This window comes from Mesorhizobium sp. M0816, assembly GCF_040320005.1.
Taxonomy (GTDB): domain Bacteria; phylum Pseudomonadota; class Alphaproteobacteria; order Rhizobiales; family Rhizobiaceae; genus Mesorhizobium.
Genome location: NZ_JAMYOT010000003.1, coordinates 386,551 through 441,978, shown reverse-complemented (window position 1 = coordinate 441,978; position 55,428 = coordinate 386,551). Strand labels below are relative to the sequence as shown.

The 55,428-nt window shown below is 63.7% G+C and carries 56 protein-coding genes (2 of these 56 cut by a window edge); 34 read left to right on the top strand and 22 right to left on the bottom strand.

The window, feature by feature from the left end; all coding sequences use genetic code 11:
* The 13 genes from puuE to NKI17_RS06515 all read left to right on the top strand — a co-directional run.
* Positions 1-1,311 carry the 3' portion of an allantoinase PuuE gene (puuE, locus tag NKI17_RS06575; protein ID WP_352620694.1) on the top strand. 123 nt of this gene lie to the left of the window's left edge, so the window shows 1,311 of its 1,434 coding nt (coding positions 124-1,434); its start codon lies beyond the left edge, outside the window; the stop codon is at positions 1,309-1,311.
* Between the two features lie 63 nt (positions 1,312-1,374).
* Positions 1,375-2,223 carry a bifunctional allantoicase/(S)-ureidoglycine aminohydrolase gene (locus NKI17_RS06570; RefSeq protein ID WP_023676221.1) on the top strand — a complete coding sequence of 283 codons (849 nt, stop codon included), beginning with the start codon at positions 1,375-1,377 and terminating at the stop codon, positions 2,221-2,223.
* The gene (locus NKI17_RS06565) at positions 2,220-2,723 is read left to right on the top strand and encodes an ureidoglycolate lyase (RefSeq protein WP_023676220.1); all 504 of its coding nucleotides are present in this window, start codon (positions 2,220-2,222) and stop codon (positions 2,721-2,723) included. Before NKI17_RS06570 ends, NKI17_RS06565 begins: the two co-directional genes overlap by 4 nt.
* Complete coding sequence (locus tag NKI17_RS06560) at positions 2,723-3,316, top strand: nucleoside deaminase (RefSeq protein WP_031211650.1); 594 nt, start codon at positions 2,723-2,725, stop codon at positions 3,314-3,316. Before NKI17_RS06565 ends, NKI17_RS06560 begins: the two co-directional genes overlap by 1 nt.
* An 85-nt stretch (positions 3,317-3,401) precedes the next feature.
* Positions 3,402-5,384, top strand: coding sequence for a CocE/NonD family hydrolase (locus NKI17_RS06555; protein ID WP_352568401.1), 1,983 nt, complete (start codon positions 3,402-3,404; stop codon positions 5,382-5,384).
* 154 nt (positions 5,385-5,538) lie between these two features.
* Positions 5,539-7,125, top strand: a complete 1,587-nt coding sequence (locus NKI17_RS06550; protein ID WP_023676219.1) for an ABC transporter substrate-binding protein — start codon at positions 5,539-5,541, stop codon at positions 7,123-7,125.
* Between the two features lie 16 nt (positions 7,126-7,141).
* Positions 7,142-8,101 (top strand): ABC transporter permease, encoded by a 960-nt coding sequence (locus NKI17_RS06545; protein ID WP_023676218.1) that lies wholly within the window; start codon positions 7,142-7,144, stop codon positions 8,099-8,101.
* A gap of 11 nt (positions 8,102-8,112) precedes the next feature.
* Entirely contained in the window at positions 8,113-8,940 is an 828-nt protein-coding gene (locus NKI17_RS06540; RefSeq protein WP_023676217.1) for an ABC transporter permease, read from the top strand.
* Positions 8,940-10,625, top strand: a complete 1,686-nt coding sequence (locus tag NKI17_RS06535) for an ABC transporter ATP-binding protein (RefSeq protein ID WP_023676216.1) — start codon at positions 8,940-8,942, stop codon at positions 10,623-10,625. Before NKI17_RS06540 ends, NKI17_RS06535 begins: the two co-directional genes overlap by 1 nt.
* A 93-nt stretch (positions 10,626-10,718) precedes the next feature.
* The gene (locus NKI17_RS06530; RefSeq protein WP_084641081.1) at positions 10,719-11,558 is read left to right on the top strand and encodes an alkaline phosphatase family protein; all 840 of its coding nucleotides are present in this window, start codon (positions 10,719-10,721) and stop codon (positions 11,556-11,558) included.
* Positions 11,559-11,691: 133 nt separating this feature from the next.
* Positions 11,692-12,255, top strand: a complete 564-nt coding sequence (locus NKI17_RS06525) for a sigma-70 family RNA polymerase sigma factor (protein WP_023676214.1) — start codon at positions 11,692-11,694, stop codon at positions 12,253-12,255.
* The gene (locus tag NKI17_RS06520) at positions 12,252-12,920 is read left to right on the top strand and encodes an anti-sigma factor (protein WP_352568403.1); all 669 of its coding nucleotides are present in this window, start codon (positions 12,252-12,254) and stop codon (positions 12,918-12,920) included. Before NKI17_RS06525 ends, NKI17_RS06520 begins: the two co-directional genes overlap by 4 nt.
* Complete coding sequence (locus NKI17_RS06515; RefSeq protein ID WP_023680216.1) at positions 12,910-14,349, top strand: S8 family serine peptidase; 1,440 nt, start codon at positions 12,910-12,912, stop codon at positions 14,347-14,349. The genes NKI17_RS06520 and NKI17_RS06515 overlap by 11 nt, the downstream gene beginning before the upstream one ends.
* Positions 14,350-14,354: 5 nt before the next feature.
* Here the strand turns inward: NKI17_RS06515 and NKI17_RS06510 are convergent, their stop codons facing one another.
* A complete protein-coding gene (locus tag NKI17_RS06510; protein ID WP_023680217.1) occupies positions 14,355-14,849 on the bottom strand; it encodes a DUF8737 domain-containing protein in 495 nt (164 codons plus the stop codon).
* Between the two features lie 81 nt (positions 14,850-14,930).
* Here NKI17_RS06510 and NKI17_RS06505 point away from each other — a divergent pair, with 81 nt between their 5' ends.
* The gene (locus NKI17_RS06505) at positions 14,931-15,839 is read left to right on the top strand and encodes a LysR family transcriptional regulator (protein WP_023680218.1); all 909 of its coding nucleotides are present in this window, start codon (positions 14,931-14,933) and stop codon (positions 15,837-15,839) included.
* A gap of 72 nt (positions 15,840-15,911) precedes the next feature.
* On the opposite strand, the gene NKI17_RS06500 is transcribed toward NKI17_RS06505, so the two are convergent.
* Positions 15,912-16,934, bottom strand: a complete 1,023-nt coding sequence (locus NKI17_RS06500) for a substrate-binding domain-containing protein (protein ID WP_031213013.1) — start codon at positions 16,932-16,934, stop codon at positions 15,912-15,914.
* A gap of 362 nt (positions 16,935-17,296) precedes the next feature.
* Here NKI17_RS06500 and NKI17_RS06495 point away from each other — a divergent pair, with 362 nt between their 5' ends.
* From NKI17_RS06495 to NKI17_RS06470, 6 genes are all read left to right on the top strand, one after another.
* Positions 17,297-18,652: an ABC transporter substrate-binding protein gene (locus tag NKI17_RS06495; RefSeq protein ID WP_352905536.1), complete on the top strand. Its 1,356-nt coding sequence runs from the start codon at positions 17,297-17,299 to the stop codon at positions 18,650-18,652.
* Between the two features lie 227 nt (positions 18,653-18,879).
* On the top strand, positions 18,880-19,893 hold the full coding sequence (locus NKI17_RS06490) for a carbohydrate ABC transporter permease (RefSeq protein ID WP_023680221.1): 1,014 nt from the start codon (positions 18,880-18,882) through the stop codon (positions 19,891-19,893).
* A gap of 1 nt (position 19,894) precedes the next feature.
* Positions 19,895-21,049, top strand: coding sequence for a carbohydrate ABC transporter permease (locus NKI17_RS06485; protein WP_023680222.1), 1,155 nt, complete (start codon positions 19,895-19,897; stop codon positions 21,047-21,049).
* 4 nt (positions 21,050-21,053) lie between these two features.
* Positions 21,054-22,718 (top strand): beta-galactosidase BglA, encoded by a 1,665-nt coding sequence (gene bglA, locus NKI17_RS06480; protein ID WP_352905535.1) that lies wholly within the window; start codon positions 21,054-21,056, stop codon positions 22,716-22,718.
* A gap of 25 nt (positions 22,719-22,743) precedes the next feature.
* Entirely contained in the window at positions 22,744-23,856 is a 1,113-nt protein-coding gene (locus NKI17_RS06475) for an ABC transporter ATP-binding protein (RefSeq protein ID WP_352905534.1), read from the top strand.
* The gene (locus NKI17_RS06470) at positions 23,853-24,041 is read left to right on the top strand and encodes a hypothetical protein (protein ID WP_352724632.1); all 189 of its coding nucleotides are present in this window, start codon (positions 23,853-23,855) and stop codon (positions 24,039-24,041) included. The genes NKI17_RS06475 and NKI17_RS06470 overlap by 4 nt, the downstream gene beginning before the upstream one ends.
* Here the strand turns inward: NKI17_RS06470 and NKI17_RS06465 are convergent.
* The 10 genes from NKI17_RS06465 to NKI17_RS06420 form a co-directional block, all read right to left on the bottom strand.
* The gene (locus NKI17_RS06465) at positions 24,038-24,277 is read right to left on the bottom strand and encodes a DUF680 domain-containing protein (RefSeq protein WP_352590877.1); all 240 of its coding nucleotides are present in this window, start codon (positions 24,275-24,277) and stop codon (positions 24,038-24,040) included. The two genes, NKI17_RS06470 and NKI17_RS06465, sit on opposite strands and share 4 nt — an antisense overlap.
* Before the next feature lie 66 nt (positions 24,278-24,343).
* Complete coding sequence (locus NKI17_RS06460) at positions 24,344-24,550, bottom strand: DUF680 domain-containing protein (protein WP_023680226.1); 207 nt, start codon at positions 24,548-24,550, stop codon at positions 24,344-24,346.
* A gap of 71 nt (positions 24,551-24,621) precedes the next feature.
* On the bottom strand, positions 24,622-24,825 hold the full coding sequence (locus NKI17_RS06455) for a DUF680 domain-containing protein (RefSeq protein WP_352697184.1): 204 nt from the start codon (positions 24,823-24,825) through the stop codon (positions 24,622-24,624).
* Positions 24,826-25,267: 442 nt separating this feature from the next.
* Positions 25,268-26,014: an FAD-binding oxidoreductase gene (locus NKI17_RS06450; protein ID WP_352905533.1), complete on the bottom strand. Its 747-nt coding sequence runs from the start codon at positions 26,012-26,014 to the stop codon at positions 25,268-25,270.
* A complete protein-coding gene (locus NKI17_RS06445; protein ID WP_023680229.1) occupies positions 26,011-26,622 on the bottom strand; it encodes a molybdopterin-dependent oxidoreductase in 612 nt (203 codons plus the stop codon). Before NKI17_RS06445 ends, NKI17_RS06450 begins: the two co-directional genes overlap by 4 nt.
* 133 nt (positions 26,623-26,755) lie before the next feature.
* A complete protein-coding gene (locus NKI17_RS06440; RefSeq protein ID WP_352905532.1) occupies positions 26,756-28,294 on the bottom strand; it encodes a DegQ family serine endoprotease in 1,539 nt (512 codons plus the stop codon).
* Between the two features lie 357 nt (positions 28,295-28,651).
* On the bottom strand, positions 28,652-29,377 hold the full coding sequence (locus NKI17_RS06435) for an MBL fold metallo-hydrolase (protein WP_352568425.1): 726 nt from the start codon (positions 29,375-29,377) through the stop codon (positions 28,652-28,654).
* Between the two features lie 16 nt (positions 29,378-29,393).
* On the bottom strand, positions 29,394-30,560 hold the full coding sequence (locus tag NKI17_RS06430; RefSeq protein WP_352620682.1) for a diphosphate--fructose-6-phosphate 1-phosphotransferase: 1,167 nt from the start codon (positions 30,558-30,560) through the stop codon (positions 29,394-29,396).
* Positions 30,561-30,639: 79 nt separating this feature from the next.
* Positions 30,640-30,960 carry a putative quinol monooxygenase gene (locus NKI17_RS06425; RefSeq protein WP_023680233.1) on the bottom strand — a complete coding sequence of 107 codons (321 nt, stop codon included), beginning with the start codon at positions 30,958-30,960 and terminating at the stop codon, positions 30,640-30,642.
* A 217-nt stretch (positions 30,961-31,177) separates the two neighbouring features.
* The gene (locus NKI17_RS06420) at positions 31,178-31,942 is read right to left on the bottom strand and encodes a L,D-transpeptidase (protein WP_023680235.1); all 765 of its coding nucleotides are present in this window, start codon (positions 31,940-31,942) and stop codon (positions 31,178-31,180) included.
* 188 nt (positions 31,943-32,130) lie between these two features.
* Between NKI17_RS06420 and NKI17_RS06415 the strand changes: the two genes are divergently transcribed.
* From NKI17_RS06415 to xylB, 3 genes are all read left to right on the top strand, one after another.
* Complete coding sequence (locus NKI17_RS06415; protein ID WP_352568431.1) at positions 32,131-32,754, top strand: LysE family translocator; 624 nt, start codon at positions 32,131-32,133, stop codon at positions 32,752-32,754.
* A gap of 9 nt (positions 32,755-32,763) precedes the next feature.
* Positions 32,764-34,089, top strand: a complete 1,326-nt coding sequence (locus NKI17_RS06410; protein WP_352905531.1) for a tetratricopeptide repeat protein — start codon at positions 32,764-32,766, stop codon at positions 34,087-34,089.
* A 191-nt stretch (positions 34,090-34,280) separates the two neighbouring features.
* Positions 34,281-35,735, top strand: a complete 1,455-nt coding sequence (gene xylB, locus NKI17_RS06405; protein WP_352905543.1) for a xylulokinase — start codon at positions 34,281-34,283, stop codon at positions 35,733-35,735.
* A 38-nt stretch (positions 35,736-35,773) separates the two neighbouring features.
* On the opposite strand, the gene NKI17_RS06400 is transcribed toward xylB, so the two are convergent.
* The gene (locus NKI17_RS06400) at positions 35,774-36,136 is read right to left on the bottom strand and encodes a nuclear transport factor 2 family protein (protein ID WP_352568435.1); all 363 of its coding nucleotides are present in this window, start codon (positions 36,134-36,136) and stop codon (positions 35,774-35,776) included.
* Positions 36,137-36,246: 110 nt separating this feature from the next.
* Between NKI17_RS06400 and xylA the strand changes: the two genes are divergently transcribed.
* Positions 36,247-37,572, top strand: a complete 1,326-nt coding sequence (gene xylA, locus NKI17_RS06395) for a xylose isomerase (RefSeq protein WP_352795602.1) — start codon at positions 36,247-36,249, stop codon at positions 37,570-37,572.
* A 131-nt stretch (positions 37,573-37,703) separates the two neighbouring features.
* Here the strand turns inward: xylA and NKI17_RS06390 are convergent, their stop codons facing one another.
* Positions 37,704-38,336 carry a TetR/AcrR family transcriptional regulator gene (locus NKI17_RS06390; RefSeq protein WP_352795601.1) on the bottom strand — a complete coding sequence of 211 codons (633 nt, stop codon included), beginning with the start codon at positions 38,334-38,336 and terminating at the stop codon, positions 37,704-37,706.
* A gap of 93 nt (positions 38,337-38,429) precedes the next feature.
* On the opposite strand from NKI17_RS06390, the gene NKI17_RS06385 reads away from it, so the two are divergent.
* On the top strand, positions 38,430-39,083 hold the full coding sequence (locus NKI17_RS06385) for an O-methyltransferase (RefSeq protein WP_352905530.1): 654 nt from the start codon (positions 38,430-38,432) through the stop codon (positions 39,081-39,083).
* Between the two features lie 166 nt (positions 39,084-39,249).
* Entirely contained in the window at positions 39,250-39,459 is a 210-nt protein-coding gene (locus tag NKI17_RS06380; RefSeq protein ID WP_023680243.1) for a hypothetical protein, read from the top strand.
* A gap of 86 nt (positions 39,460-39,545) precedes the next feature.
* Here NKI17_RS06380 and NKI17_RS06375 read toward each other — a convergent pair whose 3' ends face one another.
* On the bottom strand, positions 39,546-40,526 hold the full coding sequence (locus NKI17_RS06375) for a GlxA family transcriptional regulator (RefSeq protein ID WP_352724635.1): 981 nt from the start codon (positions 40,524-40,526) through the stop codon (positions 39,546-39,548).
* A gap of 76 nt (positions 40,527-40,602) precedes the next feature.
* Between NKI17_RS06375 and bcoG the strand changes: the two genes are divergently transcribed.
* The 7 genes from bcoG (at position 40,603) to NKI17_RS06340 (ending at position 48,637) form a co-directional block, all read left to right on the top strand.
* A complete protein-coding gene (gene bcoG, locus NKI17_RS06370; protein ID WP_023677595.1) occupies positions 40,603-41,514 on the top strand; it encodes a 3-dehydrocarnitine:acetyl-CoA trimethylamine transferase BcoG in 912 nt (303 codons plus the stop codon).
* A gap of 30 nt (positions 41,515-41,544) precedes the next feature.
* Complete coding sequence (locus NKI17_RS06365; protein ID WP_023677594.1) at positions 41,545-42,174, top strand: HD domain-containing protein; 630 nt, start codon at positions 41,545-41,547, stop codon at positions 42,172-42,174.
* Positions 42,171-43,244 carry a carnitine 3-dehydrogenase gene (locus NKI17_RS06360; protein WP_352620665.1) on the top strand — a complete coding sequence of 358 codons (1,074 nt, stop codon included), beginning with the start codon at positions 42,171-42,173 and terminating at the stop codon, positions 43,242-43,244. The genes NKI17_RS06365 and NKI17_RS06360 overlap by 4 nt, the downstream gene beginning before the upstream one ends.
* 4 nt (positions 43,245-43,248) lie before the next feature.
* On the top strand, positions 43,249-44,412 hold the full coding sequence (locus tag NKI17_RS06355; RefSeq protein WP_352701691.1) for an acyl-CoA dehydrogenase family protein: 1,164 nt from the start codon (positions 43,249-43,251) through the stop codon (positions 44,410-44,412).
* 201 nt (positions 44,413-44,613) lie between these two features.
* On the top strand, positions 44,614-46,692 hold the full coding sequence (locus tag NKI17_RS06350; RefSeq protein WP_352620661.1) for an acetate--CoA ligase family protein: 2,079 nt from the start codon (positions 44,614-44,616) through the stop codon (positions 46,690-46,692).
* On the top strand, positions 46,685-47,467 hold the full coding sequence (locus tag NKI17_RS06345) for a carnitinyl-CoA dehydratase (protein WP_352451620.1): 783 nt from the start codon (positions 46,685-46,687) through the stop codon (positions 47,465-47,467). The genes NKI17_RS06350 and NKI17_RS06345 overlap by 8 nt, the downstream gene beginning before the upstream one ends.
* Positions 47,468-47,698: 231 nt before the next feature.
* Positions 47,699-48,637: an alpha/beta hydrolase gene (locus NKI17_RS06340; RefSeq protein ID WP_352905529.1), complete on the top strand. Its 939-nt coding sequence runs from the start codon at positions 47,699-47,701 to the stop codon at positions 48,635-48,637.
* A gap of 46 nt (positions 48,638-48,683) precedes the next feature.
* Here the strand turns inward: NKI17_RS06340 and NKI17_RS06335 are convergent, their stop codons facing one another.
* The 3 genes from NKI17_RS06335 to NKI17_RS06325 all read right to left on the bottom strand — a co-directional run bounded on the left by NKI17_RS06335 (position 48,684) and on the right by NKI17_RS06325 (position 50,544).
* Positions 48,684-48,950: a hypothetical protein gene (locus NKI17_RS06335; RefSeq protein ID WP_023677590.1), complete on the bottom strand. Its 267-nt coding sequence runs from the start codon at positions 48,948-48,950 to the stop codon at positions 48,684-48,686.
* 94 nt (positions 48,951-49,044) lie between these two features.
* A complete protein-coding gene (locus NKI17_RS06330; protein ID WP_023677589.1) occupies positions 49,045-49,830 on the bottom strand; it encodes a DUF899 domain-containing protein in 786 nt (261 codons plus the stop codon).
* Between the two features lie 159 nt (positions 49,831-49,989).
* Positions 49,990-50,544 carry an autotransporter gene (locus tag NKI17_RS06325; RefSeq protein ID WP_352905528.1) on the bottom strand — a complete coding sequence of 185 codons (555 nt, stop codon included), beginning with the start codon at positions 50,542-50,544 and terminating at the stop codon, positions 49,990-49,992.
* Between the two features lie 99 nt (positions 50,545-50,643).
* Here NKI17_RS06325 and NKI17_RS06320 point away from each other — a divergent pair, with 99 nt between their 5' ends.
* Complete coding sequence (locus NKI17_RS06320) at positions 50,644-51,390, top strand: GntR family transcriptional regulator (protein WP_352905527.1); 747 nt, start codon at positions 50,644-50,646, stop codon at positions 51,388-51,390.
* 164 nt (positions 51,391-51,554) lie between these two features.
* On the opposite strand, the gene NKI17_RS06315 is transcribed toward NKI17_RS06320, so the two are convergent.
* From NKI17_RS06315 to NKI17_RS06300, 4 genes are all read right to left on the bottom strand, one after another.
* The gene (locus NKI17_RS06315) at positions 51,555-53,213 is read right to left on the bottom strand and encodes an FAD-binding dehydrogenase (protein WP_352905526.1); all 1,659 of its coding nucleotides are present in this window, start codon (positions 53,211-53,213) and stop codon (positions 51,555-51,557) included.
* 58 nt (positions 53,214-53,271) lie between these two features.
* Positions 53,272-54,258 (bottom strand): Gfo/Idh/MocA family protein, encoded by a 987-nt coding sequence (locus tag NKI17_RS06310; protein ID WP_352905525.1) that lies wholly within the window; start codon positions 54,256-54,258, stop codon positions 53,272-53,274.
* Positions 54,259-54,397: 139 nt separating this feature from the next.
* The gene (locus NKI17_RS06305) at positions 54,398-54,973 is read right to left on the bottom strand and encodes a YceI family protein (protein ID WP_023677583.1); all 576 of its coding nucleotides are present in this window, start codon (positions 54,971-54,973) and stop codon (positions 54,398-54,400) included.
* 68 nt (positions 54,974-55,041) lie between these two features.
* Positions 55,042-55,428, bottom strand: partial view of a cytochrome b gene (locus NKI17_RS06300; protein WP_352619378.1) — the 3' portion only. 192 nt of this gene lie beyond the right edge of the window; only the last 387 of its 579 coding nucleotides appear in the window; its start codon lies beyond the right edge, outside the window — the gene reads right to left on this strand; its stop codon occupies positions 55,042-55,044.

Sequence of the window (55,428 nt, the reverse complement as noted above, 5' to 3'; positions counted from 1 at the left end):
CTCCACGGCGACAAGGCTTCGGAGGCTTTCCTGTCGGAGATCGTCGGCGCCGCGCCCTGGCCCGGCCAGCGCCACTGGAACATGGAATCGATCTACGAATACGGCGCCCGTTCCGGCTTCTGGCGATTGCTGCGCCTGTTCAGCGCGGCGCAAGTGCCGGTCACCTGCTACGGCGTCGCCACGGCCCTGGCGCGTTCGCCCGATCAGGTTGCGGCGATGCAGGAGGCCGGCTGGGAGATCGCCTCGCACGGGCTGAAATGGATCGACTACCGCGACCATGCGCCAGAAGACGAGCGCCGCGACATGGAAGCGGCGATCCGGCTGCATTATGAGGTCACAGGCGCGCGTCCGACCGGCTGGTACACCGGGCGCACCTCGATCAACACGGTGCGGCTGGCGGCGGAAGAGGGCGGCTTCGACTATGTGTCGGACACCTATGACGACGAACTGCCCTACTGGTTCGAGCATGCGGCACCGGACGGGTCGGCGAAGCCGCAGCTGGTCATCCCCTATACGCTCGACGCCAACGACATGCGCTTTGCCACGCCGCAAGGCTTCAACTCGGGCGACCAATTCTTTGCCTATCTCAAGGATAGTTTCGATACGCTCTATGCCGAGGGCAAGGCAGGACGGCCGCGCATGATGAACATCGGCCTGCACTGCCGCCTCGTCGGCCGGCCGGGCCGGGTCGCGGCACTGAAGCGCTTCATCGACTACGTCAAATCACACGACAAGGTCTGGCTGGCACGGCGCATCGACATCGCAAAACATTGGCAGGAGACGCATCCGTTCCGGTTGCCGGCGCTGCGCCCGTCGAAAATGGAATTCGAGGCCTTCGTCCATACATTTGGCGGCGTGTTCGAGCATTCGCCGTGGATTGCCGAGCGCGCTTATGAGCTGGAGCTCGGCCCGGCGCATGACAGTGCCGGCGGCCTGCACAATGCGCTCTGCCGCGTCTTTCGCGCGGCAAGCGAGGCCGAGCGGCTTTCCGTGCTCAATGCCCACCCCGACCTTGCCGGAAAACTGGCGCAGGCCAAGCGGCTGACGGCGGAATCCTCGAGGGAACAGGCTTCGGCCGGCCTCGACGCGCTGACCGACAAGGAGCGCGAGCTGTTCGCAAAACTCAATGCCGCCTACGTCACCAGTTTCGGTTTCCCCTTCATTATTGCGGTGAAAGGCAAGACCAAGGGGGAGATCCTGGCCGAGTTCGAGGCGCGTATTGGCAACAGCCACGATGTCGAATTCGAAACCGCCTGCAGACAGGTCGAGCGCATCGCGCTGCTTCGTCTCAAGGACATGCTTCCGCAATAGGCTTTGGCTGCCGCGATAGGCCCTGGCTTCCGCAACAGGCTTGAATTTATGGATATGATGAAAATGGCCGAGCGAACCTATTATGCGCCGCAGGGCGGACATCCCGGCCAGAGCGAATTGCTGACCGGCCGCGCTGTGTTCACACAGGCCTATGCCGTCATCCCCAAGGGCGTGATGCAGGACATCGTCACCAGCGCCTTGCCGTTCTGGGATGGGACACGCGTCTGGGTGCTGTCGCGGCCGCTGTCGGGTTTTGCCGAGACGTTTTCGCAATACATCGTCGAGCTCGCGCCTGGCGGCGGCAGCGACCACCCTGAGCTTGACGCCGCCGCCGAAGGTGCGCTGTTCGTGGTCGAAGGCGAGCTAAGCGTTTCGCTTGCCGGCAAGAAACATAGCTTAAGGCCGGGCGGCTTTGCCTTCCTGCCGCCGGCGAGTGGGTGGACGGTGCACAATGAAAGCGGCGCCGCCGTCCGCTTCCACTGGATCCGCAAGACTTATGATGCAGTCGACGGCATCGAGCCGCCGCAAGCGTTCTTTGTCAACGAACAGGACATCGCGCCGACGCCGATGCCGGGTACCGAAGGCCGATGGGCGACCACGCGCTTCGTCGATCCGGCCGACATGCGCCACGACATGCATGTCACCATCGTCACGCTCGAGCCGGGCGCGGTCATTCCTTTCGCCGAGACGCATGTCATGGAGCACGGGCTCTATGTGCTGGAGGGCAAGGCGGTCTATCGTCTCAACCAGGACTGGGTCGAGGTCGAGGCTGGCGATTATATGTGGCTGCGCGCCTTCTGCCCGCAGGCTTGTTATGCCGGCGGGCCAGGCAAATTCCGCTATCTCCTCTACAAGGACGTCAACCGCCACGCCAAGCTTGGCAGCGCCGGCGTCGCGAGACCTACACCATGACCCGCATCGTCGCGCGGCCGCTGACCCGCGAGAATTTCGCCGAATTCGGCGACGTCATCGATATGGGCGGCGACAACCATTATCCGATCAATGGCGGCAAGGCCGAGCGCTACCATGACCTCGCCACCGCGGAAGCACGAGGGCCGAATGCGCGCGTGCTGATCTCGATGGTGCGTGGCACGCACTATGAGCTGCCGTTGAAGCTTACCATGGTGGAGCGCCATCCGTTTGGCAGCCAGGCCTTCATCCCGCTGTCACCACGGCCGTTCCTGGTCGTCGTCTGCCATGACGGCGAGGAGGGCCCGGGCGAGCCGCATGCCTTCATCACCGCGCCCGGGCAAGGCATCAACTATCCGCGCAATTTGTGGCACGGCGTGCTGACGCCGATCGGCGAGCCGCAGGACTTCCTGGTCGTCGACCGTGGCGGCGACGACTCCAATCTCGAAGAGTGCCATTTCTCGCACGCCTACGAGATACATCTTCCCGATGGGAGCCGGTGATGACCGACATTTCGCTGATCGACCGCCTGCTCGATGTCATAGAGCACGACATCGTGCCGAAGACGGCCGAGGGCGTCGCGCATGGCAACAAGTTGTTCGGCGCGGCGATCCTGCGCAAGGACGACCGCTCGCTGGTGCTTGCCGAAACCAATAACGAGACCGAAAACCCGCTCTGGCACGGCGAGGTGCACTGCCTGAAGCGCTTCTACGAACTGCCGAAAGCCGAGCGCGTCGACACCAGGGAGGCTATCTTCCTCGCCACCCACGAGCCCTGCTCGCTCTGTCTGTCGGCGATCACCTGGACCGGCTTCGACAATTTCTTCTATCTGTTCAGCCACGAGGACTCGCGCGACAGCTTCGACATCCCGCACGATTTGAAGATCCTGAAAGAGGTCTTCACCCTCGATCCCGGCGGCTACAATGCCGAGAATGCCTATTGGAAGAGCTTTTCGATCCGCAAATTGGTGCGCTCGCTGCCGGACCCCGAGCGCGGTCGGCTGGAAGCGCGCATCCACACAATATCAACGCGCTATGACGAATTGTCCGGCGCCTATCAGGCCGGCAAGGACGAAAACGACATTCCGCTGAATTGACGCGGATTGACCAGCCGAATTCGTTGACTGGCCCATGACGCGCTCTCACGGGCTCCATCATCTGGCGCTCCTGGAGTTCGCCCGCATGAAAATCGTCACTGAATTCCCCCGAAAGATCGTCGAATTTCCGGATATGGGGATCATCATGCCGGACGGCTGCCGGCTGTCGGCGCGGGTGTGGATGCCGGCCGATGCTGCCGACGACCCAGTGCCGGCAATCCTCGAACACCTGCCCTATCGCAAGCGCGACGGCACGATCTATCGTGATCAGCTGACGCATCCCTATTTTGCCGGCCACGGCTACGCCTCGATCCGCGTCGACATGCGCGGCAATGGCGATTCCGAAGGGCTGATGGACGACGAATATTCCGAGCAGGAATTGCAGGACGCTTGCGACGTCATCGCCTGGGCGGCGGACCAGCCCTGGTGCAACGGCAATGTCGGCATGATGGGCATTTCGTGGGGCGGCTTCAACTGCCTGCAGGTGGCGTCTAAGCAGCCGCCGGCGCTGAAGGCGGCCATCAGTCTCTGTTCGACGGTCGACCGCTATGCCGACGACATCCACTACAAGGGCGGCTGCCTGCTGATCGAGAATTTCGGCTGGGCCTCGACCATGCTGTCCTATTCGTCAAGGCCGCCGGATCCGTTGCTGGCCGGCGACAACAGATGGCGCGACCTGTGGCTGACCAGGCTGGAGAACCAGCCATTCCTGGCACCGCTGTGGCTGAAGCACCAGCATCGCGATGCCTATTGGAGGCGCGGCTCGATCTGCGAGGACTATTCCGCCATCCATGCCGCGGTGCTGTCGATCGGCGGCTGGCATGATGGCTATCGCAATACGATTTCCCATCTCGCCGTCAATATCGAGGCGCCGGTCAAGGGCATCGTCGGCCCGTGGATCCACAAATACCCGCATTACGCCGCGCCCGAACCGCGCATCGGCTTCCTGCAGGAGGCCTTGCGCTGGTGGGACCGCTGGCTGAAGGACATCGACACCGGCGTCGAGGCCGACCCCGCCTACCGCGCCTATGTCATGGACAGCGTGCGTCCGGCACGCTGGCATCCCGAGCGGCCGGGCCGCTGGGTCGCTGAATCGGAATGGCCGTCACCCAACATCAAGACGCAAGAGGTTGAGCTTATCGCTGAAGGCAACCACGCTATCGTCGCTTCGCCGCAAAGCTGCGGCCTCGCCGGCGGCGAATATTTCCCCTTCACCTTCGGCCCGGAACTGCCGGGTGACCAGCGCCCCGACGATGCGCTGTCGGTGTGCTTCGACCAGCCGGTGCTGACCGAAACGGTCGACATTGTCGGTGCTCCCGAAGTTGTGGTCAGCGTCTCGTCGGACCGGCGCCAGGCGAACATCGCGGTTCGGCTGTGCGACGTCCATCCGGACGGGGCATCGGAGCTGATCTCGTACGGCGTGCTCAACCTGACGCATCGCAACTCGCACGAATTTCCCGAAGCGCTGGTGCCCGGCGAAACCGTCAGCGCCCGGGTGGTGCTCGACCAATGCGCCTATCGCGTGCCGGCCGGCCATCGCTTGCGCGTTGCCGTTTCGAACGCCTACTGGCCGATGATCTGGCCGTCGCCGGAGCCGGTCCGGCTCGAATTGTCGGCCGCGACATTGATGCTGCCGGTACGCCCGCCGGCGACAGGCGACGAGGTCACCTTCCCCGCTCCCGAAGGTGCTGCGCCCTGGGCAACGGAGACGCTTCGGCCCGCCAATTCCGAGCGTCATGTCGATCGCGACGAAAAGACCGGAATGATTACGCTTTCCATCGTCGACGATTTCGGTGAGGTGCGCGACCTGGAGCATGGCCTCGCCAATGGCAGCATCGCCAGAGAGACATGGGCGATCCATCCCGACAATCCGCTGTCAGCCTCGGGCAAGACGCATTGGACCCAGACGCTGTCGCGAAATGGATGGTCGGTGCGCACCGAAACCTTCGCCGAAATGCGGTCCGACGCGCAAAGCTTCGTGGTTAGCGCCAGAATCGAAGCCTACGAAGGCGAAAAACTGGTCTTCGAGCGCAACTTCGAGGAGAAAATCCCGCGCGCACTGCTTTGAGCGCTTATAGCGATTGGTCCAATTGCGACGCACGATTTACGCCACGGCATGTCGCATTCGGTCTTGCTTACCGCTTTCCCTTACGGTCATTATTCTCCCGATAGAAATGAGAAAAACGACCATAAGGTCGGACCAGCAGAGTGAGGAACTCAACATGTCAAACGAACTGGAATATCTGAGCCGGCGCGTTGCGTCCGGCAAGCTGAGCCGTCGCGATTTTCTCGGCCGGGCAGCAGCGCTTGGCGTCACCGCAACCATCGCCAATTCGCTGCTATCCAGCGCTTCCCGCGCGGCGGGTCCGGTCAAGGGCGGCACGCTCAAGGCCGGCCTGGTCGGTGGCGAGTCCACCAACAGCCTCGATCCGGCGCTGTTTATGACGCAGGTGCCGTTCGCCTTCGGCAAGATGTGGGGCGAACTGATCGTCGAACTGTCTCCCGAAGGCAAGCTCGAGAACCGCATCGCCGAGGAGATCGGCTCGTCGGACGACGCCAAGACCTGGACGCTGAAGATCCGCGATGGCGTCGAGTTCCACAACGGCAAGAAGGTGACCGCAGAGGACGTGGCCGCCACCCTCGAACGCCATTCGGACGAGAAGTCAAAGTCCGGTGCGCTCGGTTATATGAAAGGCATCGAGAGCATCAAGGCCAGCGGCAAGGAAGTGGTGCTGACGCTGAAGGAGCCGAATGCCGACCTGCCCTACCTGCTTAGCGACTATCACCTGATCATTCAGCCGAATGGCGGCAAGGACAAGGCCGATGCCGGCATCTCGGCGGGTCCTTACAAGGTCACCACCAACGAGCCCGGCGTGCGCCATGGCGGCGAGCGCTTCGCCAATTATTGGCAGGGCGACAAGATGGGCCATGCCGACCAGATAGAGATCATCGTCATCAACGACGCCACGGCGCGCACGGCCGCCCTGCAGGGCGGCCAGGTCCACATGATCAACCGCGTCGAGCCGAAGATCGTCGATCTGATCAAGCGCGTGCCCGGCGTCACCATCCGCAACCATTCGGGACCCGGCCACTACGTCTTCATCATGCACTGCAACACCGCGCCGTTCGACAACAACGATTTGCGGATGGCGTTGAAGCTGGCGATCGACCGCGAGGAGATGCTGAACAAGGTGCTGCGTGGCTATGGCTCGCTCGGCAACGACTTCCCGATCAATGCATCGTACCCGCTATTCACCGAAATCGAGCAGCGCAAATACGATCCCGACAAGGCCAAGTTCCACTACAAGAAGTCGGGCCATGACGGTGCCGTCCTGCTCCGGACGTCGGACGTCGCCTTCCCCGGTGCCGTCGATGCTGCACAGCTGTTCCAGCAGAGTGCTGCCAAGGCCGGCATCACGCTGGAGATCAAGCGCGAGCCGGGCGACGGCTATTGGTCGGAAGTCTGGAACAAGCAGCCCTTCTGCGCCTCCTACTGGGGCGGCCGGTCGACGCAGGACCAGATGTACTCGACTGCCTATCTGTCGACGGCCGACTGGAACGACACACGGTTCAAGCGTCCGGATTTCGACAAGATGGTGCTGGCGGCTCGCGCCGAGCTCGACGAGGCCAAGCGCAAGGCAATGTACCACGACATGGCTGTGATGGTGCGCGACGAGGGCGGCCTGATCCTGCCGATGTTCAATCAGTTTATCGACGCGACGGGCGCCAAGGTTGCCGGGTGGGTGGATGATCCGCATCAGGAGTTGATGAACGGATATGCTCTGGCGAAGTGCTGGCTCGAAGCCTGAGCCCGGCCTTGCGGATATGTCCTCACCCATCGTGAAACTGGTGGCCCAGCGCATTGCGCTGGGCATTCTGCTGCTGTTGGCCGTTTCGGTCCTGATCTTCGCCGGCACCCAGATCCTGCCCGGCGACGTCGCGCAAGCCATCCTAGGACAGTCGGCGACACCGGAGTCGCTCGCCAATCTGCGCGAGCAGCTCGGCCTCAATGATCCCGCTTACATCCGTTATTTTCGCTGGCTCGGCGGCATTCTGACCGGTGATCTCGGCACGGCGATGTCGAGCGGTCAGGATATCGCAACCTCTATCAAGGGAAGGCTGTGGAACACGCTGTTCCTCGCCTTCTGGGCGGCGGTCGTCGCGGTGCCGCTGGCGATCATCCTCGGGCTGATCGCGGTGCGCTACCGCAATGGCTGGGTCGACAAGCTGATCTCGGGACTGGCGCTGGCCTCGACGTCCTTCCCGGAATTCTTCGTCGGCTATGTGCTCGTCTTTTTCTTCGCGGTGCAACATCAATGGTTTCCCGCCATTTCCACTGTCTATGACGGGATGCCTTTCGGCGAACGCATTCAGGCCATCGCACTGCCGGCGGCGGCGCTGACCCTGGTGGTGCTAGCCCATATGATGCGCATGACGCGCGCCGCGATCCTCAATGTCATGCAGTCGGCCTATGTCGAAACCGCCGAACTCAAGGGGCTTTCGGCCTTCGCGGTCATCCGCAGGCATGCCTTCCCCAATGCCATTGCGCCGATCATCAACGTCGTGATGCTCAATCTCGCTTACCTGATCGTCGGCGTCGTCGTGGTCGAAGTTATCTTTGTCTATCCAGGCATGGGCCAATACCTCGTCGACCACGTCACCAAGCGTGACGTGCCGGTGGTGCAGGCGGTCGGGCTGATCTTCGCCGCCGTCTACATCAGCCTGAACATCATCGCGGACATAGCGGCGATCATCGCCAATCCGCGCCTCAGACATCCGAAATGAGGGGGGCGGGTATGCTCGTCATCAAACGCATCCCCATCCCGGCATTGGTCGGCATCGTGCTGACGGCGCTGTTCGTGCTGGCAGCAATTTTTGCGCCGTGGATCGCGCCGCATGGCAATGCCGAGATCGTCAGCGACGTCCCTTGGGAACCGATGTCGGCGGCGCATTGGCTGGGCACCGACAATCTCGGCCGCGATCTGTTGTCGCGCATGATCTACGGCGCCCGAATCACCCTGTTCATCGCGGTGCTGGCGACCGCGCTGTCGTTCTCGCTCGGTGCCATCCTCGGCTTCTCGGCCGCGGTGTTCGGCGGCTGGTTCGACACGCTTCTGTCGCGTCTCGTCGATCTCCTGATGTCGATCCCGACATTGATCATGGCCCTTGTCGTGCTGTCGGTGCTGCCATCCAATCTGGTGACGCTGATCCTGGTCATGGGCGTTCTGGATTCGACCCGCGTCTACCGCCTGTCGAGGGCGGTCGCCGTCGACATCAACGTCATGGATTATGTCGAGGCGGCCAAATTGCGCGGCGAAGGCAGCGGCTGGATCATCTTCCGCGAGATCCTGCCCAATGCGCTGTCGCCGCTGGTTTCGGAACTCGGCCTGCGCTTCATCTATGCCGTACTGTTCCTGTCGACGCTGTCCTTCCTCGGCCTTGGCGTGCAGCCGCCTAGCGCCGATTGGGGCGGCATGGTCAAGGAAAACAAGGACGGCATCGTCTTCGGCATAGGCGCCGCCCTCATTCCGGCGGCGGCGATCGCAGCGCTGGCGATTTCCGTCAATCTCGTCGCCGACTGGGTGCTCAACCGCACGACAAGCCTGAAGGGAGGACGCGGGTAATGGCTGACAAGCAACCGAAGCCCGGGCAACCGAAGCCCGGGCAACCGAAGTCCGGCGTGCTGCTCGACATTCGCAATCTGCGCATCGAGGCCACGGTATACCCGCCGGGTGAGGCGCCGAAGAACATCGTGCTGGTGCACGATGTCTCGCTGACGCTGGAGAAGGGCAAGGTGCTTGGCCTGATCGGCGAGTCCGGCGCCGGCAAATCGACCATCGGCCTGTCGTCGATGGGCTACGGCCGCGGCGGCGTGCGCATCACCGGCGGCGAGGTCATCCTCAATGGCCGCGACATCCTGAAGGGCGGCAACGAAGGATTTCGCAAATTGCGCGGCCGCGAGGTCTGCTATGTCGCGCAATCGGCGGCAGCCGCCTTCAATCCGGCGCACAGGCTGATGGACCAGGTGGTCGAGGCAGCACTCCTGCACGGCACGGCGACGCGGGCCGAAGCCGAAAAGCGCGCCGTGGCGCTGTTCAAGAAGCTCAGCCTGCCGAACCCCGAAAGCATCGGCGAGCGCTTCCCCCACCAGGTCTCGGGCGGTCAGCTGCAGCGCGTGATGACGGCAATGGCGCTGTGCTCGGAACCCGACCTGATCGTCTTCGACGAGCCGACCACGGCGCTCGACGTGACGACGCAGATCGACGTCTTGGCGGCGATCAAGGATGCCATCCGCGACACGCATGTCGCGGCGCTCTACATCACTCACGACCTTGCCGTCGTCGCCCAGGTCTCGGACGAGATCATGGTGCTGCGCCACGGCCGGCTGGTCGAATGGGGCGGCACCCGCCAGATCATCAAGGAGCCGCGCCAGGAATACACCAACGCGCTGGTTTCGGTGCATGAGATCGAACACCAGGAGCAGAAGCCTGGCACGAGCCCGTTCCTGTCGGTCAAGAACATCACCGCCGCCTATGGCCGCAGTCACATCAAGGTGCTGAAGAACGTCTCGATCGATATTTTCCCCGGCCAGACGCTGGCGGTGGTCGGCGAGTCCGGCTCCGGCAAATCGACACTGGCGCGCGCCATCACCGGCCTCTTGCCGCCCGAACAAGGCACCGTCACCTTCGACGGACGGCCGCTCGCCAACCGGCTTGCCGACCGGCCGAAAGAGGATCTTCGCCAACTGCAGATGATCTACCAGATGGCCGACGTGGCGATGAACCCGCGCCAGACGGTCGGCACCATCATCGGCCGGCCGCTGGAATTCTATTTCGGTCTGCGCGGAAGGCAACGTGACGCCCGTGTCGCGGAACTGCTCGACAAGATCGAAATGGGCAAAGGCTATGTCGACCGCTATCCGGCCGAGCTTTCGGGCGGCCAGAAGCAGCGCGTCTGCATCGCCCGCTCGCTCGCCGCAAAGCCGAAGCTGATCATCTGCGACGAGGTGACCTCGGCGCTCGATCCGCTGGTCGCCCACGGCATACTGGAGCTGCTCCTCGGGCTGCAGAAAGAGGAAAACGTCGCCTATCTGTTCATCACCCACGACCTGGCCACGGTCAAGTCGATCGCCGATTCAATCGCCGTGATGTATCGCGGCGAAGTGGTGCGCTACGGCGCCAAGAGCACCGTGCTGACGCCACCCTTCGATGCCTACACCGATCTTTTGCTATCGTCGGTGCCAGAAATGGAGATCGGCTGGCTAGAGAAAGCGATCAAGGGACGGCGCATGGCCAGCGCGGGGAACTAGCGGGCCGCCCTTTGCGCCCGACGATCCTGTCCGGGCGTGGATTGAACGGCAGGCCCGCCCTGACTTTTCCGATTAAGCCGCATGGAGGCGCCCTTGGCGCTCAACACAAAACTATTGCTCATCATCCTCGACGGCGTGCCTTACCGGAACTGGCGACGGCTGATGGGCAATCTCGAAGGCTGGGTGCAATCAGGCGAAGCCCGCGTGTGGAAGATGCGCTCCGTGCTGCCGTCGACCTCGGCATCCTGCTATGCCTCGATCCACACCGGCGTGCCGCCTCAAGTGCACGGCATCCTGTCGAACGAGAACCGGTTTCGCGTCGAACAGCCGGACATCTTTTCCGAAGTCAGCAGGGCCGGCGGCAAGACCGGTGCGGTCACCCACTCCTACTGGTCCGAATTCTTTCGGGCCTATCCGTTCGACCTGGTCGAGGACATGGAGTTCGACCAGCCGGGCAGGCCGATCAGCCATGGCCGGTTCCACACCATGACCGGCTACAATGCCAGGAACCAGATGACGCCGAGCGACGTCGACCTGTTCGCGACGTTGACCATGCTGACCAGGCGCTACGGCATCGACTACGGCATCCTGCACAGCTGCACGCTGGACTCGATGGGCCACCGCTTCGGCCATGACTGCCACGAGATGGATCATGCCGTCTATGCAATGGACGCCATGCTCGCCGGCTTTCTGCCGCGCTGGCGGGAAGCCGGCTACGAGGTGATCGTCACCGCCGATCATGGCCAGACCGATCGCGGCCATCATGGCGGCCACGACGAGGAGATGCAGGATTTCGCACTTTACTACTTCGGATCCGGCGAGGGTCCGGAAGCCAATACGCTGCTCGATCAGCTGCAGCTCGCGCCGACGGTGCTTGTGCGCCTCGGCGTGCCGGTGCCGGCGACGATGAAGGCCGAGCCATTCCTGAGCTGAGCGCGCGCCCTCTTCTCCCTCTGGCAACGCTCCCGCTCTTCAGTTAGCCTCCGCAAATATACGGGCGGATGCGGTGAACCTTTTTGGGCCGATCAGCGACAGAGCAGGCAGGAGCCAGGCGGCTCGACCGGCGATGACGGCCGCGGAGACCGATCGCGCGCTTGTCGAGCGGGTCGCGAAAGGTGACCGTGCCGCCGTGCGGCTCCTGTTCATGCGCCACCACGCGCGGGTCTACCGCTTCGTGGCACGCCAGACGGGATCGGAACTGATGGCCGACGATATCGCGAACGAGGTGTTCCTCGAACTCTGGCGGCAGGCACCGGCCTTCGAGGGGCGCTCGGAGGTCTCGACATGGCTGCTCGGCATTGCCCGCTTCAAGGCGCTGTCCCTGCTGCGCAAGAAGAAGGAAGACTGGATCGACGACGATGACGCGGCCCGGGTCGCCGACGGCGCCGACACGCCGGAAGTCGTGACGATGAAGGAAGACAAGGCCGCCGCCTTGCGACGCTTTATCGATGCCATGCCGGAAGAGCACCGCACGGTGATCGACCTTGCCTATTATCACGGGCAATCGGTGAGCGAGATCGGCGAGGTACTCGGCATCCCGGTCGCAACGGTCAAGACCAGGATGTTCTACGCCCGCAAGAAACTCGGCGAAGCCCTCAAGGCCGCCGGTTACGACAGGGGGTGGCCATGAGCGCCGCTGAAAAAATGTCACGCCGCGACGAAATGGAAATGCTGCTGCCGTTTTATCTGAACGGCTCGCTGGAGGGCACCGAGCTCGAAGCCATCGAGGAATGGCTGGCGAGCGATCCGGCGGCGATGGCCGCACTAGGCGAGGCCGAGGCCGAATTCTCCGGCACCGCTGCCGCAAACGAGGCAATCCGCCCGCCGGCCGATGCGCTCAGCCGCTTTGCCAAGGCGCTCGACGCCGAGGCCGGCCCGTCCCGCGCGCCTGCGGCATCGTCCTGGCTGGCGCAAGCCTGGAGCCGCTTCATGGCGGTGCCGGTCGGCGTCGCCTGGGCCGCGGCCGCGGTGCTGCTGGCCCTGGTCGTCGCGCAATCCTTTGTGCAGACCGGCAACAGAGGTGGCGATTTCGAGATTGCCGGATCGGAAGACGACCTGGCCAAAATGCCGTTTGCACTTGTGAAGTTCAAACCGGATGCGAAGCTGTCCGACATCATCGCTTTTCTCGACCAGAACCAATTGAAGATCGCCGGCGGGCCGACCGCCGACGGTGTCTTCCGCCTCGGCGTTCCGGCCAAGACCGCCGCCGACTATCAGAAGCTGCTTGGCCTTATTGCCGCCCAGCCTTTCACCGAAGCTGCGCTGGAGGGAAGGAAACCGGCTGATGGCGGCTAAGGCGGTCATTCGATTGACGGCAGCGATGACAATCTTCGCCGCGTCCGCAATGGCGCAGACCAATGACCCGAACCTCACCCAGGCTGAGATCGACTGCCTGAACCGGGGAAATGCTGCCAACGCCGACTGCGCCAAGGATGGCGGCGCCGTGAAGGATGGCGGCAAAGCGCTGGCTCCTGGAATAACGGGCGCGGTGTTTCTTCCGGACTTGATTGTCGACCTGTTCCCCAATCCTGCCGTAGTCACCGAGGCGCCTATACCTCCTGGCAATACTGCAACCCCACCCGCCGTCGCGCCGGCAATACAGGCTGCCGCGCCGGGCGGTCCGGTCGTAGCACCCACCGATCTTGTCGCAACCGAGCCGCCGCGCGCCGTGATCGGCGATTTCGTGCCCGACGAGGTGCTGGTCACGGTCAATGGCGATGCCGGCGCGGTCCAGCAGATCGCGGCCTCGTTCGGCCTCGAGATACGCTCGCAGCGGCAGTCGCGGCTGCTCGGCAACACGCTGGTGCGCTTCGGCATTCCCGATGGCCGCCCGGTCGGCGTCGTGCTGGCGCAACTTGCCGCCGACGGCCGTACTTTGCGGCGTGAGGCCAACCATGTCTACTCGCTGCAGCAGGCGGCCAGCATCGTCAATTATGCGTTCGAGCGCATTGCGCTCGATGCCGACAAAGCCAGCGGCGAGAATGTGCGCGTCGGCGTCATCGACACCGGCATCGATGACGGCAATCCGGCGCTCTCCGGCGTCATCGCCGGGCAGTTCGATGCCATGCCCGACGTGCCGATCAAGGCGCGCGACCACGGCACTTCGGTCGATGGACTGATTGCCGGCACCGGCGCGTTCAAAGGCATGGCGCCGGGTGCCAGGATCTATCACGCCCGCGCCTTCGAGGGCGGCAAGTCGACCATGGACGTCATCCTTTCGGCGCTCGACTGGGCGGCGGAGCAGGATGTCCGCATCATCAATATGAGCTTCGTCGGTCCGAAGAACGACCTGCTCGGCATCGCCTGCCGCAATGCGCGCGCGTTTGGCATCGTGCTGGTTGCGGCCGCCGGCAATAACGGACCGAAGGCGCCCTATGGTTATCCGGCCGCCTTCGACGGCGTGATGGCGGTGACGGCCACCGATGCCAAGGACGGGCTGATGCCGCAGGCCAATCGCGGCGCCTATGTCTTCATCTCCGCTCCCGGCGTCGAGATGGTGGCGCCGAGCGGCGCCGGCTCGGACGTGGTGACCGGGACGTCCTTCGCCGCAGCGATCGTGACCGGCGCCGTCGCCAACCTGTTCCATGCCGCACCCGACCGTTCGGCCGACTGGGTCGAGAAAGCACTTGCCGCCACCGCCAGGGATCTCGGCCCCAAGGGGCGGGACAATGATTTCGGCTTTGGCCTGCTGAATACCAAGGCGGCCGAGGCGGCGAAGGAATAGCCCGCTCAAGTCGCGTTTTGCTGAGGACGTAGCAGAAAATAGAATGCGGCGATGTGCGTTATCATCAGCAGCGGTACGTAGATGATCGGGATCGCGTAGGTGGCGCCCAGTTCGCCTGCGCGTGCAGGAAGGCCGATCTGGACGGCATGGTAATAGTCGACGATGAGGTCGACCGTCCCTGCGACATTGAAGGCGACGACCAACGGCCAGAAGAGCGGGCGTATCCTCACCGTGAGCAGCGCCAGCATGGCCAGCACGCCAGTCGCGAAATCGCCGTAGGCGGCGAATACGGCGAAGTCGGTGGGCAGATTGGGGCTTACGACACCTGGAACCATGAAGACGAGCCCGAAGAAGCGGAAGCTGTGCAGCGTAGCGATGGCGCGTTGCGCCGCGACCCGGTCCATCGACCTGAGCCACGGCAAACCGTACGCGCCGAAGCAAAGCAGCCACGCGACATAGCCGAGAGCAAGATGGGTTTGGAACACCATTTCCGTGGACATTTGGCCTTCTCTCAACAGTTGATTCACGCGGCTTTAAGCCCGCTACCGCAATTCGACTATCCGGTGTAATCACAACAACCTATGAAGCAGAACTACACAGTCCGACATGGTGCGCTGGAGGGCGTCGAGGCGTTCCTGGCCGTCGCCAGGCGCCTCAGTTTCCGCCGTGCCGCCGCCGATCTCGGCGTGACGCCATCCGCCGTGAGCCAGACGGTGCGCGCGCTGGAAGCCCGCCTGGGCACGGCGCTGTTCGTCCGCACGACGCGGAGCGTTGGTTTAACCGAGCCTGGCCAGCGGTTCCTCGACCGTGCCGGCCCGGCGTTCGAAGAGCTTGTCGCGGCCGGCGAGGCCGCCCGCGATATCGGCCAGCGGCCGACCGGTCTGCTGCGCCTGTCTGTGCCCCGCGCTATCGTGCCGCTGATGTTGGAGCCGCTGATCGCGTCGTTCTGCCAAGCCTATCCTGAGATCGAACTGGAGATCGCCGTGAGCGACCAGATGGTCGATCTCGCGACCGGCGGGTTCGATGCCGGCATCCGCCTCGGCCAGCTCATCGCCGCCGACATGGTCGCGGTGCGGCTGACAGCGCCGTTCTCGTTCGTGGTCGTCGGCAGCCCTGACTATTTTGAGCGCCACGGCCGTCCCGAGCGTGTCGACGACTTGCGCCACCACGCCTGCTTACGCTTGCGCCGCTCGAATGGCAGCATCGCGCCCTGGTCGTTCATCGACGGCAACGGCGCGATCGAAGCGGTCGTCTCAGGCCCGCTGATCGCGCACGACTATTCGACGTTGGTCGGGGCTGCGATGCGGGGCGTCGGGCTGGCGCAGACACCGCGACCACTCGCCGAAGGTCTGATAGCCGAAGGAAAACTCCAGTCGGTGCTGGACAGCGTCGCCACGACGACGCCGGGTGTCTTCCTTTATCATCCCGGCAAGCGCCAAGTCCTGCCGAAGCTGCGCGCCTTCATCGATCACCTCAAATCCGCGGCCTGAGACCAGGACGCACCCGCTGGTGCTGGCCAACAGCCGCCAAGAGTCGACCTCGGCCGTTCAGAGTGATTGCCTCTAGGCCGGCGCGCCGGCGACCGATCCCCTGACCACCAGGTCGACCGGCCAGACTTCGCCGCGAGCGCCCTCCTCCAGGCCGGAAATCCGCGCCGCCAGCCGTTCGGCGATGCGCGCGCCGGCGAGGCGGATCGACGAACGCGTCGTCGACAGCGGCACCGAAAAATTTTCCGGCTTCAGCCAGGGAAAGACGTCGTCATGGGCGATCAGCGACAGGTCGCCCGGAATGGTCAGGCCGAGATCGCGCACCGCGCGCACCACGCCGAGCGCCATGATCAGGCTGGAGCAGGCGATCGCCGTCGGCGCGTCACTTTGTTCCAGCAAGCGCCGGGCGGCGCGGTAGCCGTTCTCCTCGGTCATGGTGAGCGAACAGACATGCTGATCACGAAGCACCAGGCCGCTCGCCGCAAGCGCGCGGCGCACGCCGCGCTCGCGATGGATGGCGAAGGTCTCGCGATCGTCGCCGTTGATCAGCGCCAGACGCCTATGACCGAGCTGAACGAGTAGCCGCGCCGCCTCGTGGAAGGCGCCCTCATTGTCGATGTCGGTGAACGGATAGTCGAAATCGAAGCCTTCGCTGCGGCCATGGACGATGAAAGGAATGCCGAGCGTATTGACCAGCGCCACCCGCCGGTCGGCCGGCCTCGGCGACGAGATATAGACCGCGTCGACCTGCCGGTTGGCGACAATGCGGCGGTACGTCGTCTCCTGGTCGTCGGCATCGGCCGGTGACAGCACCAGGTCGAGCTCGTGCGAACGCGCATAGTCGCCGAGGCCGGACAGGAACTCGACGAAATGCGGGTCGATGTCGACGGTCGTCCCCGTCGGCAGAACATAGCCGATCATGCCGGTCTTGCCGGTCGCCAGCCGACGGGCGCTCGGATTGGGGCGATAGCCGTGACGCTTGGCGGCATCGACCACCCGCCGGCGCGTTTCCTCGTTGACTTCGGGGTAGCCGTTCAATGCGCGGCTCACCGTAGTCTGCGAAAGCGCCAGCATGTGGGAGAGCTGCTTGAGGTTCACCGGAGGCCTCCAAACCTCAAAGCGCTTTTAATCTGAATCGAGCTGGCCGCTACGAACCGCGTTGCCGAGCGCACTGACCATACGCACGGTTCGGACCGGTTTGAAGCCGAATTTGCTGCTGCACCGCCAGAAAACTGTGCTGCAGCGCACTTTTGCCGGCACTCGGCCGCAGAAATTAAATCGATTAGTCTGGCTTTCTCTTGACTCCGGATCAATTCAGTGGCGTGATCAAAATCACCAAAGCGCTTTGGAAGACTCTACGAAAGGTTGCAGTTCCTTTCCGACTGAGTCACAGTCCTGCAGCGCCGGCGGACGGAATGGAGGTTTCGTTCGGTGTTTGTCACCACTGGGAGGGAATACCGATGAAGAAAATGCTTCTGCTGGGCGCTGCGTTTGCCACGCTTGCGCTCGCCATGCCGGCGCAAGCCGAATTGAAGTTCAAGCCGGGCGAAGATCCCCGTTTCAACTGGGCGAACTACGAAGAGCTCAAGAAAGTCGACCTCAAGGGCGAGACGCTGACGATCTTCGGACCGTGGCGCGGCGAGGACGAAGGGCTTATCCGCACCGTCCTCGATTACTTCTCCGAAGCCACCGGCGCCGAGATCAAGTACTCCTCGTCGGAGAATTACGAGCAGCAGATCGTCATCGACACGCAGGCCGGCAGCCCGCCCAACATTGCCGTGCTGCCGCAGCCGGGCCTGATCCAGGATCTGGCATCGAAGGGCCTTTTGACGCCGCTCGGCGAAGACACGGCCAACTGGGTCAAGGACAATTACGGCGCCGGCCAATCCTGGGTCGACCTCGGCACGTTCAAGGACAAGGACGGCAAGCCCGGCTTCTTCGCCTTTCCGTATAAGGCCGACGTGAAGTCGCTGGTCTGGTACTCGCCGGACAATTTCGAGGAAGCGGGCTACAAGGTGCCGAAGACGCAGGAAGAGCTTGCCGAGCTCGAAAAGAAGATCATCGGCGACGGCGGCACGCCATGGTGCATCGGGCTTGGTTCGGGCGGCGCCACCGGCTGGCCGGCGACCGACTGGGTCGAAGACATCATGCTGCGCACCCAGACGCCCGAGACCTACGACAAATGGGTGAAGAACGAAATTCCGTTCAACGATCCGGCAGTGGTCAACGCCATCGACATTTTCGGCAAGATCGCGACCGACGACAAGATGGTCGAGGGCGGCGCCAAGGCGGTTGCGGCGACCGATTTCCGTGACAGCCCGAAGGGCCTCTTCTCGGTGCCGCCGAAATGCTATCTGCACCACCAGGCATCGTTCATCCCGACCTTCTTCCCGCAAGGCACCAAGATCGGCGAGGATGCCGACTTCTTCTATTACCCGCCCTACGCCTCCAAGCCCGAGCTCGGCACTCCGGTGCTCGGCGCCGGCACGCTGGCCATGATCACTAAAGATAGCAAGAGTGCCCGCGCGTTCATCGAATTCCTGAAGCTGCCGCTCGCTCATGAGATCTGGATGGCACAGGGCGGCTTCGTGACGCCGTTCAAGTCGGTCAACAAGGACGCCTATGCTAGCGACGCGCTGAAGAAGCAGGGCGAGATCCTGGCCAACGCCTCGACCTTCCGCTTCGACGGGTCCGACCTGATGCCGGGCAAGATCGGCGCCGGTGCGTTCTGGACCGGCATGATCGACCTGGTCGGCGGCAAGTCCGCCCAGGACGTCGCCACTGACATCCAGAAAAGCTGGGACGCGATCAAGTAAGCGGCCGGCTTGAGTTCCCAATGTGATGTGGTCCGGGCCGCAACCGGCCCGGACCCTACCCGGTGCTTGGCGTCGCGTCGATTGTCGTGAGTACAACACATTCCGGCATGACGCGCGCCCAGTGACCTGCTTTCCGGCTGGTCGCGCTCCAGACAACTGAATCGGCGCATGATCCCGTCGCCAAAGCCATTCTCGACTGGCGGATCCGTGCGCAGGGGGAGGGACCCATGGCGGCTCAGATTTTTTCCGCGATATTCGTCATCATCATCGGCGTGGGCGGCTGCGTCGCCTATTTCTGGGGCGCCAACAAGGCACTCGACACGATCTTTCCAGCACGCGGCGTTTCCGGCAAGGCGGCGATTAACAATCTGCGCCGGCAGGGGGTGATCCGACCCTGGCTGTTCGTCGGCCCGGCGATGATCATCCTCACCATTTATCTGATCTACCCGGTGGTGGAGACGCTGAGGCTGTCGTTCCTCGATCGCGGCGGCGCCCATTTCGTCGGCTTGGCCAACTATCAATGGGCGTTCGGCGACCGCGAGTTCCGCAACTCGATCCTCAACAACATCATCTGGCTGGCGGTGGTGCCGGCCGCCTGCACCTTCCTCGGGCTGATCATCGCCGTGCTCACCGACAAGATCTGGTGGGGCACCATCGCCAAGAGCCTGATCTTCCTGCCGCTGGCGATCTCGTTCGTCGGCGCCAGCGTCATCTGGAAATTCATCTACGAATATCGCGGCGACGGGCAGACGCAGATCGGTCTGCTCAACGCCATCATCCAGTATTTCGGCGGCCAGCCGCAGGTCTGGATCTCGCTGCCGTTCTGGAACAACTTCTTCCTGATGGTCATCCTGATCTGGATCCAGACCGGCTTTGCCATGGTCATCCTGTCGTCGGCCTTGCGCGGCATTCCGGAAGAGACGCTGGAAGCCGCCGTCATCGACGGCGCCAACCCTTTCCAGATCTTCTGGAAGATCATGGTGCCGCAGATCTGGGGCACCATCGCCGTGGTCTGGACCACCATCACCATCCTGGTGCTGAAGGTTTTCGACATCGTGCTGACCATGACCAACGGCCAGTGGAACAGCCAGGTGTTGGCCAATCTGATGTTCGACTGGATGTTCCGCGGCGGCGGCGATTTCGGCCGCGGCGCCACCATCGCCATCATCATCATGATCGCGGTCATTCCGATCATGGTCTGGAACATCCGCCAGGCGAACAAAGAGACGGAAGGGCATTGAGATGGCCGCGTCGACCGGAAAGTCCTTTGTCAGCCGTTTCGGCGTCCACATCGCCGTCTTCATCTTCGTTGCGATCTGGACGATCCCGACGCTCGGCATTCTGGTCTCGTCGCTGCGCGACAAGGATCAGATCATCGCTTCGGGCTGGTGGAACTCGTTCACCAGTTCCAGCCAGACGGAAGCCGGCCGGCTGCCGCCAGCCTCGGCGCAGGTCGAGAAGGAGGGCAAGTTCGTCCTGCAAGGCAATATCTTCGGCGACGGCCCGGCCCGCAACATCAGCGCCTTTGGCGTCAAGTCGGCCGCGCCGACGCAATATCCCGCCGGCACGACAGCCGATCTCGGCGACGGCGTCACCCTGCAGCTCAATGCCGACGGCAGTTTCGTCATGACCTCGCCGAAGGCTTTCGAAAGCGAACGCGGCCAGCGCGTCTATTACGCCTCGTCGGCGCCGCCGAAATTCACCACCGACAATTACGACACGGTGCTGTTTTCGGAAGGCATCGGCCGCTCCTTCATGAACTCGCTGACCGTCACCATTCCGGCGACCGTCATCCCGATCCTGATCGCCGCGTTCGCCGCCTACGCGCTGGCCTGGATGCGCTTTCCCGGCCGGGCGCTGCTCATCGCCGTCATCATCGGCCTCCTGGTCGTGCCGCTGCAGATGTCGCTGATCCCGCTGTTGAAGCTCTATAACGGCGTCGGCAGCTTCTTCGGCGTGCCGTCGAAGACCTATCTCGGCATCTGGCTGGCGCATACCGGCTTCGGTCTGCCTTTCGCCATCTATCTGTTGAGGAGCTATATCGCCGGCCTGCCACGCGAGATCATGGAGTCGGCGCGTATCGACGGCGCCAGCGATTTCGAGATCTTCGTCAAGATCGTGCTGCCATTGTCGTTCCCGGTGCTGGCCTCGTTCGCCATCTTCCAGTTTCTCTGGGTGTGGAACGATCTGCTGGTGGCGATGGTTTTCCTTGGTACCGAGGGCGACCAGATCGTGCTGACCGCCAAGCTCAATGCGTTGCTCGGTTCGCGCGGCGGCGACTGGGAGATCCTGACGACATCGGCCTTCGTCACCATCATCGTGCCGCTGATCGTGTTCTTCTCGCTGCAGCGCTATTTCGTCCGCGGGCTGCTTGCCGGCTCGGTGAAAGGAGGTTGAGATCATGCAATCCGCTTTGAAGGCCACCCCGAAGCCAGATCTCGCTATAGATCGCGACTGGTGGCGAGGTGCCGTGATCTACCAGATCTACCCGCGCAGCTATCAGGATTCGAACGGCGACGGCATCGGCGACCTCAGGGGCATGATCGGCCGGCTGGCCTACATCGCCTCGCTCGGTGTCGACGCCATCTGGATCTCGCCATTCTTCAAATCGCCGATGAAGGATTTTGGCTACGACGTGTCGGAGTATTGCGATGTCGATCCGATGTTCGGCACGCTGGCCGACTTCGACGCGCTGACCGCAGAGGCGCATCGGCTTGGCCTCAAGGTGATGATCGACGAGGTGCTCTCGCACACCGCCGACATCCATCCCTGGTTCAAGGAGAGCCGCTCGAGCCGGACCAATCCAAAAGCCGACTGGTATGTCTGGGCGGATGCCAAGCCGGACGGCACGCCGCCCAATAACTGGCTGTCGATCTTCGGCGGCTCGGCCTGGCAGTGGGACACCAGCCGCCAGCAATATTACCTGCATAATTTCCTGGCCGAGCAGCCCGACCTCAATTTCCACAGCCGCGCGGTCCAGGACGCGCTGCTCGACGTCACCCGCTTCTGGCTGGAGCGCGGCGTCGACGGTTTCCGCCTCGATACCATCAATTTCTACTTCCACAGCCAAGGCCTGGAAGACAATCCGCCACTGCCGCCCGAGCAGCGCAACGACCAGACGGCGCCGGCCGTCAACCCCTACAACTACCAGGACCATCTCTACGACAAGAGCCGGCCTGAAAACCTCGGCTTCCTCGAACGCTTCCGCGCCTTGCTCGACGAATACCCGGCGACGGCCGCGGTTGGCGAGGTCGGCGATTCGCAGCGTGGGCTGGAAGTGGTGGCGGCCTATACGGCCGGCGGCAAGCGCGTGCATATGTGTTACTCCTTCGACTTCCTGGCGCCGGAGAAGATCAGCGCGGCAAAGGTACGCTCGGTGCTGGAAACCTTCGGCAAGGTGGCCAGCGACGGCTGGTCGTGCTGGGCCTTCTCCAACCATGACGTGATGCGTCCCGCCTCTCGCTGGGCAGCCGGCGAGCCCGACCCGACCGCCTACCTCAAGGTCATCTCGGCGCTGCTGATGTCGTTGCGCGGCTCGGTCTGTATCTATCAGGGCGAGGAGCTCGGGCTCAGCGAGGCCGAGCTCAGCTTCGAGGATCTGCGGGACCCATACGGCATCCGCTTCTGGCCTGAATTCAAGGGCCGCGACGGCTGCCGTACGCCGATGGTTTGGGACGGCGCTGCCCGCAATGGCGGCTTCTCGACGGCAAAGCCCTGGCTGCCGGTGCCCAGCAAGCACCTTGCGCAAGCCGTCAATGTGCAGCAAGGCGACGACGGCTCGCTGCTCGAGCACTACCGGCGCTTCCTGGCTTTCCGCCGCGCCCATCCGGCACTGGCCAAGGGTGATATCGAGTTCATCGAAAGCGAGGGCGACACCGTCGCCTTCACCCGCCGTGAAGGCAACGAGCAGATCGTCTGCGCCTTCAATCTCGGAGCAAAGCCTGCCGAAGTCGATCTTGGCGGCCGCTCATTGCAGCCCTTGCCGGGACACGGGTTTTCGGGACAGACTGGCGCCGGCACTATCCGCCTCGGCGGCTACGGCGCCTGGTTCGGGCGTATCGACTGAATTCAAGGAAGAACTGGAGGGTACCATGGCCGATGTCACGCTAAGGCAAGTGAGGAAATCATATGGCAATCTCAACATTCTGCACGGCGTCGACCTCGACGTAGAGTCGGGCGAATTCATCGTCTTCGTCGGTCCCTCTGGTTGCGGCAAGTCGACCTTGCTGCGCTGCATCGCCGGGCTGGAGGAGATCACCTCGGGCGAGCTCAAGATCGACGGCGAGATCGTCAACGACGTGCCGCCGTCAAAGCGCGGCATCGCCATGGTGTTCCAGTCCTATGCGCTTTATCCGCACATGACCGTCTACGACAACATGGCCTTCTCGATGAAGATCGGTAAGGAAAGCAAGGCCGAGATCGACAAGCGGGTGCGCCAGGCGGCCGAGATCCTGCAGCTGACCAAATATCTCGATCGCCTGCCCAAGGCGATGTCGGGCGGCCAGCGCCAGCGCGTCGCCATCGGCCGCGCCATCGTGCGCAATCCCAAGGTTTTTCTGTTCGACGAACCGCTATCCAACCTCGACGCGGCGCTGCGCGTCGCCACCCGCATCGAGATCGCCAAGCTCAAGGAGTCGATGCCGGCCACAACGATGATCTACGTCACCCACGACCAGGTCGAGGCGATGACGCTGGCCGACCGCATCGTGGTGCTGAAGGAAGGCCATATCGAACAAGTCGGCACGCCGATGGAGCTCTACAAGCGGCCCGGCAATCTGTTCGTCGCCCAGTTCATCGGCTCGCCGGCGATGAACATCCTGCCGGCGACGATCGACAAGACCGGCAACCCGACGGTCGTCAGCCATGTCGGCGGCCGCAAGGCAACGGTGCCGATCGCAACGCCTGCGTCGGCGAAAGGTGCTGCGGTGAGCTTCGGGGTGCGGCCGGAGGATCTGATGATTGCCACCGGCGCCGACTATTTGTTCGAAGGGACGGTCGATTACGTCGAGCAGCTCGGCGAGGTCCAGCTCGTCTATGTCGACATCGGCCGCGCCGACCTGCCGCTGGTGACCAAGCTGCCGGGCAATGTCGAGGTCAAGCGCGGAGCGACGCTGCGGCTGACGGCGGACGCCGGCGACCTGCATATTTTCGACGCGGACGGGCGCTCTTTCGCGCTCCATGAAGCAGAAGCAAAGGCGGCTTGAAGCAGGCGTTCTTCCGCCATGCAAAAAACAAGAGCGGCGGGCATGGCCCGCCGCTCTTGTCTGGAATTCCAGTTCGGCCGTTAGAGCGGTTCATCGTTTCACGGAACGCCGAACCGCTCTACCTCTTTGTTTTGACGCAATTCCGGACGGAAAACCGTTTCACACTTTTCCTGGAATTGCTCTAGTTGTTGCCGAAGAGGTTGCGGTCGGCGCCCTGAGGCGCGGACTTGGGCACATCGCCAGACGAATTCAGCAGCTTGTAGACCGGCGAGTTGCTGTCACGCACCGAATACGTCTGCGTCTTGTCGACGTTGACGGTCGACTGCTTGTTGATGTCGGTCCCGCCAACATTGTCGTTGCGGGCATAAGCGCTGCCGGCGGCAATCAAGAGAGCGGCGGCAGTAAGAACAATCTTTTTCATTTGGATACTCCTGGATTTTCGAATCAAACGGCGGGCATGCCGCCGCCTTGATGGTGGGATCGGCTGTTAGTTGTTGCCGAAGAGGTTACGGTCGGCGCCCTGGACAACCGGCTGCTTTTCAGCCTGGTCCGACGTCTTGACGGAAGCCGTGTAGGAGCTGTCGACCGAGACAGCAGGCTGGTTGGCTCCGTTGGAACCAAAGTTGTCGCTGCCCGCGAAGGCGCTGCCGGTGATGGCCAAAACGGCGGCGGCAGCAAGAACGATCTTTTTCATCTTAATACTCCTGAATTTTTCAGATCCCCGGACGGCGGATATGCCCGCCGCCCTGATGCTGGGATCGGCTGTTATTTGTTGCCGAAGAGGTTACGGTCGGCGCCCTGGACAGGCTGCTGGTCAGCATGAGCCGGCTTCTGAATGGAAGCCGTATACGAGCTGTCGACCGAAGCGGCAGGCTGGTTCGCACCCTTGGAACCAAAGTTGTCGCTGCCAGCGAAGGCGCTGCCGGTGATGGCCAAAACGGCGACGGCGGCAAGAGCGATCTTTTTCATTTTAGTACTCCAGTATCTCAGTTTTTCCGTCCGTCCAGCGGCGTGTCTTGGGAGGAATTCGCGTCGTTCGGACAGCCCCGATGTGGGAAAGGCGATGGCCAGTTTCCAATCACGAAGTTGTTTGGTGTGGACCAAGAATCTACACCTTGAAATTGTGCCAGAGATTCCCTCCGCCACAATTTTATTGCTAAATATCAAGTAGATAGCCCATAGTATCGGTCTGGCTGCAAGGTGACTTGGGGAGGCAGCGTTCACAGCGTCCTGCACGCATTGTCAACAGAAACGAACCGTTCGGTTCGATTTTTTAAACCGATAAAAGTCGCAGCCGAGGTTCTTTGTCGAATCGTTAACCATTTCGGCCAAACGCGGCGTCGGCGTTGCGGCTGCTTTTGGCCTGCTTTATGCCGCCCAACGAAGGCAGCAACCGGGCAAGCAGAACCGGTCAGACCCCGTAGCGTTCGGTGCGGATGAGTGCCGCAGGCACCCCGGCATCGATCAGTGTCTCGGCGGCGGCTGTCACGAATGCGTTCGAGCCGCAGACAAAGGCGAGCTTCGGCGGCACGGGCAGCCTCGTCATGGCTTGCACCATCATCGCGGCGTCGACCCGCCGCGCATGATCTGCCGGACGGCGGGCCGGCTCGCGCGTCAGCGTCAGCACCAGGTCGAAGCCATCCCGGCACTCGGCGAGGTCGATCAACTCGTCGCGAAAGATCACCTCGTCCCAGACCCGCGCCGAAAACACCAAGGTGGCGGCGACCAGCGATCCCCGCATCGCCCGGTGACGGATCATCGACATCAGCGGCACCACGCCCGACCCGCCGCCGACGAGCAGGAGCGGTCCGCCATCGCCGTCGGACCAGACGAAATGGCCGCCGAGCGGCCCGCGCAATTCGACCTCGTCGCCCACCGCCGCGATCTCGTGAAAGAACGGCGAGACCTCGCCGTCCTCGAGTTTTTCAATCGCCAGCTCGATGGTCTCGCCGGTCTCCGGCGCCGAGGCGATGGAGTAGGAGCGGCGCGCCTGATAGCCGTCCGGCGCCGTCAACCTGACATCGACATGCTGTCCGGCGCGGTAGACGAAGGGCCGCGACGGCTGCAGGAAAAAGCTGGTGACGCGCGGCGTGCGCTTTTGGATGCGGGTGATGGTGACCGTCTGCCAGGGCGACTGCGCCGCCGGTGCGTCGCTCATGGATCGTTCGTGTAGCGCTGCTCGCGCCACGGATCGCCATAGATATGATAACCTCGCAATTCCCAGAAACCCGGCTCGTCACGTTCTGTGAACTGCAGCCCGTTCAGCCATTTGGCCGATTTCCAGAAATAGAGATGCGGAACGAGCAGCCGGGCCGGGCCGCCATGATCGGGGGTGATCGGCTTGCCTTCATAAAGCAGTGCCACCATCGCCTTGCCGCCGGTGAGATCCTTCGTCGGCACATTGGTGGAATAGCCGTCGAAACCCAACGCCAGCGTGAAGGCGGTGGGCGGCTCGATGCCGGCGTCGGCAAGGATGTCGTCGACGAGCACGCCCTGCCACGCCGTGTCGAACTTGGTCCATGCGGTGACGCAATGGATGTCGCGTGTCATCTTGGTCAGGGGCAGCGCGTTGAACTCGGCCCAGTTCCACTTCTTGATCGGCCGCGGCCCGTGCTTAAGCGTGAACGACCAATCCTCGGTGCGGACATGCGGCGTCGGGCCGGCCGACAGGACCGGGAAACCTTGCTCGAGATATTGCCCCGGCGGGATACGTGCATCCGTATCCGTCGGCGGCTTTCGTCCGGAAGAGAAGCCTCGGGTAACCATCGAGAATATCCGTTTGCGCAAGGTCCAATCGACCTTTGTCAGTTTTCTCGAAGACGCGTGCGCGGGCAACCGAAATCTTGGCTCCGGCCTGGCGGCAATGCTCTACACCGATCTTGGCAGCGCGGCGCCCGCTTCAGCCGCTGGCGAAGGGGACGGCGACGAACATCTGGGCGTCGCCACGCTCGACAAGCAGCAGCACCGATTTCTTGCCAGATTTGGCAGCCTGCACAATCGCCTGGTTAGCCTGCCTGGCGTTCCTCACCGGATGCTGGTCGACGGCGACGATGATGTCGCCGGGCTGGATGCCGGAAGCCGATGCCGCCTTGTTCGGGTCGACGCGCTCGACCAGCGCGCCGTGCTGGTTGCCTGCCAGGTTCATTGCCTGGCGCACATCCGGGGTGACATCCATCAGGCCGAGACCGAGCGCCGGTGCGCGAAGGCCCTGCTCCGTCGACGGTTGACGCCGATCGCCGGTCACCGATCCCGTTGCCATGTCGTCTTCGTTGCGCCCGACCTCGACGGAGATCTGCAGGCTTTGCCCCTGGCGCCAGGCATTGAGGGTTTCCCTCGTGCCGGGCGCAACGTCGGCGACGGCGCGCGACAGATCCCTTGGATCCTTTATGTCGCGGCCGGCGAAACTGGTAATGACGTCGCCGGTCTCGATGCCGGCCTTGGCGGCCGGCGATCCGTCGCTGACCTGCGCGACCAGCACGCCGGCTGGGTGATCGAGGCCGATGGCGCTCGCCATGTCAGGCGTCACCGGCTGGATCTGGACGCCGAGATAACCGTACTGGATGGAGCCGCCCTTCATCAGCTTGGCGACGACCTTTTGCGCCTGGTCCGAGGGGATGGCGAAGCCGACGCCGACGCTGCCGCCATTCGGCGAAAAGATCGCCGTGTTGATGCCGACGACATTGCCGTTCACATCCGTTAGCGGGCCGCCGGAATTGCCCCGGTTGATCGGGGCGTCGATCTGGATGAAGTCGTCAAACGGCCCGCTATGCAGGTCGCGGCCGCGCGCCGAGACGATGCCGGCCGTGACCGTAGTGCCAAGGCCGAAAGGATTGCCGAAGGCGAGCACCTGGTCGCCCGGCATGAGCTTGTCGGAATCGCCCCATTTGATGATCGGCAAGGGCTTGCCGGCTTTGACCATGAGCACGGCAAGATCGTTCTTGGCGTCATGACCGATCAATTTGGCGGGAAGCTCGGTGCCGTCGTCGAGCGTCACCTTGATCGACTGGGCGCCGTCGACGACGTGATTGTTGGTGACGATGGTGCCGTCGGCGCCGACGATGAAGCCTGAGCCGAGGGCCTCGGTGCGCGGCGCCTGTTCCGGCGGTGTCTTGGGGGCGGGCTGTCCCTGGTCATCGAAGAAATGGCGGAAATAGTCGTCGAAAGGCGAGGTTCCGCCAAAGGGAGAGGCGTCGCTCATGGTGTCCGGCTGTTGTACTTTCATGACCGTCGTGATGGTCACCACTGCCGGTTTGTCGGCCGCCACGACCGGAGCGAACGAACCGCTGGGCGCCGTCATGCCGGTGACAGGTGGGGTCACTGTTGCCGCCAGGACATCATTCAGCCTGGGAGCGAGGGGCAGGGCGAAGGGGCTGACGATCAGTGCGGCGCCCAGCAGAGCGGCGACGCGATGTCTGCGAAGGGTCTGGATTGGTGACATGGCCGTTGTCCGGGCGAGAGATTGATCGGGCGCCGCAGCGTTCCGTCACCGGAACGCTCTATCGGCGTGTCGGCCTTGCCTGTCTCGCCTGGCACGGCGGCCGACCGGATCGACAGCCCCGCATCTAGGGCGCCGATCGTGGTTTCCAGATAATATTACGAAGATTTAATTTCCGGCTGGCAGCCGCCTTGCCGGGCTGGCGCCGAAACCCGAAAACAAAAACCCGCCTTGCGGCGGGTCGTTGGGGCGAATCAGCACCATACCCAAATTACTAGCATAGCTGCCGGCACAAAGCAAGAACAAAATAGCTGCGCAAGACAAATCGCTTCAGATTTGCGCCGCCTCAGCCGAGGCCTCCTATTCGCCTTTCCAGTCGGTCCGGCTGAGATAGGTGGTGGCGATCTCGCGCATCCGCCTGCCGTCGAAGCTCGGTCCATGGCCGCCATGGCCGATGCGGATCGGCAGCTCGAGCAGGCGCTGCATCGTGCGGCGATAGGCGGCACGATCCGAATCCGGCAGGTCGTCGATCAGCATGGCGTCGTAGATGGCGTCGCCGGCGAAGAACAGGCCGTCAGCCTCGTCGAACAGCGCGATCGAATCCGGAGAGTGGCCAGGCAGATGCAGGACGCGGAATTGGCGGTCGCCGAGGTCGATCCTATCGCCCTCGTCCAGGGTCCGGGCCAGAGGCGCGGGCTGAATCCTGTAATCGGCCGCCTTCCAGCCCTTTGCCGGCAGCCTGGAGACGGCGCCTTCCAGATCATGGAACATGTAGGCGTAGGTCACCGCTTCATCCATGCTGTCGAACTGTGCGGCGCTGTGGCGCGGCCCTGCCCGCAACGGAAACTCGTGCAGCGAGCCGACATGATCGAGATGGATATGCGTGGCGACGACGAGCAGCGGCTTGCCGGACGGCGTGTCGATCTGCGGCGCCAGCGGGCAGATCCCCATGCCGGTGTCGACCAGCAGGTCGACATCGCGGCCGCGCAGATGCCAGATGTTGGCGCGCACGAATTCGTGCACGAAGGGCTCGGTCAGCATCGTCGTCTTGGCGTCGACGATGGTTTTGCTGAACCAGCTGTCCATCAGATCAAGGCCGGCATCAGACGAACGGCTTGCCGACCTTGTACTTTTGCGGGACCAGCCGCTTCAGATAGGCCATCCCCGCATCGGACAGCCGGTTGACTTCCGGCAGCATGAAATCATCCGGCATATGGCGCGTCTTGCCGGCGACGTTCTTCAGCGGCACCTTCTTCAGCACGGTTTTCTTGCCGTCATATTGCAGCGCCACCGAACCGCCCCCCTCGTCGGCCACCGTGACCGCGAAGGCACCGGCATCGAAGGCCTCCTGCGCGTCCACCGCGCTGATGGCGCCGACATAGCCGCGCGGCATATAGCCGAGCGCATCGACGCGCGCCCGCTTGCCCGGCAATCCTTCGGCGAGCGCGCGCTCCAAGGCTGCCGGCAGGTCGCTGCCCGACAGCTTGACGTTGCCGTGCTGGTCGCGCTCCAGCCTTTCCGGCGGCACCAGGCTTTCGACCAGCGCTTTGCCGTCGGCGGTGCTGACGCCTTCGGAGACGGCAACGATGCAGCGCTTGTGGCGGTCGAGCGTTGCACGAACGTCGTCGATGAAGCCCGCCGCGGAGAACGGCCGCTCCGGCACGTAGACGAGATGCGGGCCGCTGTCCTGATCGAGCTGCCAGGCCGCGGACGCGGCCGTCAGGAAACCGGCATGCCGCCCCATGACGATGCCGACATAGATGCCCGGCAGAGCGCGGAAATCGAGATCGACCGAAAGGAATGCTCCAGCGACGAACTCGGCCGCCGACATGAAGCCGGGCGTGTGATCGTTCTCCTGGAGATCGTTGTCGATGGTTTTCGGCGCGTGGACGAAGGCGATCTTGCCGCCGGCGGCGTCGGTGAGGATCTGCTGCGTGCCCGAGGTGTCGTTGCCGCCGATATAGATGAAGGCATCGGCGCCGGCGTTCTTCAAGCCGTTGAGGATGAGGTCGCAATAGGCGGCATCCGGCTTGTCGCGCGTCGAACCAAGCGCGGCGCTCGGTGTCGCCGCGATCAGCCGCAGGCGGTCCTCGGGGATGGCGGAAAGATCGACGTAATTGCCGTCACGAATTCCGCGCACGCCGTGGATGGAACCAAGCACCTTGGCGCCGGGATGCCGCTTGCGGATTTCGAGCGTGGCGCCCACCACGGTCTGGTTGATGACGGCGGTCGGGCCGCCGCCTTGCGCGATGACAAAAGTTCCGGCCATTGTTCACGTCTCCCGGGCGGTGAAAATCGCAGGCACATTCGCCTGTCTTGCGGCATCGCGCAACGGCAGAGGCAGTGGGTCAGTTTGAAATCGGGCCACTCTTCGCCTGCAGCGCGATAGGATCCGTTTCGATGAGCCGAAGTGACCTGACCATACTCGCCGTCTGCGCCTTGTATTTGAGAAAGTGCGACGTGGTCAGGTGGGCCTCATAGGCCGCCTGATCGGCGTAGCATTCGATCACGCGCACCTTTTCAGGCGTGCCTTTTACTGCCACCGCATGAAGGAAAAGCACGCCCGGCTCGACGCGTACAGAAGCCTCAATCTCTTCGGCAAGCAGGGCCCTGTAGCTGCCGATCTGCTTAGGATCGATTTCCAGTTCGGCTATCCTGACAATCGGCATCAATTGCTTTCTTGCTTCTTGCAGGGACCACGCATGGTCGGCTTCTCCGCTTCGCTCGCCTCGATCAGTGCAACGATGTCGCGATCTCCCAAAACTTGTCAGTCACACGAGTGGACATGGCTGGGCAAGGCGAAGCGTCGCATGAATTCGCACAAAATGTAGTACATGGGTGTGCAGCGCTAGCCGGCAGAGTAATCGCTCGAGCCTTGGCCGCCGGTCAGACGACGACGACCGGATTCTTCTTGGAGACGCGGCTGTAGAGATCGATGATGTCCTGGTTGATCAGGCGCACGCAGCCCGACGACATCGCCTGGCCGATGCTCCACCATTCGGGCGAGCCGTGGATGCGATAGCCGGTGTCGCTGCCGTTCTGATAGATGTAGAGGGCACGCGCGCCGAGCGGATTGTCGAGGCCGCCCGGCTGTCCGCTTTGCCATTTCACCAGTTCCGGCCTGCGGGCGATCATCTCGGGCGGTGGGGTCCAGACCGGCCATTCCTTGCCGTACTGGATGTTGGCGCGGCCGGACCAGCGGAACCCGTCCTTGCCGATGCCGACGCCGTAACGGATCGCATCGCCGCCGGGCTGCACCAGATAGAGCAGCCGTTCCTGCGAGTGAACGACGATGGTGCCGGGTTGCTCGCCGGTCGGATCGACGACGATCTGGCGGCGGAACTCCGGCTTGACCTTGAGATAGGGCACTTCCGGCACATTGAAGCCACCGTCGGTGAGCGAAGCGTACATCACGTCGGGGCTGGTGATGTTCTTGTCGACGCTGATACTCGGACGGATGGGCCGGATCGAGCCGGTGGTGACGTCGTCGAGCTGCAGCGACGGCAGATCCAGCGTCTGGCTGCAGCCGGCGACGCCGAGCAGCGCCAGCGCACCGGCGCCGGACAGCACCGTGCGGCGGGAAAGCTGTATTTCGGTTTCGATTGCGTCGCCGTTGTGCGGCAGCGACAGACCTTGCGGCAACTCACGCATTTACCCAAACCCTACGCTATCGGCGGGAAACACGGTCCGGCCGGATAGCAGGCATTTTCGCCAATCATGGTTGAAAAAGCGTGAAGGCCGGCCGCCTGGCATTAACGAGGGGCTTTTTCGATTTTTGCCTCTTTACATCTGCGCGGGACCAAGGATTTATCCTCTTCTTTGAGCTCAAGGAGAAGAAAATGTCCTTCGAAAACTGGGCCGCTTTTGCCGCCGCCTCGGCAGTCCTTCTGGTCATTCCAGGTCCGACCATCCTGCTGGTGGTGTCCTATGCGCTCGGCCAGGGCTGGCGCACCGCGCTGCCGATGGCAGTCGGCGTGGCGCTCGGCGACTTCACCGCGATGACATTGTCGATGCTGGGCATCGGCGCGCTGCTGGCGGCGTCCGCCACCGTATTCACCGTGCTGAAGGTGATCGGCGCCGGCTATCTGATCTATCTCGGCATCAAGCTGTTTCGCGCCGGCGGCGCGCTCCGGGCCGAACCGCGCACCGATGCGGTGTCGTCGGCGAAAATGATGGCGCATGCCTGGCTGGTTACCGCGCTCAATCCGAAAAGCATCACCTTTTTTGTCGCCTTCCTGCCGCAGTTCCTCGACCGGCATGCGGATTTCTGGACACAGATGCTGATCTTCGAGACGACCTTCCTGGCGCTCGCCTTCGCCAATGCCTTCGGTTATGCGCTGATCGCCGCAAGGGCGCGCAACGTGGTGCGCAACCCAAAGGCGATCCGCATCTTCAACCGCACCGGCGGCACGCTGCTGGTCGGCGCCGGCATCGCGACAGTGGCGATGCGCTCGGGCAACTGAGGACAGACCATGGCGGTGAGCGATGCATTCGGCCTGACACTGTCTGGCGCGACGGAGGCCAGGCTCTCGTCCTACAGCCGGGCTGTTCGCGAATTGCAGTGCTTCATCGGCGATCCGGTCGGTTCCATTGACCGGGCAATCGCCGAAGATCCCGGCTTCGTCATGGCGCATGTGTTCAAGGGTTATCTCTTTGGCCTTGCCACCGAGCGCGAAGCGACGGCGGTGGCCAAGGCATGTCACGAGGCGGCGCTGCCGCTTGCCGCGACGACGCGCGAGCAGGCGCATGTCGCCGCCCTTGGCTACCTTGCGGATGGACGCTGGCACGAGGCCGCCCGCGTGCTGGAGGATATCGCCATCGAGTTTCCGCTCGATGCGCTGGCGCTGCAGACCGGCCACCAGATCGACTTCTTCACCGGCAATGCGCGCATGCTGCGCGACCGCATCGGCCGCGCGCTGCCGTCCTGGCAGAGCGGCATGCCGGGCTATCACGCCATACTCGGGATGCAGGCCTTCGGGCTGGAAGAAATGGGCGACTACGCGCGCGCCGAAAAACTTGGCCGCACGGCGGTGGATCTCGAGCCGCGCGACGGCTGGGCCCAGCATGCGGTGGCCCATGTCATGGAGATGCAGAGCCGGCAGAAGGACGGCATTCTGTGGATGCGCGCCAATCCCGAAGCGTGGACGCGGGAAAGCTTCCTGCAGGTGCATAATTGGTGGCATCTGGCGCTGTTCCATTATGATCTCGGCGAGACCGACGAGGTGCTGGCGCTCTACGACGGGCCGATCTATGGCGAGCGCTCGAAGCTGGCGCTCAACATGGTCGATGCCTCGGCGATCCTGTGGCGGCTGCATCTCGGCGGCGTCGATGTCGGCGAGCGCTGGACGGCACTCGCCGCCAACTGGTTGCCCAAGGCGAGCGCCGGCCATTATGCCTTCAACGACGCCCACGCGATGATGGCGTTTGTCGGCGCCGGCCTCGAAGCGCCGGCCCGCGGCTTGCTCGAGGCGCAGCGCGAGGCGATCCGCGGCAAGGACGACAACGCTGCTTTCACCAGGGATGTCGGCCAGCCCCTGACGCTCGCCATCAAGGCATTCGGCGAGGGCAATTATGCCGGGACGATACGCCTGATCCGGCCGATCCGGGCAATCGCCCATCGCTTCGGCGGCAGCCACGCACAACGCGACGTCATCGACCTGACGCTGATCGAGGCGGCATTGCGTTCCGGTGATGGCGCGCTGGCGAGGGCGCTTGCGGCGGAACGCGCGCTGGCACGGCCGGACAGCCCGTTGTCGGCACTGTTTTCACGGCGTGCAACCGCTCTCGCGGCGAATTGACCAAGGCCACATCTTGCCTTAAAAACTGCCCCGGCCAGATTTTTTCGAGCGTCGAAAAAATCTTCGCGTGTTGACCGGGGTGCGTTTCCGGCGGCACGATTGCCGGGATATCTTCGCCGCCCGTGTCACAGGACTGGGCAGGGAAGCAAGAAAGACCGTCGCCGCCAGGCATGACGGACATGGGAGGAAACATGTATCTCGGCCTCGATCTCGGCACGTCGGGCGTCAAGGCGCTGCTGATCGATGCAAGGCAGAGCATCGTCGGTTCCGGCCATGCACCGCTCGACGTGTCGCGCCCGCATCCCGGCTGGTCCGAGCAGAACCCGGCCGACTGGATCCGCGCCTGCGAAGCGGCGGTCGGCGAGCTGCGGTCAATGCATGCGAAGGAACTCGCGGCGGTCAAAGGCATCGGCCTTTCCGGCCATATGCATGGCGCCACTCTGCTCGATGCCGCCGATCAGGTGCTGCGCCCCTGCATCCTATGGAACGATACACGCAGCCACGCCGAGGCGGCCGCGCTCGACGCCGACCCGCGCTTTCGCAAGCTAACCGGCAACATCGTCTTTCCCGGTTTCACCGCGCCAAAGCTGGCCTGGGTCAAGAACAACGAACCGGCTGTTTTCGCCAAGGTGGCAAAGGTCCTGCTGCCGAAGGACTTTTTGCGGCTCTGGCTCGCCGGCGAGCATATTTCGGAAATGTCGGATTCGGCTGGCACGTCGTGGCTCGATGTCGGCAAACGAGCCTGGTCCGCCGAACTGCTCGCCGCCACATCGCTCGACGAAAGCCAGATGCCGTCGCTGGTCGAAGGCACGGCCAAGGCCGGTGCCTTGCGCGCCGAACTGGCCGCGAAATGGGGCATGCAGGCGGGCATCCCGATCGCCGGCGGTGCCGGCGACAATGCGGCTTCGGCCTGCGGCATGGGCACGGTCGGCGCCGGGCAGGCGTTCGTCTCGCTCGGCACGTCCGGCGTGCTTTTCGCCGCCAACGCGTCGTATCTGCCCAACCCGGAAAGCGCCGTGCACACATTCTGCCACGCACTGCCCGGCACCTGGCACCAGATGGGCGTCATCCTGTCGGCAACCGATTCGCTCAACTGGCTGTCGGGGATCGCTGGAAAAAGCGCCGGCGAGTTGACCGCCGAACTCGGCGATGCGCTGCAGGCGCCGGCCGGTGTCTCCTTCCTGCCGTACCTGTCAGGCGAGCGGACGCCTCACAATGATTCCGTCATTCGGGGCGCGTTTACCGGGCTTGCCCACGAATCCGGCCGCGCGGCGCTGACCCAGGCCGTGCTCGAAGGCGTCGCTTTCGCTTTCCGCGACAGCCTCGAAGCTCTGGCCAAAGCCGGCACGACGCTGACCCGGGTGACGGCGATCGGCGGCGGCTCGCGCTCGCGCTATTGGCTGAAGGCCATCGCCACAGCGCTTGGCCTGCCAGTCGATATTCCAGCCGACCGCGATTTCGGCGCTGCCTTTGGCGCGGCCCGACTTGGCCTGATCGCGGCGACCGGTGCCGATCCGCGCGCCGTCTGCGCGGCGCCGGCGACCGACGCCACGGTCGAGCCGGTCGCCGCCCTCGGTGACGCCTATGCGCAAGCCTATCAGCGCTATCGCCAGCTTTATCCGGCGATCAGAGGCGCCACGGCGTGAACGGTTTCCCGCCCACGCCGCGGCCTGCCGAGAAGGCCTCATTGTGCCGGCACTTTGTCGAGAAAGCCGGTGACGCTTTTCAGCCGGCCATTTTCGATGACGCCGATATCCGTGCCTTCGATGACGGATTCGATGCCGTCCGGCCCAAGATTCCACGAAAAGCGGATGGTATCGGCGAAGCCGTCCGGCTTGCCTTTCAGCGAGAACCTAAAGCCGGCAAAGCGCTGCTGCACGCCGTCGATCAGCGCCGCGATGCCGTCATGGCCGTCGCCCCGCATGATCGGATCGCGATAGCCGACGTCCTCGGTGAAGGTTGCCTCGAGCAAGGCTTTTCTGCGCGCGTCGTCGCTCTCGTTCCAGGCGGCGATGTAGTTTTCGGCAATGGTGTTGAGGTCGGTCATGGTCTGTCTCCTTCGTTGGGTGGCTTTGACATGAGCCTTTTCGACCAGCTTCAGCGCGAAACCAATTACGCCTGAGGTAATCAGGCCGAACCATGCGAGAGGAAAAGAACATGAGCAGCGGTTTTTTCGGCGACATCCAACAGATCAAATACGAGGGACCGGATTCGACCAATCCGCTGGCCTACCGGTTCTACAATCCCGACGAGATCGTCGCCGGCAAGCGGCTGGAAGACCATCTGCGCTTTGCCGTCGCTTATTGGCATTCCTTCGCCTGGCCGGGCGGCGATCCGTTCGGCGGCCAGACGTTCGACCGGCCATGGTTCCCCAAGGCCGGCGGCACCGACACCATGGAGCTGGCCAAACTCAAGGCCGACGTCGCCTTCGAGATGTTTTCGCTGCTGGGCGCGCCTTATTTCTGCTTCCACGATGCCGACGTGCGGCCGGAGGGCCGGGACTTTTCCGAAAGTGCGGCGCGGCTCGACGAGATCGCCGATTACTTCTCGGGAAAGATGAAGCAGACCGGCGTCAAGCTGCTGTGGGGCACGGCCAACCTGTTCTCCAACCGCCGCTTCATGTCAGGCGCCGCCACCAATCCCGATCCGGACGTCTTTGCCTATTCGGCGGCGACGGTGAAACACTGCATCGACGTCACCAAGCGGCTGAACGGCGAGAACTACGTGCTGTGGGGCGGCCGCGAGGGCTATGAGACGCTGCTCAACACCGACCTTGCCCGCGAACAGGAACAGGCCGGCCGTTTCCTCAACCTGGTGGTCGATTACAAGCACAGGATCGGCTTCGAAGGCACCATCCTGATCGAGCCGAAGCCGCAGGAGCCGACCAAGCACCAGTATGATTACGACGTCGCCACCGTCTATGGCTTCCTCAAGCGTTTCGGACTGGAGAACGAGGTCAAGCTCAACATCGAGCAGGGCCACGCCATCCTGGCCGGCCATTCGTTCGAGCATGAACTGGCGCTGGCCAACGCGCTCGGCATTTTCGGTTCGATCGACATGAACCGCAACGACTACCAGTCGGGCTGGGACACCGACCAGTTCCCCAATAATGTGCCGGAGATGGCTCTGGCCTACTACCAGGTGCTGCAGGCCGGCGGCTTCAAGACCGGCGGCACCAATTTCGACGCCAAGCTCAGGCGCCAGTCGCTCGATCCGCAGGATCTGCTGATCGGCCATATCGGCGGCATGGATTGTTGCGCCCGCGGCCTCAAGGCGGCAGCGCGCATGGTCGAGGACAAGGCGCTGTCCGCCCCGCTCGCCGAGCGCTATGCCGGCTGGGATTCGGCCGAGGCCAAGGCGATGCTTGCCGGCAAGCGTACGCTGGAGGAGGTCGCTGAGCGCGTCGTCAAGGAGAAGATCGAGCCGCAGCCCAGATCCGGCCGCCAGGAGCTACTCGAGAACATCGTCAACCGGTACGTCTGAGGCGTACCCGGTTCGCGGCCGCATTGTTCGAACGGCCGCGGATAAAGGCGGCTTTCCGCGGGGCTGAAACCAACAAGGTTTGCCCCGTGTGAAACTCGCGTGGCCTGTTCGCTGACTGGGTCTGGCGCGTCTTAGCCGTGATCGAGGCCTCTCAGGTAGGCGCAAAACATGTCGGCCATGGCGTTGGCGTAGACTTCAATCTCCTTGGGCGTTCGAGGCGTCTCCGAGAACTGCTTCCCCACCGTGCTAAGCGTCGTCATGACCAGGTCGCCGGCCAATTCGCGAGTCACTTGCGCGGCGTTTGGCAATGCCTCCTGCATGAAGAGCTGGATGGTGCGGTCTCCGGACGCCCTTGCCGTGTGCGCCTCGGGCGCGTCGCGGTAAAGCGGTGCGGCGTCGTCGAGCGCCACACGCACCGCGGCCTCGTCACACTCCGAGCGGAGGAAGGCGTGGACCAGGTCGCGCAGCCGTTCAAGTGGCGGTTTCCTGACGTCCTCGAGGATGTCGCGCAGCAAATCGGTCGTCTGCCGCCATTCGTCGCTCTGGAGCCGGAACAGGATCGCCGCCTTGTTCGGAAAATACTGATACAGCGATCCGACGCTGACGCCGGCCTTCTCGGCCACCCGTGCCGTGGTGAAGCGCTGCGCGCCTTCCCTCGCCAAAACCTGAACAGCAGCCTGCAAAATCGCAGCGACGAGCTCCGCCGAGCGGGCTTGCTTGGGCTGTTTTCGCGAGGAAATCCGGGAGCTTCGGTGATCGCTCATTGAGGGGCGCGCCAATGCGATTAGTGAACGCGAATGATTGGTCGTATTTTGAATGCCGCACAAGAACGCATTCCATTCCGACTGGAGACCGATATGACCACACTGACGACAACGCCGCTCGCGCCCCTGCTGGACCGCCTGTTCGAGGAAGCCGCTGCCGCAACGAGCCCTGCAGTGGCGGAACTCTCCGCCGAGGAGCGGATGCGCCTCGTTCGAAGCAAGACCGAATACCTCGATTTCTATGGGCGGCTAAGGGATCTCTGGCTTCCCGTTTCGCGAGAGACCGGCACGCTGCTCTACATGCTGGCACGAGGCAGCGGCGCACAGACGATCGTTGAATTTGGAACCTCGTTCGGCATCTCGACCCTGCACCTTGCCGCAGCCTTGCGGGACAATGGCGGCGGCCGCCTGATCACCAGCGAGTTCGAGCCATCCAAGGTCGCGCGCGCGAGGCGTAATCTGACAGCAGGCGGTCTCATCGACATGGTGGAAATCCGACAGGGAGACGCGCTGCAAACATTAAGCGTCGATCTTCCCGAAAGCGTCGACCTGCTTCTGCTCGACGGCGCCAAAGCGCTCTATCCCGAGATCTTGAGTCTGGTTGAAAGCCGCCTCAGGCCGGGCGCCTTCGTCATTGCCGACAACGCCGATCTTTGCCCCGAATACCTCGAGCGGGTGCGCTCGACCGGGAGTGGCTACATGTCCACGCCGTTCGGCGAGGATGTTGAACTGATGCGGCTTGGCTGAAGCACTGCCTGACCTGCCGGAACGATCGTGCCCAAGATGGGCGGCGGCGGACAAAACTTTGCCCGGCATCGCCCATCAATCGCCTCGCTCTTGCCTTCAAACAGCCGTCACGAACCTCCTATAGTGTGGTTCGTGGCGGGATTCAGAAAGAAGGAGGCGAAACGATATGCAGCACGAACGCGAAATCGACGCCCTGCTCTCATCTGGCGAGGCTGGATCGATCATCGACCGGCTGATGGCGCTGCCGCACCCGAAACAAGGTGCGCTGAGTGCAAACGAATGGGATCGCGCGGTCGCCAGCCGCTTCGAGACCCATCTTGCGAGACAGATGCGCTCGCAGATCGACGGCAGCAGCGACCGCCAGGACGCTGCCTGATCTACCTTTGTCTATGCATGTCGTTATCCCAAAACCGCTCCGCACCCTCGGGTCAAGCCCGTGGCCAAGCTTTTGGGCGACATGCATTATCCCCGACGCAGCCTGACCGGCGCTTCGCCGAACGCTCTTGAAAACGCTCTGGAAAATGCCGCGGCGGACGAAAACCCCGTTCGCCCGGCAATGTCCGCCATGGCGATGCGCGTGTCGACCACCAGCCGGCGCGCGGCGCCGAGGCGCAGCCTGAGGTAATAAGCGCCCGGCGTTTCGCCGATCGACTTGCGAAAGATGCTTTCCAGCGTCCGTGCCGTCACCCCGGCGCGCTTTGCCACGGCGGCGATAGTCAGCGGCTGGTCGACATGCGCTTCCATCAGCCGAATGGCTTGCGCCAGCCTGGGATCGTAGCCGTCGAGACGGCCGAGCGAGACCAGCGGTTGCGCGTCCGTCGCGGCGCGCGCCTGGTCGTAGATGAAGACGCTCGCGACATCTAGCGCCACGGCCATGCCGAGCCGCGTGCGGATCAGATGCAGCATCAGGTCGAAGGTCGGCGAGGCGCCGCCGGTGGTGAACACCGGGCCATCGATGACGTAGCGGTCGGGGCGCACGTCGACGCCGGGAAAGGCCGACGAGAAATCCTCCATGTCCTCCCAGTGGGTGGTGGCGCTGCGCCCCTCCAGCAGACCCGCGCGGGCAACCAGCCAGGTGCCGGCCTCGACGCCGCCGCAGGCGCGTGCCGCGCGCGCCGCCCGGCGCAGTCCGGACAGCAGGGCCGATGTGGCGTAGTTCTGCGTGCCGAAGCCGGCGACGACGACCAGCATATCGGTTGTGTCAGCCGCATCGAAGCGGCCGCTGACCACCACCGGCAGGCCGCATGTGGTGACCGGCGCCTCGCCTGTCACCGAGACCAGCCTGAAATCGAACAGCGTCTCACCGGCAATGCGGTTGGCGGCGCGCAACGGATCGACGGCCGACGCGACGCACATGATCGACGAGCCGGAGAATACCAGCAGCGTTACCTTGAGCGGCAAACGCTCGGCCCGAAAGATCGTCGGTTTTTCGTTTTTGGTCACACGATCTTCGTAAAACGCAAAACAGTTTCCGGCAAGTCAGGCATTCTTGCCCTACGTTCTATTGGGAGAGAGTCCGATGCCGTTAGCGATGAACCGTGAGGTTTTCATTACCTGTGCCGTGACCGGGTCCGGCGGTTCGCAGGACCGCAGCCCGCATGTGCCGCGCTCGCCCAGAGAGATCGCCGATTCGGCTATCGAGGCGGCAAAGGCAGGTGCTGCAATCGTGCACTGCCATGTGCGCGATCCCGAGACCGGCAAGCCTAGGCGCGACGTGCATCTCTATCGCGAAGTAACCGAGCGCATCCGCGCGGCGGACGTCGACGTGGTGCTGAACCTGACCGCCGGCATGGGGGGTGACATGGTATTCGGCCCGCCGGAGAAGCCGCTGCCGCTGAACGAAAAAGGCACGGACATGGGCGGCGCGAGCAACCGCATGGAACATGTGAGCCAGTGCCTGCCGGAAATCTGCACGCTCGATTGCGGCACCATGAATTTCGCCGAGGCCGATTATGTCATGACCAATACGCCCGGCATGCTGCGTGCCATGGGCGGCATGATGACGGCGCTCGGCGTCAAGCCGGAGATCGAGGCCTTCGACACCGGGCATCTGTGGTTCGCCAAGCAATTGGTCGAGGAAGAAGTGCTGAAGCCGGACGCGCTGGTGCAATTGTGCATGGGCGTGCCGTGGGGCGCGCCGGACGACCTCAACACCTTCATGGCCATGGTCAACAATGTACCGTCGACCTGGAACTGGTCGGCCTTTGCCATTGGCCGCAACCAGATGGCCTATGTCGCAGCCGCGGTGCTGGCCGGCGGCAATGTCCGCGTCGGACTGGAGGATAATCTCTGGCTCGACAAGGGCGTGCTGGCGACCAATGCGCAGCTGGTCGAGCGGGCGGTCAGCATCGTGTCGAATATGGGCGCCAGGGTCATCGGCCCGGACGAAGTCCGCAAGAAGCTGAACCTGACGAAGCGCGCACCGCTTTGAAAGCCGGTAGCCGGTTGGGAGGAGCCGCCGATGAAGACCGTGAAATTCACCGCCATGAAGGACGGCGACCGCGAGGACTATGCCTTCCTCACCGAGCACGAGATCGACTATGCGGCAAAGACCGGCGAGCGGCTGCTCGACGCGCTCGTCCAGCTTGATGCGGGCCTCTCGGGCTACAAGATCACCCGGCTCGGCCATTCACTGCAAGCGGCAACACGGGCCTGGCGCGACGGCGCCGACACCGACTGGATTGCCTGCGCCTTGCTGCACGATATTGGCGACATCTACGCGCCCTATAACCACGACGAGTATGCGGCGTCGATCCTGAAGCCTTTTGTGCGCGAGCAATGCACCTGGGTGGTGGAGAAGCACGGCGATTTCCAGCGCCTCTATTACGCCCACCACCTCGGCGGCAATCCACACGCCCGCGACCGTTTCGCCGGGCACATCTACTTCGACGATTGCGATAAGTTTTGCGAACGCTGGGATCAGTCGAGCTTCGATCCCGACTACGAGACATTGCCGATCGATTTCTTCCGGCCCTTCGTGCTCGAAGTGTTCGCGCGCAAGGCCTATGACGCATCCGTGATCCGTGCCGGCGAGCGTGTCGCCCTCACCGACCCCGCAACAGCCCGCACAAGAACCGGAGCTTCCGCATGAGCATCATCAACAAGGCGGCCGCCATCGGCGGCGGCGTCATCGGCGCCGGCTGGGTGGCGCGGCTGCTGCTCAACGGCATCGACGTGTCGATCTTCGATCCCGACCCCGAGGCGTCACGCAAGGTCGGCGAGGTGATGAAGGGAGCGCGACGCGCCTACAAGCAGATGCTGCCCGGCGGCCTGCCGAAGGAGGGCAAGCTTACCTTCGCCAAGACGATCGCCGAGGCGGTGGCCGACGCCGACTTCATCCAGGAAAGCGTGCCGGAGCGGCTCGACCTGAAGCACCGCGTGCTGGCCGAGATCGACCTTTATGCGCCGGCCAACGCCATTGTCGGATCCTCCACCTCCGGCATCAAACCGACCGACATGCAGGTGGCGATGAAGAAGCACCCGGAGCGGCTGGTCGTCGGCCATCCGTTCAACCCCGTCTATCTGCTGCCGCTGGTCGAAATCGTCGGCGGCGAACAGACCTTTCCCGAGGCGATCGAAGTCGCCAAGGAGATGTATGCCTCGATCGGCATGAAGCCGGTGGTGATCCGCAAGGAGATCGAAGCGTTCGTCGGCGACCGGCTGCTCGAAGCGGCCTGGCGCGAGGCGCTGTGGCTGGTCAAGGACGGCATCTGCACGGTCGAGGAGCTCGACGACATCATGCGCTACGGCTTCGGCCTGCGCTGGGCGCAGATGGGCATGTTCCAGGTCTATCGCGTCGCCGGCGGCGAGGCCGGCATGCGCCACTTCATGGCGCAGTTCGGCCCGTGCCTGAAATGGCCGTGGACCAAGCTGATGGACGTGCCGGAGTTCAACGATGAGCTGGTCGAGCTGATCGCCACGCAGTCGGACGACCAGGCGCACGGTCTGTCGATCCGCGAGCTCGAAAAGATCCGCGACGACAATCTGGTCGCCATCATGGAGGCACTGTCGAAGCAGAACAAAGGCAAAGGCTGGGGTGCCGGCGCCCTGCATAAGGACTACACCAGGCAGCTGGCCAAGCTCGCGGCCAAGAAGCCCACCGCCTCCAAGGCGGCCGAAAAGGCAAAGGCTGAAAAGCCGAAGAAAAGGAAGAAAGGCTGAGACCATGGATTTTGGTCTTTCGGAGGAGCAGAAGCTCATCGTCGAGACGACGCGGGCCTTCGTCGAGAACGAGCTTTACCCACATGAGCGCGAAGTGGAGCGTACCGGCGTGCTGCGCCGCGAGCTGATCGAGGAGATCAAGGCCAAGGCGATCGAAGCCGGCCTCTATGCCGCCAACATGCCGGCCGATGTCGGCGGCGCCGGGCTCGATACGGTGACCTGGCTGCTCTATGAAAAGGAACTCGGCCGCGCCAATTACGCGCTGCATTGGACCTGCGTGGCGCGGCCTTCGAACATCCTTCTCGCCGGCACGCCGGAGCAGCGCGAAAAATATCTGTTTCCCTGCATTCGCGGCGAGAAATGGGATTGCCTGGCAATGACCGAGCCGGGCGCCGGCTCCGATCTGCGCGGCATGAAGGCAACCGCCGTGCAAGACGGCGACGACTGGGTGCTGAACGGCACCAAGCATTTCATCAGCCATGCGGACCTCGCCGATTTCGCCATCGTCTTCATGGCCTCGGGTGAGGAAGGGTCTTCGCGTGGAAAACGCAAGAAGATCACCGCCTTCTTTGTCGATAAGGGCACCAAGGGTTTTACGGTGCGCGACGGCTACCGCAACGTCTCGCATCGCGGCTACACCAATGCCATCCTCGAATTCGACGATTGCCGGTTGCCGGCCAGTCAGGTTCTGGGCGAGGTCCACAAAGGCTTCGACGTCGCCAATTCGTGGCTTGGCGCAACGCGCCTGCAGGTCGGCGCCACCTGCCTCGGCCGCGCCGAGCGGGCGCTTGGCCACGCCGTCGAATACGCCGCGCAGCGCCAGCAGTTCGGCCAGCCGATCGGCAAGTTCCAGGGCGTGTCGTTCAAGCTCGCCGACATGGCGACCGAGCTGAAGGCCGCCGACCTGATGGTGTTCGAAGCCGGCTGGAAGTACGATCAGGGTACCGTCACCGACCAGGACATGGCCATGGCCAAACTGAAGGCCACCGAGATGCTCGCCTTTGTCGCCGACGAGGCGATCCAGATCCATGGCGGCATGGGGCTGATGGACGATTTGCCGCTCGAGCGCATCTGGCGCGACGCCCGCGTCGAGCGCATCTGGGAAGGCACCTCGGAAATCCAGCGCCACATCATCTCGCGGGCGCTGCTGCGCCCGTTCGGGGGCTGAACAGCGCAATGTTTGCATTCCTTCGCGCCCCCCTCTGTCCTATCGGACATCTCCCCCTCAAGGGGGGAGATCGGCCGCCATTCCTGATTTCGCCAGTTATTGCCGTTGCATGCCTGGGGCCGGCGGCCCAACTGCCAATCTCCCCCCTTGAGGGGGAGATGCCAAGTTTTGGCAAAGAGGGCAGGGCAGAGGAGGGTGTTCATGCACAAACTTGAGCGCCTTTTGCGCCCGCGGACAATCGCGGTCTTCGGTGGCGCGCAGGCTGCCGCCGTCGTCGCGCAATCGATCAAGATGGGCTTTGCCGGCGAGATCTGGCCGGTGCATCCGAGCAAGGCCGAGGTCGCCGGCCGCAAGGCCTATCGCTCGGTGGCCGAATTGCCCGGTGCGCCGGATGCCGCTTTCGTCGGCGTCAACCGGCACTTGACCATCGAAGTGGTCAAGGCACTGGCCGAGCGCGGCGCCGGCGGTGCGGTCTGCTTCGCCGCCGGCTTCCTCGAAACCGAGGCCTATGACGAGGACGGCGAGCGGCTGCAGGCCGAGCTGGTCGCGGCGGCGGGCCAAATGCCAATCATCGGGCCGAACTGCTACGGGCTCATCAACTATGCCGACGGCGCGCTTTTGTGGCCCGACCAGCATGGCGGCATCAGGCTGCCAGAAGGCGGTCGCGGCGTTGCCATCATCACCCAGTCGTCGAACATCGCCATCAATATGACGATGCAGAAGCGCGGCCTGCCGATCGCCTTTCTGATGACCGCCGGCAACCAGGCGCAGACCGGGCTTTCCGAAATGGCGCTCGGCCTGATCGAGGACGACCGTGTCACCGCGCTCGGCTTGCATATCGAGGCTTTCGATTCGGTAGCCGGCTTCGAAAGGCTGGCGGCACGGGCGCGCGAGCTGAAAAAGCCTGTCATCGCCATGAAGGTCGGCCGCTCCGAGCAGGCGCGGCAGGCGACCGTTTCCCATACCGCGTCGCTGGCCGGCTCGGACGCAGCGTCCGGCGCCTTCCTGAAGCGGCTCGGCATCGCCCGCATCGATTCGATCCCGGCCTTCATCGAGGCGCTCAAGCTGCTGCACGTCACCGGCCCCCTGCCCGGCTACCGGCTGTCGTCGATGAGCTGTTCGGGCGGCGAGGCGTCGGTGATGGCCGACAGCGCCGAAGGCCGCTGGGTGACGTTTCCGCCACTCACCCCCGAGCACCGCGCGCATGTCAAATCGACGCTCGGGCCGCTGGTCGCGGTGGCCAACCCGCTCGACTACCACACCTTCATCTGGAACAACGAGCCGGCGATGACCGCCACCTTCACCGCGATGGTGTCGGGCGGCTTCGACCTCAACATGCTGGTGCTCGATTTCCCGCGCCCCGACCGCTGCTCGGACACCGACTGGTGGGCGACGCTGCGCGCCTTCGAAGTGGCGCTGAAGACCAACAGCGCGCAAGGCGCGATCGTCTCCTCGCTGCCGGAGAACCTGCCCGAGGAATACACTGCCGGCCTGATGGCGCGGGGCATGGTGCCGCTGTTCGGCATCTCCGAAGCCATGGACGCCGCCCAGGCGGCGGCCTTCATCGGCTGGGCCTGGCGCGAGCCGCAGGCGCAGCCGATCGACACTTCGGCGTCCGGCGCGCCGGTCGGCGACCATGTCACGCCGGACGAGGCCGAGGCGAAGGCGCGGCTCATCGAGGCCGGGCTCCCCGTGCCGAAGGGCGAGCGCGCCGGCAACGCGGTCGAAGCTGTCATCTCCTCGATGGCGCTCGGCTTCCCGGTGGCGCTGAAGGCCCTTGGTGTGATCCACAAGTCCGAGCTCGACGCGGTCCGGCTCAATTTGAGGGATGCCGAATCCGTCAGCACCGCCGCCCACGATCTCGGCCCGCTCGGCACGGGCCTTTATGTCGAGCGCATGGTGCGCGACGGCGTCGCCGAGCTGCTCGTCGGCTTCACCCGCGACCCGATGTTCGGCGCGGTGATGACGCTCGGCACCGGCGGCGTGCTGGTCGAGCTGTTGCGCGACAGCGTCACGCTGATGCTGCCGGCGACCCGCGACGATATCGAGGCCGCTTTGCGCGGGCTGAAACTGTTCCCGCTGCTCGACGGCTATCGCGGTCGGCCGAAGGCCGATGTCGCAGCGGCAATCGATGCGATATCGGGCATTGCCGCTTTCGTGCAGCAAAACGCCGGCGAGATCGAGGAACTCGACATCAATCCGCTGATCGTCTGCACCGAAGGCAAGGGCGCCTGGATCGCCGATGCGCTGCTGGTGCTTGGAGACAAGAAGAATGTCTGAAATCATTTCGACCCGCCGCGAAGGCGCTGTCCTCGAAGTCACGCTCGACCGGCCCAAGGCCAATGCCATCGACCTGAAGACGTCGCGGCTGATGGGCGAGACTTTCAAGGCGTTTCGCGACGATCCCGACTTGCGCGTCGCCATCGTCAAGACCGCTGGTGACAAGTTCTTCTGCGCCGGCTGGGACCTGAAGGCCGCGGCCGGCGGCGACGCGGTCGACGGCGACTACGGCGTCGGCGGCTTCGGCGGGCTGCAGGAACTGCGCGATCTCAACAAGCCGGTGATCGCCTGCGTCAACGGCATGGCGGTCGGCGGCGGCTTCGAACTGGCGCTATCCTGCGACCTCATCTATGCATCGGATCACTCCTCCTTCGCGCTGCCCGAAATCCGCGCCGGCACGCTTGCCGATGCGGCGACGATCAAGCTGCCGAAGCGCATCCCCTACCATGTCGCCATGGACCTTCTGCTCACCGGCCGCTGGATGGATGTCGCCGAGGCGCATCGATGGGGCCTGGTCAACGAGGTGCTGCCCAAGGAAAGACTGGAGGACCGCGTCTGGGAGATCGCGCGGCTGCTCGCCAGCGGCCCGCCGCTGGTCTTCGCCGCGATCAAGGAGACGGCCCGGGTCGCAGAATCGCTGACTTTCCAGGACGCGATGAACCGGGTGACGCGCCGGCAACTGTCGACGGTTGACGCACTCTACGGCTCGGAGGACAATCTCGAGGGCTTTCGCGCCTTTGCCGAGAAGCGCGATCCGGTGTGGAAGGGGAAGTAGTGGTATTGCAGGAATGATGGCGCTCACCCCCCTCTGTCCTGCCGGACATCTCCCCCTCAAGGGGGGAGATTGGATGTCATCATCGCTTTCGCCAATTGTCGACGCCGGAGAAAAGGCGGTTTCGCCGAAGCTGCCGATCTCCCCACTTGAGGGGAAGATGCCAAGTGGTGGCAAAGAGGGCAGGCCAGAGGAGGGTGTTCAGGCGGATTCATTGCGATCCATTCAGCGCCCATGACCGACTACAAAACCCTCATCGACGCCGAGACCTGGGCCTTCATCGAGCGGACCAATTCTTATTATCCGCCCGATACGATCGACTACACCATCGCCGAGCAGCGCGAGATCTACAACCGGATGTGCCGCGAGTTCTTTGCCGGCTATCCCCAAGGCGTCACGGCGGAAACCACCGCCATTGCCACACCCTGGCACATTCCGATCCGCGTCTACCGCGCCCCGGCGCCGGAAGCTTCGGCGATGGTGCTTTATTTCCATGGCGGCGGTTTTATCCTCGGCGGGCTCGACAGCCACGACGACCTCTGCGCCGAGCTTTGCGGCCGCACCGGCTATGAAGTGGTTTCGGTCGACTACCGGCTGGCGCCTGAGCACCTTCATCCGGCCGCCTTCGACGACGCCATCAGCGCCTTCGAATGGGCGGCGGCGACTTACGAGCGTCCTGTCCTGCTCTGCGGCGACAGTGCCGGCGGCAATCTCGCCGCCGCTGTCAGTCACGCAACGCGCGGCCATGCGCGCAAGCCGATCGGCCAGATTCTGGTCTATCCCGGCCTTGGCGGCGACAGCTCCGCCGGTTCCTACGTCACCCACGCGGAGGCGCCGATGCTTACCGCGCGCGACCTCGTTTTCTACAGGGACATCAGGACCGGTGGCGACGATCGCACCGGCGATCTCACTCTGTGGCCGCTCGCCGACGCCGAGTTCGCCAATCTTCCGCCCACCGTCGTGATCACCGCTGAATGCGACCCGCTGTCGTCGGACGGCGAAGCCTATCGCGACCGCATCGTTGCCGCGGGCGGGCGCGCCTGGTGGCTCGAGGAGCCGGGGCTGGTGCATGGCTATTTGCGCGCCAGGCACAGGGCCGGCCGCGCCCGCTCGAGCTTTACCCGGATTGTCGATGCGGTAGCGGTTTTGGGAAGGGGCGAGTGGATCTGGTGAGGGATGTCTTCCCGACCAGAACGGGCCTTTGTCGGCCGGTACAGCTCTATTTGCGGCGGCGTCGCCGGCCGGAAACCTGCTTCAGCCAAGGTCCTAAATGAAAGCCGCTCATCAGCAGGTACATCGGGACCATGCCGCCCAGCGGTGACGCCTCTTGCCCGGTCGAGCACATCATGTCCGGCGCGCCGCCGAGAAGCGTCAGCAGCGCCATGGTTGCGAAGGTCGGCGCGGCCGCAAAGGACAGCCAATCGGCTGCACTATGGCCGGCCGGGCTCGCATCGCCGGTGGATCCGCCTGCATGAATCTCGCTCATGTCCGTAGTCCTACATAGCGAGCGGGATGCGGTCGAACCGTGCATCCCGCTCCTCCAATTGTCCTGGCCGCATTTGCGCGACGCCAAAGACGTTCTATTCAGTGCGGTTCCGGAACGCGGCCTCTCCGGCGTCCGACACCTCGACCCACTTTTTGTCGGGAACGGCTTCGGCGCCGTAATTGTCGTGCCAGTTCCACCACTTGTACGTCGGCGTCTGCGGATAGCCCTCGGGCGAATCCTCCCAAACCTCCTGGCGGCCGAGCGGCGACAGGTCGAGATAGCTCCATACGGTCCCCATCGCCTCGTCGCCGCGGTTGTTAATGAAGTAGGTACGGAACACGCGATCACCGTCGCGGATGAACACGTTGTGGCCGTGCCATTCGTCAACGCCGAAATCGGCATCGAAGCTGTCGGTGATGGTGTACCAGGGCATCTTCCAGTCCATCCGCGCCTTCAGCCGCGCAATGTCGGCCTGCGGTGCGCGCGAGGCGTAGGCAAGCGTGGTGTCGCGGGCGTTCAGATGGGCAAGATTGCCGACCTGGTCCGCCCCCAGCGAGCAGCCGCGGCAAGCGTGGTCGGGCCAGCCGAATACGCCGGGCTCGAAGAAGGCGCGGTAGACGATCAGCTGACGGCGGCCCTCGAACAGGTCGAGCAGGCTCACCTTTCCGTCGGGGCCCTCGAACGTATAGGTCTTCTCCACCGCCATCCACGGCATCCGCCGGCGCTCGGCGGCCAGTGCGTCGCGAGCCCGGGTCACAGTCTTCTCCTTCACGAGCAACTGCTGGCGCGCGGCCTCCCACGCGTCAGGCGAAACGACCGGTGGTGTCTTCATCGCGAGCCGCGTCGTCTGCTCGCCTGTGCCATTCTGATGTGCCGTCATTGTGCATCTCCCTTGCTGGTTTGTCGCCGCACCGGCGCGACGTGTTGGGTCGTGAGCCAGGATAGGGGCGATAGCGGATTGGCGAGAGTGACAAGTGTGACGCGATTCCGACGGGTCCGCTGATCACGGCCAATTTCGCCGCCCGCGACGCCCCTGCGCTCATTCGTGCCCGGACTGCTGAATGGGCCGAGCGCCGGCCAGATAGCGGTCATTGTCAAACGGCTCGGCGTGGTTGCTGTCCGGACTCCACAGCTGCCGGTGGGTTCGTGTGAGATCGCCGAGGTAGACATGCAGCGCACCCGATCGCGCACCGCCCGTATTCGCAACCGCATGCACGGTATTTGACGCCATGTGCACCACGGCAGGCGCTGCGATGTCCTGCCTTTCGGGAACATCGAGTTCGCTGCCGGCAACGGGATAGATGAAGTTCGTCTCGCTGCCCTTGTAGATGCCGATCAAGGCATCCATCAGGTGGTTGTGAGGCGGGTACTGCAGGCCGGGCGACAGAGTGATGTGATAGATCGTCAGGTTCGGACTCGCATGCAGAAGCACCTCGTCGTCGTCTTCTTCGTGAGCGAGTGTTCCCGATGCGTGAAAGCGGTTGGTGTAGTCGCCCAGGACCGTCCTTACCGCTTCGAGGGGATCTGGCCCCTTCGCGGCATTGACGATATCATCGGCAACGGCGTAGAGAGGCGAGTTGGCGGGTAAAGGCATATCAGTTATCCTCCCTGAGATGCTCAGATTGCTTATCTGAGATGCTCACGCTAGCGAATGCTGAGGCCAGCGTCAACGGGACAGCCAGACGGACAGAATATGAAAACGACGAAGTTGACCGCCGAACCGGCAAGGCCGGCCACGGTCGAGGCGACAGCACTGTCGGCCGCCGACGTCCTTCGCAGGGAACAGGCATATGAGCAGCTGAGGAACGACATCATCGCCTGCGTGTTGAGCCCCGGCGAAGCGCTCACAGAGAAACAGATCGGTGATCGATACCAGATCAAAAAGGCGACGATCCGCGCGGCGCTGGCTCGTCTGATGCAGGAAGGTCTGGTCAGGAGCGAGCCGCGCCGCGGCTACGTCGTTGCTACGCTCAGCCTGCGGGATGTCAACGAGATCTTCGATGTCCGCAGCTTGATCGAGCCGGAAGTGTTCAGGGTGGCGGCATCGAACATGACCGAGCGCGGGCTCGAGGATGTCAGGCTGGCAGCGCAAAAAGTGCTGAAGCCGGAGACGCTACGCAGCCACGTTGCCTTTCTTGCGGCCGACCGTGCCTTTCGTCTGGCCCTTGCGGAGCTCTCGGGAAATTTACGACTGGCGCATCTCCTGGACCAGATACTCGACCAGTCGGCGCGGGTTCTCCACCTCGGCTTCAAGTCCCGCGACTTCACCCAGTTGATCATCGCCCAGCAAAAGGAGTTGGTCCTTGCCTGCGAGGCAGGCGAGGTTTCCGCCATCGTCAAACTTGCCCGTTCGCAGTGCCTGTCTCTCAAGAAGCAGGTGCTCGAGGCTTTGCTTGCCGGTTCCAAGCTTCAAGACGTCAATTTGCAGCCCTTCGCCTAGAGCGGTTCCGGTTCTCCTGGAACCGGTAACCCGCTCTAACTATCTGTTTTGCCGCATTTATGCGGACGCCAAATGATTCCATTTGGCTGCAAAACGCTCTAAGGGAAGTTGGCCACTCGGTGCGACTCGCCACCTTGGCGCAACGGCCGCCGGCGGGCCTTGTTTCACCCCACCGCGCGTGCCGCCGCCCGTCCGGCACTGCGGCCGGAAAAGATGCAGCCGCCGAGAAACGTGCCTTCGAGCGCTGCATAGCCGTGCATGCCGCCGCCGCCGAAACCGGCGGCCTCGCCCGCCGCGTACAGCCCCTCGACTGGTTGGCCGCCGGCCCCCAGCACGCGGCTGTCGAGGTCAGTCTCCAGCCCACCGAGCGTCTTGCGGGTCAGGATGCTGAGCCTGACGGCAATCAGCGGGCCATTGGCGGGATCGAGCAGCTTGTGCGGTCTTGCGGTGCGGATCAGCCGGTCGCCGAGATAGGCTCGCGCGCCGCGCAACGCAGTAATCTGCATGTCCTTGGAGAACGGATTGTCGAGCTGCCGGTCGCGGGCGCGGATTTCGCGCTCAACCTGCGCCAGTTCGAGCAGCGGCTCGCCGCCGGCCACCGCGTTCATGCGGGCGACCAGCGCCGGCAAATCAGGCTCGACGATGAAATCCTCGCCCTTCTCCATGAACGCCTTGACCGGCGCGGGCACGCCGCTGGTGGCGCGGCCGAGCACCTGGCGCCAGCTCTTCCCCGTCAGATCGGGGTTCTGCTCGGAGCCCGACAGCGCGAACTCCTTCTGGATGATCTTTTTGGTCAGGATGAACCAGGAATGATCGAAGCCGGTGCTCATGATGTGGCTGAGCGTGGCCAACGTGTCGAAGCCGGGATAGAGCGGGACCGGCAGGCGCTTGCCGCGCGCATCGAGCCACAGCGATGACGGGCCGGGCAGGATGCGGATCGCATGATCGGTCCAGATCGGTGCCCAGTTCCTGACGCCCTCGACATAGTGCCACATGCGGTCGCGGTTGATCAGCCGGCCGCCGGCGGCTTCGGCGATCGCCAGCATGCGGCCGTCGACATGATCGGGAACGCCAGTGATCATGCGTTTCGGCGGCGCGCCCATCCGCTTCGGCCAATTCTCCCGGACCAGCTGGTGATTGGCGCCGATGCCGCCGGAGGCGACGATGACGGCCTGCGCCTTCAGCTCGAAATCGCCGGTGATCTCGCGCGAGCTCTTGCGGCCGCGCTCGGCATCGCTCGCCGCCAATAGGTCGCCGCGCACGCCGTTGACGACGCTGCCCGTCCGCGTCAATTCGTTGACCCGGTGACGGAATTTGAAGCGGATCAGCCCGCGCTTCTCGGCCTCGCGTACGCGCTGCGCGAACGGTTCGAGCACGCCAGGGCCGGTGCCCCAGGTGATGTGGAAGCGCGGCACCGAATTGCCGTGGCCGACGGCATTGCCGCCGCCGCGCTCGGCCCAGCCGACCACCGGAAAGAATTTCAGGCCGCGCTGCATGAGCCAGGAGCGCGTCTCGCCGGCGGCGAAGCCGAGATAGGCCTCGGCCCAGCGGCGCGGCCAGAGATCTTCCGTGCGGTCGAAGGCTGCGGTGCCCAGCCAGTCCTCGAGCGCCAGCTCATACGAATCGCGGATGCGCATGCGCCGTTGTTCGGGCGAATCGACAAGGAAGATGCCGCCGAGCGACCAGAATGCCTGGCCGCCAAGCGACTGTTCCGGCTCCTGCTCGACGATGATGGTCTTCTTGCCGGCTTCGGCCAGTTCGGCCGCCGCGACAAGGCCGGCAAGGCCGGCGCCGACAATGATCACATCCGCATCGTCGGACATCTATTTGGCCATGATCTTGTCCAAAAACCGGTCCCCACTTTTTGGGATCATGGCCGGCCTAGACTGTTTCCCAGCCTTCCTTCTCGCCGGCGCGGAAGATGGCATCGATGACCTTCTGGTTGAGCACCGATTCTTCCAGAGTGAAGACGCGGTCCTTGCCGCCCTGCGCAGCCCGCGCGACGGCCTCGACTTCCAGCCGGTATTGCTGCGTGCCGGGAAAGCGGAACACCTGCGCCTCGCTGTGGTTCTGGTTGTGCAGCTCGACGCGGTGATGGTCGTAGAGCCCGGCGTTGAACGGTGAGAACACCTCGATGAAGCCCTTCTCGCCGTGGAAGACCATCACCTGGCGTGCCGCCATCTGCGTCGACAGGTAAAACGACAGCTCGAAGTCGCCGAAATCGGCGCGGATCGAGGAATAGATGTCGGTGCCGAACGTCTTGTCGCGCTCGATCGTCGCCTGGACGCGCAGCGGCTCCTTGCCGGTCGAAAAGCGTGTCGACACTGTCGGGTAGACACCGATGTCGGGCAGCGCGCCGCCGCCGAGATCGAGCTTGTTGCGCATGTTGTTGGGGTCGACATTGTAATAGGAGAACGCGCCCTGGACATGGCGCAGCCGGCCGATGGCGCCGTTGGCGATGAGGTCGCGCACCTTGATCCACTGCGGATGGTAGACGACCATGAAGGCTTCGCAGACCAGCACCTTCCTGGCATCGCGCAGCTTGATCAGCGGCGGAATGTCCTTGGCATCGAGCGCCAGCGGTTTTTCGACCAGGACATGCTTGCCGGCCTCGATCGCCTTGGCCGTCCATTCGACATGCTGCGAGGTCGGCAGCGGAATGTAGACGCCGTCGATGTCGCTGGAGGCGAGCAGCTCCTCATAGGAGCCGAACGCGTGGCGCGCACCGAAGCGTTCGCCCAGCGCCCGCGCTTTCGACAGATCGCGGCTGGCAATCGCGGACAGCACGCCGTTCTCCGCCTCGACGATTGCCGGCAAAAGCTGCTCGCGGCCGATCTTGGCCGTCGACAAAACACCCCATCGGAACATCAAATTTCTCCTCTCGATTGCAGGCCTGGAGGTTTGCCCTAATTCAGGAGAAAAGCCAATGCGGGAGCATGGCGGCGAACAGGGCGATCATCTGCGGCTTGTCCGGATGCCCGCGCTGCCCTGGCGGAACCTGCAAAGGCTATCCCCTTCTACCCGTCAGCGTCATGTCGAAGTCGACGACGTTGGAATAAATCGGCGTGCCGACATCCATGCCGTAGCGCGACCGCAGCACCTTGCCGGTGACGTGGAATTTTATCGTGCCCGCCTTGAGGCCACCGAGATCGGCCGTGAACTTTTCCTGAAAGGTCTTGCCGCGCGCCGTCAGCCTGCCGGTAACCAGGGCTGACGTGTCGCCGGTGCGTTTGACGCTGGTCGAACGGAACTGGATCTCCGGATTGTCGGCGGCGTCGAAGACCGCGTCCGAGCGAAGAAAGGCATCGATGCGGCTTTGGCCGGTGCCGACGCTTTCGGGGAAGATGGTGAAATTGACCTGGGACCGGCCGACATCGCTGTTGTCGATGAGGATACTGCCCTTGAAGCGGGCGAAGGCACCGTCGAGCCCGCCGCCGCCGAGCTTGCCGATGGAGAAGTGGATGCTGGAACTCCCCGGGCGGATGATGTAGCTGCCGGCCGCGTCGCCGAGGGCAACGGCGGCGAAAACAGGCATGGCAATACAAGCGGCGGCGGCCGCAAATCCGAAGATGCGCGCGTACATGGAAATGGTCCTCTTGGCAGGCAACGCTTTCTTGCGTCCTCGCCCCGTCAACGAATGAGCCGTCCGCTCTATTCCCTGTCGTGATGTGACGAAGCCGTGATCATGCGCGTCAGCACGGTATCCCTCAGCCAGAAATGATGGCGCAGCGCTGCGGCGAGATGCAAAGCGACAAGTCCGATGCCGGCATAGGCGAGATACCAGTGCGTCGCTGCCCAGAAGCTTTCTGCCGTGTCCGATTCACCGAGCGGCAGATTGGGCATGACGAACAGATTGAACGGCACGCTCGGGATCTCCAGCACCGAGACCGAGACCAGCGCCCAGCCGGACAACGGCAGAGCGAGCTGAAACGCATAAAGCGCGAGATGGACCAGCGGCGCCGCACGGCGCTCGAAAGGCCCGACCGAGCGCGGCAGCGATGGGGCCGGTCTGCCTAGGCGCCAGGCGATGCGCAGGAT

Coding starts and splice junctions, on each gene's coding strand:
- NKI17_RS06570 (WP_023676221.1), top strand. CDS start 1,375: ATGGCCGAGCGAACCTATTATGCGCCGCAGGGCGGACATCCCGGCCAG.
- NKI17_RS06565 (WP_023676220.1), top strand. CDS start 2,220: ATGACCCGCATCGTCGCGCGGCCGCTGACCCGCGAGAATTTCGCCGAA.
- NKI17_RS06560 (WP_031211650.1), top strand. CDS start 2,723: ATGACCGACATTTCGCTGATCGACCGCCTGCTCGATGTCATAGAGCAC.
- NKI17_RS06555 (WP_352568401.1), top strand. CDS start 3,402: ATGAAAATCGTCACTGAATTCCCCCGAAAGATCGTCGAATTTCCGGAT.
- NKI17_RS06550 (WP_023676219.1), top strand. CDS start 5,539: ATGTCAAACGAACTGGAATATCTGAGCCGGCGCGTTGCGTCCGGCAAG.
- NKI17_RS06545 (WP_023676218.1), top strand. CDS start 7,142: ATGTCCTCACCCATCGTGAAACTGGTGGCCCAGCGCATTGCGCTGGGC.
- NKI17_RS06540 (WP_023676217.1), top strand. CDS start 8,113: ATGCTCGTCATCAAACGCATCCCCATCCCGGCATTGGTCGGCATCGTG.
- NKI17_RS06535 (WP_023676216.1), top strand. CDS start 8,940: ATGGCTGACAAGCAACCGAAGCCCGGGCAACCGAAGCCCGGGCAACCG.
- NKI17_RS06525 (WP_023676214.1), top strand. CDS start 11,692: ATGACGGCCGCGGAGACCGATCGCGCGCTTGTCGAGCGGGTCGCGAAA.
- NKI17_RS06520 (WP_352568403.1), top strand. CDS start 12,252: ATGAGCGCCGCTGAAAAAATGTCACGCCGCGACGAAATGGAAATGCTG.
- NKI17_RS06515 (WP_023680216.1), top strand. CDS start 12,910: ATGGCGGCTAAGGCGGTCATTCGATTGACGGCAGCGATGACAATCTTC.
- NKI17_RS06510 (WP_023680217.1), bottom strand. CDS start 14,849: ATGTCCACGGAAATGGTGTTCCAAACCCATCTTGCTCTCGGCTATGTC.
- NKI17_RS06505 (WP_023680218.1), top strand. CDS start 14,931: ATGAAGCAGAACTACACAGTCCGACATGGTGCGCTGGAGGGCGTCGAG.
- NKI17_RS06495 (WP_352905536.1), top strand. CDS start 17,297: ATGAAGAAAATGCTTCTGCTGGGCGCTGCGTTTGCCACGCTTGCGCTC.
- NKI17_RS06490 (WP_023680221.1), top strand. CDS start 18,880: ATGGCGGCTCAGATTTTTTCCGCGATATTCGTCATCATCATCGGCGTG.
- NKI17_RS06485 (WP_023680222.1), top strand. CDS start 19,895: ATGGCCGCGTCGACCGGAAAGTCCTTTGTCAGCCGTTTCGGCGTCCAC.
- bglA (WP_352905535.1), top strand. CDS start 21,054: ATGCAATCCGCTTTGAAGGCCACCCCGAAGCCAGATCTCGCTATAGAT.
- NKI17_RS06475 (WP_352905534.1), top strand. CDS start 22,744: ATGGCCGATGTCACGCTAAGGCAAGTGAGGAAATCATATGGCAATCTC.
- NKI17_RS06465 (WP_352590877.1), bottom strand. CDS start 24,277: ATGAAAAAGATTGTTCTTACTGCCGCCGCTCTCTTGATTGCCGCCGGC.
- NKI17_RS06460 (WP_023680226.1), bottom strand. CDS start 24,550: ATGAAAAAGATCGTTCTTGCTGCCGCCGCCGTTTTGGCCATCACCGGC.
- NKI17_RS06455 (WP_352697184.1), bottom strand. CDS start 24,825: ATGAAAAAGATCGCTCTTGCCGCCGTCGCCGTTTTGGCCATCACCGGC.
- NKI17_RS06450 (WP_352905533.1), bottom strand. CDS start 26,014: ATGAGCGACGCACCGGCGGCGCAGTCGCCCTGGCAGACGGTCACCATC.
- NKI17_RS06445 (WP_023680229.1), bottom strand. CDS start 26,622: ATGGTTACCCGAGGCTTCTCTTCCGGACGAAAGCCGCCGACGGATACG.
- NKI17_RS06440 (WP_352905532.1), bottom strand. CDS start 28,294: ATGTCACCAATCCAGACCCTTCGCAGACATCGCGTCGCCGCTCTGCTG.
- NKI17_RS06435 (WP_352568425.1), bottom strand. CDS start 29,377: ATGGACAGCTGGTTCAGCAAAACCATCGTCGACGCCAAGACGACGATG.
- NKI17_RS06430 (WP_352620682.1), bottom strand. CDS start 30,560: ATGGCCGGAACTTTTGTCATCGCGCAAGGCGGCGGCCCGACCGCCGTC.
- NKI17_RS06425 (WP_023680233.1), bottom strand. CDS start 30,960: ATGCCGATTGTCAGGATAGCCGAACTGGAAATCGATCCTAAGCAGATC.
- NKI17_RS06420 (WP_023680235.1), bottom strand. CDS start 31,942: ATGCGTGAGTTGCCGCAAGGTCTGTCGCTGCCGCACAACGGCGACGCA.
- NKI17_RS06415 (WP_352568431.1), top strand. CDS start 32,131: ATGTCCTTCGAAAACTGGGCCGCTTTTGCCGCCGCCTCGGCAGTCCTT.
- NKI17_RS06410 (WP_352905531.1), top strand. CDS start 32,764: ATGGCGGTGAGCGATGCATTCGGCCTGACACTGTCTGGCGCGACGGAG.
- xylB (WP_352905543.1), top strand. CDS start 34,281: ATGTATCTCGGCCTCGATCTCGGCACGTCGGGCGTCAAGGCGCTGCTG.
- NKI17_RS06400 (WP_352568435.1), bottom strand. CDS start 36,136: ATGACCGACCTCAACACCATTGCCGAAAACTACATCGCCGCCTGGAAC.
- xylA (WP_352795602.1), top strand. CDS start 36,247: ATGAGCAGCGGTTTTTTCGGCGACATCCAACAGATCAAATACGAGGGA.
- NKI17_RS06390 (WP_352795601.1), bottom strand. CDS start 38,336: ATGAGCGATCACCGAAGCTCCCGGATTTCCTCGCGAAAACAGCCCAAG.
- NKI17_RS06385 (WP_352905530.1), top strand. CDS start 38,430: ATGACCACACTGACGACAACGCCGCTCGCGCCCCTGCTGGACCGCCTG.
- NKI17_RS06380 (WP_023680243.1), top strand. CDS start 39,250: ATGCAGCACGAACGCGAAATCGACGCCCTGCTCTCATCTGGCGAGGCT.
- bcoG (WP_023677595.1), top strand. CDS start 40,603: ATGCCGTTAGCGATGAACCGTGAGGTTTTCATTACCTGTGCCGTGACC.
- NKI17_RS06365 (WP_023677594.1), top strand. CDS start 41,545: ATGAAGACCGTGAAATTCACCGCCATGAAGGACGGCGACCGCGAGGAC.
- NKI17_RS06360 (WP_352620665.1), top strand. CDS start 42,171: ATGAGCATCATCAACAAGGCGGCCGCCATCGGCGGCGGCGTCATCGGC.
- NKI17_RS06355 (WP_352701691.1), top strand. CDS start 43,249: ATGGATTTTGGTCTTTCGGAGGAGCAGAAGCTCATCGTCGAGACGACG.
- NKI17_RS06350 (WP_352620661.1), top strand. CDS start 44,614: ATGCACAAACTTGAGCGCCTTTTGCGCCCGCGGACAATCGCGGTCTTC.
- NKI17_RS06345 (WP_352451620.1), top strand. CDS start 46,685: ATGTCTGAAATCATTTCGACCCGCCGCGAAGGCGCTGTCCTCGAAGTC.
- NKI17_RS06340 (WP_352905529.1), top strand. CDS start 47,699: ATGACCGACTACAAAACCCTCATCGACGCCGAGACCTGGGCCTTCATC.
- NKI17_RS06335 (WP_023677590.1), bottom strand. CDS start 48,950: ATGAGCGAGATTCATGCAGGCGGATCCACCGGCGATGCGAGCCCGGCC.
- NKI17_RS06330 (WP_023677589.1), bottom strand. CDS start 49,830: ATGACGGCACATCAGAATGGCACAGGCGAGCAGACGACGCGGCTCGCG.
- NKI17_RS06325 (WP_352905528.1), bottom strand. CDS start 50,544: ATGCCTTTACCCGCCAACTCGCCTCTCTACGCCGTTGCCGATGATATC.
- NKI17_RS06320 (WP_352905527.1), top strand. CDS start 50,644: ATGAAAACGACGAAGTTGACCGCCGAACCGGCAAGGCCGGCCACGGTC.
- NKI17_RS06315 (WP_352905526.1), bottom strand. CDS start 53,213: ATGTCCGACGATGCGGATGTGATCATTGTCGGCGCCGGCCTTGCCGGC.
- NKI17_RS06310 (WP_352905525.1), bottom strand. CDS start 54,258: ATGTTCCGATGGGGTGTTTTGTCGACGGCCAAGATCGGCCGCGAGCAG.
- NKI17_RS06305 (WP_023677583.1), bottom strand. CDS start 54,973: ATGTACGCGCGCATCTTCGGATTTGCGGCCGCCGCCGCTTGTATTGCC.